The sequence below is a fragment of the Sphingobacterium sp. 40-24 genome (assembly GCF_001899705.1).
Classification (GTDB): domain Bacteria; phylum Bacteroidota; class Bacteroidia; order Sphingobacteriales; family Sphingobacteriaceae; genus Sphingobacterium; species Sphingobacterium multivorum.
This window is the reverse complement of the sequence record NZ_MKWH01000009.1, coordinates 1-57,671: the sequence shown is the minus strand read 5'-3', so window position 1 is coordinate 57,671 and position 57,671 is coordinate 1. Positions and strand designations below refer to the sequence as shown.

47 protein-coding genes (1 of these 47 running past the window's edge) are annotated in these 57,671 nt (G+C 40.8%); 29 read left to right on the top strand and 18 right to left on the bottom strand.

Going from position 1 to position 57,671, the window contains the following annotated elements; all coding sequences use genetic code 11:
• The 3 genes in view from BGP15_RS03530 to BGP15_RS03520 are tightly spaced (at most 23 nt apart) and all read left to right on the top strand, a layout consistent with a single transcriptional unit that may run on beyond the window.
• On the top strand, positions 1 to 892 hold the 3' portion of the coding sequence (locus BGP15_RS03530; RefSeq protein ID WP_286768710.1) for a glycosyltransferase family 4 protein. It extends 278 nt beyond the left edge of the window; 892 of the gene's 1,170 nt are visible here — the last part of the coding sequence; the start codon falls outside the window, past its left edge; it ends in the stop codon at positions 890 to 892.
• Positions 892 to 1,809: an NAD-dependent epimerase/dehydratase family protein gene (locus BGP15_RS03525; protein WP_286768709.1), complete on the top strand. Its 918-nt coding sequence runs from the start codon at positions 892 to 894 to the stop codon at positions 1,807 to 1,809. Before BGP15_RS03530 ends, BGP15_RS03525 begins: the two co-directional genes overlap by 1 nt.
• A gap of 23 nt (positions 1,810 to 1,832) precedes the next feature.
• Complete coding sequence (locus BGP15_RS03520; RefSeq protein ID WP_286768708.1) at positions 1,833 to 2,798, top strand: MraY family glycosyltransferase; 966 nt, start codon at positions 1,833 to 1,835, stop codon at positions 2,796 to 2,798.
• On the opposite strand, the gene BGP15_RS03515 is transcribed toward BGP15_RS03520, so the two are convergent.
• Positions 2,795 to 3,895: a nucleotidyltransferase family protein gene (locus BGP15_RS03515; protein ID WP_286768707.1), complete on the bottom strand. Its 1,101-nt coding sequence runs from the start codon at positions 3,893 to 3,895 to the stop codon at positions 2,795 to 2,797. The two genes, BGP15_RS03520 and BGP15_RS03515, sit on opposite strands and share 4 nt — an antisense overlap.
• A 394-nt stretch (positions 3,896 to 4,289) precedes the next feature.
• On the opposite strand from BGP15_RS03515, the gene BGP15_RS03510 reads away from it, so the two are divergent.
• From BGP15_RS03510 to BGP15_RS03480, 7 genes are all read left to right on the top strand, one after another.
• The gene (locus tag BGP15_RS03510; protein ID WP_286768706.1) at positions 4,290 to 4,955 is read left to right on the top strand and encodes a polysaccharide biosynthesis/export family protein; all 666 of its coding nucleotides are present in this window, start codon (positions 4,290 to 4,292) and stop codon (positions 4,953 to 4,955) included.
• 8 nt (positions 4,956 to 4,963) lie between these two features.
• Entirely contained in the window at positions 4,964 to 7,363 is a 2,400-nt protein-coding gene (locus BGP15_RS03505) for a GumC family protein (protein WP_286768705.1), read from the top strand.
• A 212-nt stretch (positions 7,364 to 7,575) separates the two neighbouring features.
• Entirely contained in the window at positions 7,576 to 8,268 is a 693-nt protein-coding gene (locus tag BGP15_RS03500) for an outer membrane beta-barrel protein (protein WP_286768704.1), read from the top strand.
• 26 nt (positions 8,269 to 8,294) lie between these two features.
• The gene (porK, locus tag BGP15_RS03495; protein WP_286768703.1) at positions 8,295 to 9,593 is read left to right on the top strand and encodes a T9SS ring complex lipoprotein PorK/GldK; all 1,299 of its coding nucleotides are present in this window, start codon (positions 8,295 to 8,297) and stop codon (positions 9,591 to 9,593) included.
• Positions 9,594 to 9,624: 31 nt separating this feature from the next.
• On the top strand, positions 9,625 to 10,641 hold the full coding sequence (porN, locus tag BGP15_RS03490; protein WP_286768702.1) for a type IX secretion system ring subunit PorN/GldN: 1,017 nt from the start codon (positions 9,625 to 9,627) through the stop codon (positions 10,639 to 10,641).
• A 157-nt stretch (positions 10,642 to 10,798) separates the two neighbouring features.
• Positions 10,799 to 11,761, top strand: a complete 963-nt coding sequence (locus BGP15_RS03485; RefSeq protein ID WP_286768701.1) for a nucleotidyltransferase family protein — start codon at positions 10,799 to 10,801, stop codon at positions 11,759 to 11,761.
• A gap of 131 nt (positions 11,762 to 11,892) precedes the next feature.
• Positions 11,893 to 13,806 carry a polysaccharide biosynthesis protein gene (locus BGP15_RS03480; RefSeq protein WP_286768700.1) on the top strand — a complete coding sequence of 638 codons (1,914 nt, stop codon included), beginning with the start codon at positions 11,893 to 11,895 and terminating at the stop codon, positions 13,804 to 13,806.
• A gap of 63 nt (positions 13,807 to 13,869) precedes the next feature.
• On the opposite strand, the gene BGP15_RS03475 is transcribed toward BGP15_RS03480, so the two are convergent.
• The 9 genes from BGP15_RS03475 to BGP15_RS03435 all read right to left on the bottom strand — a co-directional run bounded on the left by BGP15_RS03475 (position 13,870) and on the right by BGP15_RS03435 (position 29,470).
• Positions 13,870 to 15,552, bottom strand: a complete 1,683-nt coding sequence (locus BGP15_RS03475; RefSeq protein WP_286768699.1) for a RagB/SusD family nutrient uptake outer membrane protein — start codon at positions 15,550 to 15,552, stop codon at positions 13,870 to 13,872.
• Between the two features lie 11 nt (positions 15,553 to 15,563).
• Positions 15,564 to 18,542 carry a SusC/RagA family TonB-linked outer membrane protein gene (locus BGP15_RS03470; protein WP_286768698.1) on the bottom strand — a complete coding sequence of 993 codons (2,979 nt, stop codon included), beginning with the start codon at positions 18,540 to 18,542 and terminating at the stop codon, positions 15,564 to 15,566.
• Positions 18,543 to 18,923: 381 nt separating this feature from the next.
• On the bottom strand, positions 18,924 to 19,466 hold the full coding sequence (locus tag BGP15_RS03465; RefSeq protein WP_286768697.1) for a hypothetical protein: 543 nt from the start codon (positions 19,464 to 19,466) through the stop codon (positions 18,924 to 18,926).
• 57 nt (positions 19,467 to 19,523) lie between these two features.
• Positions 19,524 to 21,986 (bottom strand): zinc-dependent metalloprotease, encoded by a 2,463-nt coding sequence (locus BGP15_RS03460; RefSeq protein ID WP_286768696.1) that lies wholly within the window; start codon positions 21,984 to 21,986, stop codon positions 19,524 to 19,526.
• A gap of 19 nt (positions 21,987 to 22,005) precedes the next feature.
• The gene (locus BGP15_RS03455; protein WP_286768695.1) at positions 22,006 to 23,430 is read right to left on the bottom strand and encodes a RagB/SusD family nutrient uptake outer membrane protein; all 1,425 of its coding nucleotides are present in this window, start codon (positions 23,428 to 23,430) and stop codon (positions 22,006 to 22,008) included.
• A 12-nt stretch (positions 23,431 to 23,442) separates the two neighbouring features.
• Entirely contained in the window at positions 23,443 to 27,048 is a 3,606-nt protein-coding gene (locus BGP15_RS03450) for a SusC/RagA family TonB-linked outer membrane protein (protein WP_286768694.1), read from the bottom strand.
• A 31-nt stretch (positions 27,049 to 27,079) separates the two neighbouring features.
• Positions 27,080 to 28,225 (bottom strand): FecR family protein, encoded by a 1,146-nt coding sequence (locus BGP15_RS03445; RefSeq protein WP_286768693.1) that lies wholly within the window; start codon positions 28,223 to 28,225, stop codon positions 27,080 to 27,082.
• Positions 28,226 to 28,281: 56 nt separating this feature from the next.
• Positions 28,282 to 28,866, bottom strand: a complete 585-nt coding sequence (locus BGP15_RS03440; RefSeq protein ID WP_286768692.1) for an RNA polymerase sigma factor — start codon at positions 28,864 to 28,866, stop codon at positions 28,282 to 28,284.
• 283 nt (positions 28,867 to 29,149) lie between these two features.
• Positions 29,150 to 29,470: a helix-turn-helix domain-containing protein gene (locus BGP15_RS03435; protein ID WP_286768691.1), complete on the bottom strand. Its 321-nt coding sequence runs from the start codon at positions 29,468 to 29,470 to the stop codon at positions 29,150 to 29,152.
• A 120-nt stretch (positions 29,471 to 29,590) separates the two neighbouring features.
• Between BGP15_RS03435 and BGP15_RS03430 the strand changes: the two genes are divergently transcribed.
• Positions 29,591 to 30,679: a sensor histidine kinase gene (locus BGP15_RS03430; protein WP_286768690.1), complete on the top strand. Its 1,089-nt coding sequence runs from the start codon at positions 29,591 to 29,593 to the stop codon at positions 30,677 to 30,679.
• An 11-nt stretch (positions 30,680 to 30,690) separates the two neighbouring features.
• Here the strand turns inward: BGP15_RS03430 and BGP15_RS03425 are convergent, their stop codons facing one another.
• On the bottom strand, positions 30,691 to 31,446 hold the full coding sequence (locus tag BGP15_RS03425; protein ID WP_286768689.1) for a beta propeller repeat protein: 756 nt from the start codon (positions 31,444 to 31,446) through the stop codon (positions 30,691 to 30,693).
• 172 nt (positions 31,447 to 31,618) lie between these two features.
• Between BGP15_RS03425 and BGP15_RS03420 the strand changes: the two genes are divergently transcribed.
• Both BGP15_RS03420 and BGP15_RS03415 read left to right on the top strand, forming a co-directional pair.
• On the top strand, positions 31,619 to 32,062 hold the full coding sequence (locus BGP15_RS03420) for an RpnC/YadD family protein (RefSeq protein ID WP_286768688.1): 444 nt from the start codon (positions 31,619 to 31,621) through the stop codon (positions 32,060 to 32,062).
• 91 nt (positions 32,063 to 32,153) lie between these two features.
• Positions 32,154 to 32,384, top strand: a complete 231-nt coding sequence (locus BGP15_RS03415) for an RpnC/YadD family protein (RefSeq protein WP_286768687.1) — start codon at positions 32,154 to 32,156, stop codon at positions 32,382 to 32,384.
• Positions 32,385 to 32,800: 416 nt separating this feature from the next.
• On the opposite strand, the gene BGP15_RS03410 is transcribed toward BGP15_RS03415, so the two are convergent.
• Complete coding sequence (locus BGP15_RS03410; protein WP_286768686.1) at positions 32,801 to 33,250, bottom strand: hypothetical protein; 450 nt, start codon at positions 33,248 to 33,250, stop codon at positions 32,801 to 32,803.
• 885 nt (positions 33,251 to 34,135) lie between these two features.
• Here BGP15_RS03410 and BGP15_RS03405 point away from each other — a divergent pair.
• From BGP15_RS03405 to BGP15_RS03390, 4 genes are read left to right on the top strand one after another with little or no spacing between them, the layout of a single operon-like run.
• Positions 34,136 to 34,513, top strand: coding sequence for a hypothetical protein (locus tag BGP15_RS03405; protein WP_286768685.1), 378 nt, complete (start codon positions 34,136 to 34,138; stop codon positions 34,511 to 34,513).
• 1 nt (position 34,514) lies between these two features.
• Positions 34,515 to 35,129, top strand: coding sequence for a TlpA family protein disulfide reductase (locus BGP15_RS03400; protein ID WP_286768684.1), 615 nt, complete (start codon positions 34,515 to 34,517; stop codon positions 35,127 to 35,129).
• Between the two features lie 38 nt (positions 35,130 to 35,167).
• A complete protein-coding gene (locus BGP15_RS03395; RefSeq protein ID WP_286768683.1) occupies positions 35,168 to 38,263 on the top strand; it encodes a SusC/RagA family TonB-linked outer membrane protein in 3,096 nt (1,031 codons plus the stop codon).
• A 1-nt stretch (position 38,264) separates the two neighbouring features.
• Entirely contained in the window at positions 38,265 to 39,677 is a 1,413-nt protein-coding gene (locus BGP15_RS03390) for a RagB/SusD family nutrient uptake outer membrane protein (RefSeq protein ID WP_286768682.1), read from the top strand.
• Between the two features lie 62 nt (positions 39,678 to 39,739).
• On the opposite strand, the gene BGP15_RS03385 is transcribed toward BGP15_RS03390, so the two are convergent.
• Both BGP15_RS03385 and BGP15_RS03380 read right to left on the bottom strand, forming a co-directional pair.
• Complete coding sequence (locus BGP15_RS03385; protein WP_286768681.1) at positions 39,740 to 40,132, bottom strand: hypothetical protein; 393 nt, start codon at positions 40,130 to 40,132, stop codon at positions 39,740 to 39,742.
• 217 nt (positions 40,133 to 40,349) lie between these two features.
• A complete protein-coding gene (locus tag BGP15_RS03380; protein ID WP_286768680.1) occupies positions 40,350 to 41,321 on the bottom strand; it encodes a helix-turn-helix domain-containing protein in 972 nt (323 codons plus the stop codon).
• A gap of 322 nt (positions 41,322 to 41,643) precedes the next feature.
• On the opposite strand from BGP15_RS03380, the gene BGP15_RS03375 reads away from it, so the two are divergent.
• From BGP15_RS03375 to BGP15_RS03340, 8 genes are all read left to right on the top strand, one after another.
• Complete coding sequence (locus BGP15_RS03375) at positions 41,644 to 41,772, top strand: hypothetical protein (protein WP_286768679.1); 129 nt, start codon at positions 41,644 to 41,646, stop codon at positions 41,770 to 41,772.
• Positions 41,773 to 41,857: 85 nt separating this feature from the next.
• Positions 41,858 to 42,775: a hypothetical protein gene (locus BGP15_RS03370; protein ID WP_286768678.1), complete on the top strand. Its 918-nt coding sequence runs from the start codon at positions 41,858 to 41,860 to the stop codon at positions 42,773 to 42,775.
• Between the two features lie 184 nt (positions 42,776 to 42,959).
• Positions 42,960 to 43,988: a hypothetical protein gene (locus BGP15_RS03365; protein ID WP_286768677.1), complete on the top strand. Its 1,029-nt coding sequence runs from the start codon at positions 42,960 to 42,962 to the stop codon at positions 43,986 to 43,988.
• Positions 43,989 to 44,014: 26 nt separating this feature from the next.
• Positions 44,015 to 44,788, top strand: coding sequence for a LytR/AlgR family response regulator transcription factor (locus BGP15_RS03360; RefSeq protein ID WP_286768676.1), 774 nt, complete (start codon positions 44,015 to 44,017; stop codon positions 44,786 to 44,788).
• Positions 44,789 to 44,924: 136 nt separating this feature from the next.
• Positions 44,925 to 45,203, top strand: a complete 279-nt coding sequence (locus BGP15_RS03355) for a hypothetical protein (protein WP_286768675.1) — start codon at positions 44,925 to 44,927, stop codon at positions 45,201 to 45,203.
• Positions 45,204 to 45,583: 380 nt separating this feature from the next.
• The gene (locus tag BGP15_RS03350) at positions 45,584 to 46,162 is read left to right on the top strand and encodes a hypothetical protein (RefSeq protein ID WP_286768674.1); all 579 of its coding nucleotides are present in this window, start codon (positions 45,584 to 45,586) and stop codon (positions 46,160 to 46,162) included.
• A gap of 3 nt (positions 46,163 to 46,165) precedes the next feature.
• Positions 46,166 to 46,618, top strand: a complete 453-nt coding sequence (locus BGP15_RS03345) for a DUF5675 family protein (protein ID WP_286768673.1) — start codon at positions 46,166 to 46,168, stop codon at positions 46,616 to 46,618.
• 23 nt (positions 46,619 to 46,641) lie between these two features.
• Positions 46,642 to 46,920, top strand: coding sequence for a hypothetical protein (locus BGP15_RS03340; RefSeq protein WP_286768672.1), 279 nt, complete (start codon positions 46,642 to 46,644; stop codon positions 46,918 to 46,920).
• Positions 46,921 to 47,124: 204 nt separating this feature from the next.
• Here BGP15_RS03340 and BGP15_RS03335 read toward each other — a convergent pair whose 3' ends face one another.
• From BGP15_RS03335 to porL, 3 genes are all read right to left on the bottom strand, one after another.
• Complete coding sequence (locus tag BGP15_RS03335; RefSeq protein ID WP_286768671.1) at positions 47,125 to 48,294, bottom strand: homing endonuclease associated repeat-containing protein; 1,170 nt, start codon at positions 48,292 to 48,294, stop codon at positions 47,125 to 47,127.
• Between the two features lie 201 nt (positions 48,295 to 48,495).
• Positions 48,496 to 50,031 carry a type IX secretion system motor protein PorM/GldM gene (gene porM / locus BGP15_RS03330; protein WP_286768670.1) on the bottom strand — a complete coding sequence of 512 codons (1,536 nt, stop codon included), beginning with the start codon at positions 50,029 to 50,031 and terminating at the stop codon, positions 48,496 to 48,498.
• Positions 50,032 to 50,061: 30 nt separating this feature from the next.
• Complete coding sequence (gene porL, locus BGP15_RS03325; protein ID WP_046673819.1) at positions 50,062 to 50,874, bottom strand: type IX secretion system motor protein PorL/GldL; 813 nt, start codon at positions 50,872 to 50,874, stop codon at positions 50,062 to 50,064.
• Between the two features lie 741 nt (positions 50,875 to 51,615).
• Between porL and BGP15_RS03320 the strand changes: the two genes are divergently transcribed.
• From BGP15_RS03320 to BGP15_RS03305, 4 genes are all read left to right on the top strand, one after another.
• A complete protein-coding gene (locus BGP15_RS03320; RefSeq protein ID WP_286768669.1) occupies positions 51,616 to 52,707 on the top strand; it encodes a mechanosensitive ion channel family protein in 1,092 nt (363 codons plus the stop codon).
• Positions 52,708 to 52,784: 77 nt separating this feature from the next.
• Positions 52,785 to 53,867, top strand: coding sequence for an endonuclease/exonuclease/phosphatase family protein (locus tag BGP15_RS03315; RefSeq protein WP_286768668.1), 1,083 nt, complete (start codon positions 52,785 to 52,787; stop codon positions 53,865 to 53,867).
• A gap of 104 nt (positions 53,868 to 53,971) precedes the next feature.
• Positions 53,972 to 55,102, top strand: coding sequence for an acyltransferase family protein (locus BGP15_RS03310; RefSeq protein ID WP_286768667.1), 1,131 nt, complete (start codon positions 53,972 to 53,974; stop codon positions 55,100 to 55,102).
• Complete coding sequence (locus BGP15_RS03305; protein WP_286768666.1) at positions 55,099 to 56,265, top strand: C1 family peptidase; 1,167 nt, start codon at positions 55,099 to 55,101, stop codon at positions 56,263 to 56,265. The genes BGP15_RS03310 and BGP15_RS03305 overlap by 4 nt, the downstream gene beginning before the upstream one ends.
• A gap of 2 nt (positions 56,266 to 56,267) precedes the next feature.
• Here BGP15_RS03305 and BGP15_RS03300 read toward each other — a convergent pair whose 3' ends face one another.
• The gene (locus tag BGP15_RS03300; RefSeq protein WP_286768665.1) at positions 56,268 to 57,524 is read right to left on the bottom strand and encodes a tyrosine-type recombinase/integrase; all 1,257 of its coding nucleotides are present in this window, start codon (positions 57,522 to 57,524) and stop codon (positions 56,268 to 56,270) included.
• Positions 57,525 to 57,671 lie beyond the last annotated feature (147 nt).

Below are 57,671 nucleotides of genomic sequence, written 5' to 3'. Positions count from 1 at the left end.
ATTGACGATTGGATTAATAAACTTAGTGATTGGCAAGGTGAAGGGCGCTAAGGCTGTTTATAATGTACAAGAAATCTATCCTGACTTTTTGATTGAACAAGGGGGGCTAAAGTCAGGAACAATTATTTCTATTTTAAAGTGGTTGGAAAGGTTTGTATACAATAATTCTGACGCAGTGACTACAATTGATCAAATTTTCTATGATACAATTGTAGATAGGTTTAATGATCGGAAAAAACTACATATTATACCTAATTTCGTAGACACAACCTTATATCGGCCGCTTTCTGAGGAAGAGGTTATACTTGACAATAATTCCTTTAAAGTTAGTGATACATTAAAAGTGATGTATGCGGGCAATATTGGTCATGCGCAAGATTGGGAACCTCTATTGAGCGCGGCAATTTTTTTAAAAGATGAGCCTGTAGAATTTTATATAATTGGAGAGGGGGTTATGAAAGATCATGTCATTGAACAGAAAAGAGCTAATGGCCTTAATAAAGTTCATATTCTTCCTTATCAACCGAGAGAAAGCATGCCTCATCTATTAGCTTTTGCGGATCTGCAATTTATATTTATGTCCAAGGAAATGGAGGGCCATGGCTTTCCTTCTAAAGTGTACACGATTATGGCTTGTGCAAAACCTTTAATAGTCTGTTCTGGAGAAAAAACGCCGATTATAAATTTCTTAAAAGAGCAACACTGTGCAAAATTGATAACCACAAGGGATTTTTCGGAGAAGGTGAATGAAATTGTTCTTTTTCTTAAAAATAGTTCTAAAGAAAGTTTGCAAACTTTAGGAAAATCAGGCTATGAAGAAATTAAGAAGAAATATTCGAAGGAAGTAGTTACCGCAGATTATGTTGGATTGATTGATAAAATACTAAACTGATGTCTATAATAATTACTGGAGCAACTGGTTTTGTTGGTCAGAACCTAATGAGCTATTTGAATAGTCATAACATTTCTACACAAGCATTGTCTTTAAGGGACTCGACTTGGACGAATAGTTTCCCGAAGGGAGGTGATGCATTAATTCACTTGGCAGGAAAAGCACATGATACAACAAATACTTCAGATGAAGAGGAGTACTTTAAAATTAATTACAATCTAACGCTAATCTTATTTGATGAGTTTTTAAAATCCGATATAAAAGATTTCTTTTATTTTTCTTCTGTAAAAGCGGTCGCAGATACGGTAAATGGTTGTTTGGATGAGATCGTCGAAGGCCAGCCTGCTACTGCATATGGCAAATCAAAATTAAAAGCGGAGCAGTATCTTCTAAGCCAAACGCTGCCGAATGAAAAGCGATTGTTTATTATTCGTCCATGTATGATACATGGGCCAGGCAATAAGGGCAATTTGAACTTGTTGTATAATGTTGTCCGAAAAGGCATTCCTTGGCCTTTAGCTGAGTTCGACAATCAACGCTCTTTTTTAAGTATAGATAATCTAAGTTATCTCATAACTCAAATGCTTTTAAAGCGGGAGCTTCCATCAGGAATATACAATTTTTCTGATGATCAAACATTATCAACAAATGAATTAGTGGAGACAATTTCCCATACATTGGGGAAAAAGACGAGGTTGTGGCATATTCCTGCTGGATTGATCCGGACCTGCGTAAAAATAGGAGATATGCTGCCATTGCCTTTGAATTCTGAACGTTTAAAGAAGCTTACAGAATCTTATGCGGTATCTAATGATAAGATTAAGATGGCTTTGGGAATCGAACAATTACCGTTAACAACACGAGAAGGGTTAGCAATAACCATTCGTTCGTTTCAAAATAGATCGCATATAAAATAAATACTTATATATTTTTTGTAAATATGATATATTTAATTATCCTAGTAGTTTTGTTTGTCTTGGAGCTTTTATATTTTAAGGTTGCAGACCGTTTCAATATAATAGACAAGCCCAATGAACGATCATCGCATTCTTCTATTACATTAAGAGGGGGCGGAATAATTTTCTATTTTGGAGCGCTGATCTACTTCGCGACCTCAGGATTTCAATACCCTTGGTTTTTCTTGGGATTAACATTGATGACGTTAATCTCTTTTTTGGATGATATTTTTACTTTGTCCAACAAAGTAAGGCTTCTGGTACACTTTTCGTCGGTGTTATTAATGACCTATCAATTAGATTTGTTTGATATGCCTTGGTATTATTTGTTATTGGGCTTTGTATTTGTTGTTGGGGTGATTAATGCTTACAATTTCATGGACGGGATTAACGGGATAACTGCATGTTACAGTCTCGCGGTAGCAATATTATTATTAATAGTCAATCAGAGTATAGTTTTTATCGGGCAGGATTTGTTGGTGTTTACGATTCTTGCTGTCCTTGTATTTGGTTTTTTTAATTTCAGAACGAAAGCAAAATGTTTTGCTGGCGATGTCGGTTCTGTCGCAATCGCTTATATTTTGTTATTTGCATTGGGTGCTTTAATTTTATCTACGGGGAATCTCATTTATATACTTTTTCTAGCAGTTTATGGAATAGATGCGGTTTGGACAATTATTCGCCGCTTGTATCTTAAAGAGAATATTTTCGAAGCACATCGTTCACATTTATATCAATTTCTGGGTAATGAAGCAGGTATAAATAAATTGCTGGTCTCCTTTTTATATGGTTTAATACAATTTATAATCGGCTTATTAGTCATCCAATTTGCCGATAAAGACATGACAACTCAACTCTTATTTTCTTTCGGAGTTATAATAGTATTAAGCGTAATTTATTTAATACTTAAAACACACATTATCAATAAATATGTAGTAAAGGCATCTTAATCCTTATCCTTTCCTAGAAATCTAGAATAGGTTTGAACTATCGGGAAAAAGAATGCTTCTTGGGGGGCAAATTTTACATATTGTTTGAAATTTGCCCACAGGCGATATACACCATCTGGTTGTGCTGAAAGCGCTGTGATCTTCCCATCTTCAAATCTCTCATCATGAAATCCAAAATTACCAGAATACCATATTTCATCCATCATCCAATCGAATTTTAGATCTGTAGGATATGGGAAAGGCAATGAGGAAATGGGTAGCCCTAAATAGTTTACTAATATGGCATGAAGAACATGGGCCCATTTGATAACACCCATGCGCTCATAGATTGCTTTTAATTCTTTTGAATCAAGTTGATTGACTGTTTTGTAGTATACACAAGCAGAGTCACAAAGCTGTCTTAAACCGATTCCAAAAGCTAACTGATGCTTGAGTATATGGATATTTATTTGGAATATCTGCAGTTCTGGCGCTAATAATTTAATTGGAGTATTGTTGATTAGTAAAATTTGCTGATTATTTCTATATTTCTTTTGGAGCTTATTTAGATAGGAAGCTTTAAAGGGGTTTTGGATATCGAACAATTTTTTATGATGTTCAATGTGCACGTTCTCCCAATCATAGTCCAAACTAAAGCCGGCAAGATCTTGGACTGCTATTTTTTTTTCTTTAACTATTTTCCTAGCAATTGCGTAGCCATTGTTTTCAAAATACCAGTCTATGTCGCCGCTCATTCGATGAAGAGGATTCCTATAGCATGCAGCTACGCCTTGTCCTTTTTGGAGTATAGGGTTTAATCCATATTTGGTAAAATAGTTATACTGAGATACTAGTACTTTGTTCATTTGTTGATTATAGCGTTGTATTTTGTCAACGCGAACGGTCCATTTAAGACGGAGTGAATATGGAGGAAGTTGTTCTTCTGTTAAAAAGGAAAAACTATCATAAATTATACCTTCTACGGTGTGATTCACAGCATATCGATGAATTTGGTCCCAGTCTTTTTCATTCAAGGATTTCGGAAAATCCAAAATGCCTTCTCCCCATAATCCAATACGTAATAATTGTAAAAAAATATCTCTAAATTGATCTTTCATTTTAAATATGTTAAATCAAATATAATAAATATAACGTAGTCTAGTTTAGGTGAAAAGAGAAGCAATCATTAAAAAAATAAAGGACAGTTGTTAAATGCAAAAGCTTATCGATCTTTTACTGAAGTTTTATTTTTTTGATTATTTTAGGCATAAATATTGCTAGCATGAGGCAGTTGTTAAATTAAGGTGATTATATCACTGTTTTATGTGGAGTGTGAATAAAAAAATATACTTTTGTCAAGAGTTTAACAAATCAATTTATAATTTAAAATAGCACATGCGATTAGTTTCAAAGTATAGTTCAACATTCGGACTGTTTATTTTAGTCTTAGTGATATTTAGTTCTTGTGGATCACGTAAGAATATGGTATATTTTCAGCAAGATTCCACGCAGATGAATACGCTGTATGAACAACATATACCAAAGATTCAGCCTAATGACATTTTAACAATCGTGGTTACCGCCTCTGATCCAAAGGTGACAGCACCGTTTAACCCTCTTAGTACGATGATGTCCACAAACCTTACTCAGCAGACTGACTTAGCTCTCCGTCCCACATATACTGTCAATGAAAATGGAAACATTTCATTCCCAATTCTTGGGGAAGTACATCTCGCTGGTCTGACTAGGACTGAAGCTATTGAAAAGTTACGAAGTGATTTAGGTGAATATATTAAGGATCCTGGAGTTAATATAAACTTCAATAATTTCAGGATTTCAGTCCTAGGGGAAGTTGCTCGCCCGGGATCGTTTATTATGCCTACCGAAAGAGTTACAGTTTTGGAAGCTTTGGGAATGGCAGGCGATCTAACTATTAGAGGTGTAAGAGAGAATGTTTTGTTAATTCGCGAGATTGATGGACAAAAAACAATGCACAGATTGGATCTTACTCAACAGAAGACATTAAATTCGCCCTATTATTATTTAGTTCAAAATGATGTCATTTATGTTGAGCCAAATAAAGCACAAATCAATAATTCTAAATTAGGCAGTAATACCAATGTAATTATTTCTATTGCTGGACTGCTAATTACTGTAATTTCAGTATTGACTCGTTAATAAAATTCATGGAACAGAAATCTACACAATTTAATGATATTCAAGAAGGAGAAATCAATTTAAGACAACTTTTTGAGCAGTATGCTTTTTACTGGAAGTGGTTTATACTTTCTATAATAATTACATTGGGAATTGCTATCGTTTATCTAAGATATGCACAAAAAAGCTATAGTACAACAGCAAAAATCTTATTAAAAGATGAGAAAAGTGCCTCTGCAGGCGAGCTTGCTGGAATTGCTGAGTTATCTAATAGTTTAGGAATTGGGGGTACGAGAGCAGCGTTCGTTACTGACCAAATAGAAGTGCTTTCTTCCAGAAGATTGATGCGAAAGGTGGTCGACCAAAATCATTTAGATATAATATATTCGCTTAAGGGTAATATTCGTTCCACAGAGCTACTAGAAAAAGATATGCCATTTATTTTGGTTCCGCAGAATAATAAAGACACTACTAAAATCTCGCTGCAAGTTAGTACAAAAGATAGAAATCAATTGCAAGTAACTAATTTGGTTTCAGGAAAGAAGATTATCACGGGTTTTGATAAAGTTGTAAATGTTGGTAATAGTAACGTTATTTTTCGGAGAACAGAAGGTCGGCCTACTGCAAGTGATATTAATTATTTAATTGATATTATTCCTAAAGATTGGGCTATTGACTTTAATTTAAACAATATTGTTATTTCTCCTAGCAAAGAAATGCAATCTTACATTGTAAATTTCTCAATGGTTTCTAATAATAGGAAAAAAGCAGAATTAATCTTGAATACCCTAATCGACGTTTATAATGCCGACTTAACAAATGATAAATTGCGTACTACTAGAGCCACATCTGATTTTATTAATAAACGTTTGATGTTAATCTCTAAGGATCTTTCTGGGGCAGATGAAGAGGCTGCTGAGTTTAAATCAGCGAATTCTATGGTAGATATGGTAACTGAAGCTGGAGTTTTTTTAAACACCGCTTCGGATAATGATAAGAAAGTTTTGGAGTATCGTACGCAATTGCAGTTGGTTGATCATATGAACGATTATTTGAAAAGTCAAGAAGTTGGGAAACTTCTCCCCTCAAATATTGGGTTACAAGATGCTTCCATTGCAAGTGCTATCGAATCTTATAATAAGTTGGTTTTGGAGCGAGATGATTTACTAAAATCTGCCTCTGATCAGAATCCAACTGTTGTAGCGTTAAATGGAAACATTGCGGAAAGTAGCAATAATATCCGTCAATCGCTCCAAAATTACCAGCGAGTGACCAAATTAGCGTTGAATAGTATTCAACAGAAATCTAATGAGATTAAAGGTCGTATTAGCTCGATTCCAAGCCAGGAACAGGGCTTTAAAAAGATTTCAAGGCAACAGCAAATAGTCGAGTCACTTTACTTATTATTGCTACAGAAAAGAGAGGAAAGCGAAGTTCGAGCAGCCGCTACTCCAGATAACCTAAAGATTATTGATGCTGCTTATGGAAGCGGTATACCAGTCGCCCCAAAAAAATCAACCATTTTAATTGGGGCATTATTATTAGGATTTTTAATTCCTTTTATAATTCTTTATTTGAAATTCTTACTTGATAATAAAATTCATTCTCGTAAAGATATTGAAGACATTGTCAAGATACCTGTTTTGGGAGAGATACCTACAGCTGAAGACACGATTGTACATTTAAATGACCGTTCTTCTCTAGCAGAAGCATTTCGCATTTTACGTACTAATATGAGCTTTATGTTTGGCGCTGACAATAAGGACGCTTCTAAAGTCATTTTCGTTACCTCGACGATATCTGGGGAAGGAAAATCATTTGTTACTACCAATCTAGCTCAGATTTTATCCATGTCGGGTAAAAAAGTTGTATTGATTGGGGCTGATATACGTAGTCCAAAAGTTTTGGACTATCTTGGATTATCACATTTACAGCACACAAATGTGGGTATCACACAATTCTTGATAAATCCTGATATGGATGTAAATAACATCATCATCAAAAAGCCAGGTAATTATGATTTTGATGTGATCTATTCCGGGTATATTGCACCAAATCCAGCTGAATTGCTGATGAATGGACATTTCGATGATGTAATCAAATATACACGTGAACACTATGATTATATTTTGGTGGATACAGCGCCAGTGAGTTTAGTAACAGATACTTTATTAATTGCACATAATGCTGACTTAACATTGTATGTATCTCGTGTTAATTATCTTGATAAGCGTTTATTGCAAGTACCACGCGAACTATATGTGGACGGCAAATTAAAAAACCTTGCTTCTGTTGTAAATGATGTTGACTTTGCTCGTGGTTATGGTTATGGCTATGGTTACGGCTATGGTTATGGCGATAAAGGAAAGAAGAAAACAGGATTAGCTAAGGTATGGCAAGATCTTAAAGATCGGCTAAATATAAAATAAAGCTTCGATAATCCAGATTTTGGCCTTATTGTTGTGTAATCCCAAATCGATACTTCGGTTTGGGATTTTTAATTTATAATAATTAACAAAATCAACCGTTTTTGAATGATATACAACTAATCAGTACAAAATTAAAGCATGCACGTAAACGTTATTTGTAGCTCGAAATGACTCATGATATTTCAAACACAAGCTCTTTAAATATTTTATCTATGAAAAAACAATATCTATACACGCTTTTTGTGACCCTCTTGCTAACAATAGGTTCTGTATCGGCCCAGTTTTCGCGTCCTATTAGTGTCGGAGCTGGCGCAGGTGCAACAATCAATCTAACAGATTTGGGAAATGTAGAACCGAAATTCGCTTTTTATGGTGAGGCCGACTATCTGATCACACCATATATCTCCGTAGGACTGCATGGTGAAAAAGGGACTTTGGCTGGAAATGGTTATGATAGTGATTTTAAGAACCGTTATTTTGCAGGAAATGTCAATGGAAAAGTCCGTTTAGGGCAGTTTTTGGGAAATGCCGATAATTATAGCTATTATACTTTGGAAGCAAATACCTTTTCTCGTATTCTTTCTAATGTTTATATTGGTGCTGGTGCTGGATTAGTAAAAAATCGTATTTCTAGGAATATCTCAACATACTATGCTAATTATTTGGAATCTGTCGGCGGTGAAATTTCAAAAGATAACGGCGAGATTCATTTTGTGCTTCCTTTAAATGTAGGCTTTGATATTCCATTTGGTAGAACCCTATATGGACCGCAGTGGGCAATTAATGTAAACTATCAGCATACATTGACATTCAATGATAATCTGGATGGCATCATCAATAATAATAACGACCAATACGGCTTTATTTCAGTAGGTGTAAAATATGGATTATTTAACCGTAAATAAGCAAAACAAAATTTTAATAAAACGAAATGATGAATATACTAAAAAGGTTCTATGGCAATCGCTTACTTGGGCTTCTTTCGCTGACTATTTTAATTGGTTTTGCTGCCTGTAAGTCTAATTCTGCAATGTATAAAGCCCCAAAGGTAAATGCCTTTCGAGGCGGAAAATTACCAGCGCCCCCGGGGATGGTTTATATTCCCTCCGGTACTATTCTTTTTAAAGGTTCTTTAGATAGTGGCAACGTAGGGAAAAATGTGAGTGTAAGCGCCTTCTTTATTGATGAAGCCGAAGTCACTAATAAACAATATCGCGAATTTGTAAACTGGGTTGCTGATTCAGTTGCTATAACGGACTATCTAAACGATGATCAATACTTTTTGGAGATTGCTGGAGAACAGGTAGGCCAGAAGCGTATCAATTGGGCCAAGGTGAAAAAGATATCGCCAATATGGAAAAGCAATGATCCAAGTATTCAGGAGCGCCTAGCACCTATGCTTGAAATGCACGGAAATAGACGTGCACTAAATCCTGAAGTAATTAAATATCGTTTCTCTTACCTACAGTCTAAAGGTAACATAAAGAAGAAATATGTGACGGATACAGTTGCTGTAATGCCTGTGGAAGATATATGGACAAAAGATTTTCCGAATGCTCAGCTCGCGTCTCTAGATGCGAATTATTTTACACATCCGTCTTTTGACTATTACCCTGTCGTGGGTGTCACCTGGAGACAGGCACGTGCCTTTACCGATTGGCGTGCAAACGAGATGGCCGCCACCGTACTGAAGAATTCTTATTTAAACGGTTACCAGTTGAGTCTAAGCTTGCCGACAGAAGCGCAATGGCAATATGCTGCTTCGGGCAAATTGGATCCACAGGATACGATCGCAGGATCACGGATGACAATTGATGGAATAGAAGGTAAGAAAAAATTAGCTGTCAACTTTAAACAAGGGGAAGGAACCTATTCACGTGACGGTGCCACATTCACACTCCCCGTAAAATCATATATGCCAAATGCTTTTGGTGTTTATAATATGGCGGGTAATGTGTCTGAATGGACATTGGATGCCTATAGCCCTTCAGCCGTCGTATTTGTCAACGACTTAAATCCGGCCTTATTGTATGACGCGGATGCGAAAGATGGTGACGCTCTGAAACGTAAAGTTGTACGTGGCGGATCTTGGAAAGATAATGGAGAGCAGTTAAATAGCGAAACACGTAATTACTCAGTAGACTATGAACCGCATTCTTACATCGGTTTCCGTTGTGTCATGTCTGCGTTTGAGATGCCGACAGTACAGAGTAAAACACGTAAGTATTAATCCGCTGTTGTAAAACTTAAAATTGATAAGGATGAAAACAAAAATAGTATTGATAGCGGCGATGACTTTTGGAGTTGGTTCATTGTTTGCTCAACAAGAAACAACAATAGATACGGTGCCCAAAAATCAGAACATTTTAAATAATGTCAATTCAACTTCTCCTGTAGCATCAGGAGAAATTATTCAGGACACAATTCCATTGACCGATGGATTTTATCAGGCAAATAATATGGAAGACGCTGTTCCTTTTGCTTATCCTGAAGTCAATAAGAAAAATATACGTTTTTACAAACGTGTATGGCGCGATATTGATCTGAAAGATGAAAAGAATAATATCCTTGCTATTCCAGGGAACTCCCTGATTGAAGTTATAATGAAGGCAATTGAAAAAGGAAAACTTTCCCTATACAGTCCGGATGATGATTCTTTTAAAGGCCGGCTGAGTTCTCAAGAGGGGATGGCTAGATTTGCGGATAGCGTACTTGTGCCAATTTTTGATGGTGAAGGCAATCAGATTGATTCCAAAATGGCACTGAATGAGTTTGACCCTGCGCGCGTGACCAAATTTAGAATTAAAGAAGATATCTTTTTTGATAAGCAGCGGAGCCGGCTAGAAACGCGGATTATCGGTGTAGCTCCGCTAATGAATATTACGACTTCCGCGGAGCTTGCGGAATCTGTCGGTGCGACACCTGCATTCTGGTTGTATTTCCCACAGTTGCGATATAGTCTTATCCAAGTGGATATTTCTGATCCCGATAAGGGGCTTTATGACATGACCATGGATGATTTTTTTGTGCAAAACAAATTTGCGAGTACCATCGTGCGTGAATCTTCTCCGGGTATGTTGCAGAACCTCAAAGAAACGGAAAATGGTGGACAGCAGTTAGACGGAAAAAAAGTGGAAGAGAAACTTGATGCCTATAAGAAAAAATTATGGAGTAATCCAAAAGGGGTAAGAGCCGAAGAATTGGAAGGGAATCAGTCCAGTGACAGTAAAACTTCACAGAGCCAAAACCAGCAAAAGGAAACGAAACAGAAATTGTAAAACGATATAATTCGTTTTGTACGAAGCGAGCTTTTCTATAAATCGAAAAGCTCGCTTTTGTTTAATAATTCATTATTTAATAATGTGGAAATTATGAAACTGGTACCAATATTGCTATTGGTTGCGAGCGCAGGATAAAAATCACATTTAGATAGAAATGAAGAACAGCATTGAAAATATACAAAAGCCCATTCTAGTTATTTTGGCCGCAGGTATGGCGAGCCGTTATGGATCGGCTAAGCAGGTGGAAAGCTTTGGACCATTTGGTGAAAAAATAATTGATTACTCGATTTATGACGCCATTCGTGCTGGATTCGGAAAGATTGTTTTTGTCATCCGGGAAGAATTTCTCGAAATCATGAAATCAAATGTTGGTTCTAAACTTCCTGAATCGGTCGAAGTTGCCTATGCTTATCAGGATTTAGATCTGAAAAAATTTGGAATCGATAGAATAATTGAACGCCAAAAACCATGGGGTACCGGTCATGCCGTAATGAGTGCTGAGCATGAAGTGGATAGACCATTTTGTGTGATCAATGCGGACGATTTCTATGGCTATGATGCTTTTCAAAAGATGGCTGATTTTCTAACCCAAAGAGCGGATGATCAAGAGATGGCGCTGGTCGGTTTTGAAGTCGGTAATACCCTTTCCGACTTTGGCTATGTCTCGCGTGGAGTATGTGAAGTGAATGGAACAAATCATTTGCAGAGTGTGACCGAACGAACCAACATTTACCGAAAAGACCAGGATATTGTCTACGAGCAGGGTGAAAAAGAAACTGTGCTGTCTGGAGAAACTCGGGTGTCCATGAATTTCTGGGGATTTACACCCAAAATATTTGAGATTGCCCGAAGCTTGTTTCCTGATTTTGTGGAGAAAAACCATGAGAATCCCAAATCCGAGTTCTTTATTCCTGATTTACCGGATTATATGGTCAAGCAAGGGATAGCCAATTTTTCGGTGCTACCAACCAATGCGAAATGGTTCGGTGTAACCTATAAAGAGGATAAGGAAGAGGTGCAGCACAATATTCACCGATTAATAAAGGAAGGTCATTATCCGCAACGATTATGGCCCGAGAAAAAGGTCGTTAATGAAAATATCTATTTAGATTTTTAAAACGTAATATTTTTAATCGATACGGTAAAAGTTCTCCTGTATTGCGGGTGAACTTTTACGTATTTATACCATTTAATTTTGGTACATTTGCACTGACTTAAACTATCGAAGGGAATTTTAATATATTTTAAATGAGTAATTTATGGAGGGAAGGTTTGTCCATCAACAAGCCTCGGTGGGTCATTCTGCTGTTGGATATGATCATAGTTATTTTAGCTTTTTCGGTCAGTTATATACTCATTTTTAAACACAGGGGCGGGGTTGAGGTCAATGCCTTGCGTTTGCAGCTCATATTGGTATCTACCATTTATCTAATCTGTTTTATTTCGCTGGGAACATTTAAAGGTGTTATTCATAAAACCGGAATCCGTGAATTGCAACGTATGGCATTAGCGGTCGTAATGGCTTATTTTTTGTCGGTCATTATATGTAAAATATTGGAATGGACACAACCTTCATTCTTGCATGCCGCATTTCCTTTCTCCGATACACAGCTTCTTTTTCATGCATTGATTGTGGGTTTTGGGATGACTTTTAGCCGCGTACTTTACAGAGCATTGTATCATGAGCTTATGTGGGGCGGAAAAGATAACCGAATCCCTGTGATTCTTTTCGGGGCGGGAAATATGGGCAATACAACCTTCCACTTTATCCATACGACTTCGCGCAACAAATACCGTATTGTAGCGATTATGGATGATAATCCGCATCGTATTGGTAATCGAATTCAAGGCTTTAGAATCCATGATATTAATAAATTGAATAAAGAATTTGTCGACAGGCACGGAAATGCTGCAGAGCTAATAGTAGCAGTCGATAATAGGTCTCCCGAGCGATTAAGCAAGGTCTTTAAGTTGGCCGAACCAATTCCTTTAATCGTCAAAATTATTCCAGATACGGCTCGCCTGATGGCGGGGGAGGTGGCGACCCGACAAATACGTAGTTTACGGATAGAGGATCTGCTGGGACGTAAAGCAATTGACCTGGACAATCCTGCTATTGCTGCAGAGATGAAGGGACAGATCGTACTGGTGACGGGGGGAGCAGGTTCTATCGGCGGTGAACTGGTGCGCCAGCTCGCGCATACGGATTTAAAGCAGCTTATTGTGGTAGACCAAGCGGAATCTTCTTTGTATGATATTCAACAGGAGTTGAGCACATCTGTAAATTTTGGACGTTGTGTATTTATAGTGGGTAATGTCCGGGATCCTCTCTTTATGGATACACTGTTTCAGTTCTACAGACCGACATATGTCTTTCATGCGGCTGCTTATAAACATGTGCCTTTGATGGAAGCCAATCCATACGAATCTATTTTAACAAATGTATGGGGTTCGTATAATGTTGCTTTGCTGGCCGATAAATATAATGTAGCTAAATTTGTCATGGTCTCCACGGATAAGGCAGTGAATCCCACCAATGTCATGGGGGCTACCAAACGTGTAGCGGAGATTGCTATATCTACGGTTAACATAAAATCCAAGACCAATTTTATCGTCACGCGTTTTGGCAATGTATTGGGGTCCAATGGTTCAGTGATTCCTTTATTTGAAAAACAAATGCTCAAAGGTGGACCGCTGACAATTACCGATCCGAATATCACCCGTTATTTTATGACCATACCCGAAGCCTGCCAATTGGTACAGGAAGCTGCAGTGATGGGTAAAGGCGGTGAAATATTTGTCTTCGATATGGGCGAACCCGTTAAGATTATGGATCTCGCCAAACAGATGATCCGCTTAAAAGGCTACAATTACCCCGAAGATATTGATATTAAAGTCGTCGGTCTCCGACCCGGTGAAAAGATATTTGAAGAGCTTCTGGCGAATGGGGAGAATACCGAAAAGACGTATCATGAGAAGATTATGATTGCAAAGGTCAACACTCCAGACCTGGCATTGCAAAAAGCGCGAATTGAGCAACTTTGTGCACTCGCCAAGACTGCTGATCCTAATGATGATAAAATGAAATTAGTGCAACTGGTGAAAGATATCGTACCTGAATTCCGCTCTCAGAATTCTGTCTTTATAGCATTGGACAAGTAATTCTAATACAGAAAAAGCCAGCCTGCGAGAGCAATCGCAGGCTGGCTTTTTTTATTATCAATTTTAATATCCCGGATTTTGTGCCAGGCTGCTGTTACCAGCAATAGCCTGATTGGGTACTGGAAAACGATTTAGATGTGCGGAGGTACTTGGATTATGATCCCACCACTTTTCTGTCGTGAAAGCTTTCCATCGGATCAGATCCGTACGTCGCCGACCTTCCCCTAAAAACTCAATACTCCATTCATCCAAAATACGGTACTTGTCCATATTGGCAGCAGTCACAGGATTGGGATCGGCTGAATTGATAAAGTTTCTTTTTCGAACAGCATTGAATAGTTCCGTAGCCTTTTCCTTGTTTCCTAATCTGAAATCACATTCGGCAAGCATATAGTAAACCTCTGCCAATCGGATAATCGGCATATCAGCTCCCCAGCGTAAGGTATTATTGGCGAGATTCGGGATGGGTACCTTCACCAGGCGTAACCCTGTGTTTTCCTCGCCTTCGGACATTTTAGAAGGTAGCTGGTCGATGGAACTGTATTTTTTCCCTGGCCCAACTTCTGAAAAGCGACCGACCTGGTCGACAAAGTTCAGGGGCTTGTCCTTGTATTCTTCACCGCCAAGAATGGCGTCGCCGCTCGGTGTTTTATGGGGCCCAACGATAAACATACCTTCATATTGGTCCGAGCCACGGTAAACGTAGGGTGCTTTGCGTAGATCGCCTTGGTCGAAGGTTTCAAAAGGTGAACCTAATTTGAAGTCAGCGGTATAAAGTGAGCCGTTGGGTTTCTTCGACGGCGTCAGGTGGGCTCCATTATTGCCGCCCATGTCCTGTGCAAAGAACTGTTTCGTGTTGTAATGATAGAAGTCGGCATAAAACCAGTTGTACTCCAGCATCTTGAATTCGGATGGCATAGACCAGATAATTTCGGGCGATTCATTGTTTTTAAACCCATGGACTCCGTTCCATTTGGTATCTAGGTTATAGTCACCATAAACCTTATTGACAATGTCCTGTGCCAATTTTTGGCTCTCAGCATACATCGCTTTGCCGATATAGGCCTCTGCATTGAAGTAGAGCTGTGCCAGCATGGCTGCCGCCGCAGCTTTTCGAATTGCGCCTTCTTCCTTGTCGCCGGCCTTCTTTGCCGGAAGATTTTCAATAGCAGCTTTAAGCAGCTTTTCGATATGGGCAAAAAGTTCCTGATCGCTATTGCGCGGTAGGGACTCTTGGTCTAGGGATTCGAAAATAGGCATCCCGCCAAAATAATCTAATCCACGTAGATAAAAGTAGGCGATCAAGGCGTCCAATTGAGCAAGATCTGCTGCTTTCCGCTCGTCGCTCAAGGCAAATTTGCCGTAGTCCAATTTGCTGAGGTCGCTTTTTGTATCCAGTGCGAGGGCAACCCCCATCAGGGTTCCGCGCCAGCTTCCCCAAATCCAGTTGTCATCCGCCGTCCAACGGTGGTAATGATAGCGCTCATTCTCGCCACCGTTATACCAGTGGCGTCCCTTGGTGGTAATGGCAAAATTGTCTGCCGTATATTCCTGAAGGCGCCAACGGTCTTCGCCCACATACCACTTGGCATGGGTAAATGGTCTAAACAAGGCCGCCTTGATATCTTTCTCGCTTTTGAAAAAGGTGTCCGGCGTGACCGAACTATAAAATTCCTGATCCAATTTGGTGCATCCTGAGAGCAATAATGCTACGGATAATGTTGCTATGGAAATGTATTTTTTCATGTTTGTTCAGTTTAAAAATTTACTTGTAACCCCATCATAAAAGTCCTGGTCTTTGGATAGACATTGCGTTCTTCAAATCCCGGTTCAAGGCCATTGATATTGACTTCGGGATCCAGTCCACTGTAGTTTGTAAATACAAAAAGGTCGCGTGCAGTGGCATAGACACGCAGTGATTTCAGTGGTTTGATCCAATTCTGGTTAAAACGATAACCGATGTTCAGCGCGTCAACCTTCAGAAAAGTGCCTTTTTCCAACCAGTAATCGCTCAATTCTTTCTCTCCCTTGATATTTTTATGCTTGTCATAGGCTTCTTCCAGCACATTTTGTCCTTTTACATTGGGTAGGCTGTAGTACATATTGATCATATTGAACACATCGTGGCCGATCCAGCTACGCATATAGATACTTGCATCCCAGTTTTTGTAGGTAAATTGGTTGTTCCAGGAGAGTTGTAAGGTCGGGATAGCATTGCCGACAAAAGACTTGTCGCCCACGGTCTTGTTGCGGTCCCGCACATCAAAGGCATTTCCATCCTTGTCATAGAGTTTCCAATAGCCGTCATCTGTAAATCCGGCAAATTTCCAGAGGAAAAACTGGCCAATATCCTGCCCTGGGTACAACCTTACGGCCGAACCTGGTGAACCTGGTGCCGGGAAATCTTTCCGGTCGGTAAAGGTCTGACTGCCCCATAGGGTATTGAGCCTACTTTTGTTATGCGAGGCGACAATGCTGGTAGTATAACTGAAATGATCATTGTCTACGGCTTTGAAGTTCAGTTCAAATTCATATCCGGTATTTTGCATGCTACCCACATTCATGGTGGTTTTATCGTGGATCGCCGGCGGTTGAGAAACGCTGATGTCATAAATCAGATCGTCGATCTTGCGTTTGTAGATATCAAAACGACCGCTTAAACGGTTGTTCAGTACGGTGAAATCTAAACCGAGGTTGTATTCTTTTTTGACCTCCCATTTGATGTTTGGATTTTGGTTGTGCATCACGCCGTAGGTTCTGAACCATTTGCCATCCTGCAAAAACCAGGTGTCGGCGCTATACATCCGCGTGGCAACTTTTGCATCAAAGCCTTCATTGCCCGTTTCTCCGTAGCCCGCACGTAATTTTAAGTCATTGATAAATTTGACATCCCGTAGGAACGGTTCCTGGGAAACACGCCAGCCTGCGGAAAGTCCCGGAAAGAATCCCCATCTGTTTTTAGGCGCAAATTTACTGGAGCCTTCGTAACGTGCTGTTGCGGTCAGGATATAGCGGTCCAGATATGAGTAGTTGACACGTCCGAAAAAAGCAGCAAGCTTGACCCAAGGGTTTTTCCAGGAGCCAATGCCTGCACGTCCGTCAGGTAAATAGGTTCCTGTACCCATATCGTTTTCGCCAATACCATCAACGGGGAAATTGGAGTTTTCGGCCGAAAATCCTTGTCCATTAAAATCCTGGTAACTATAACCTGCCACAGCATTCAGGGAATGAGAGTCCCAGCGGTTTGTATAGTTGGCGGTCCATTCAAAGACGCGGTCATTGAATCTACTGTAATATTGCTTGGCAAATCCGTCCACATTATTCTCCCGCGAAATGCGATGTTGTGCCGATCGGTAATAATTACCATGTTCGCTGTTGTTCTTTATCCCGATGGTTGCGCTTGTGGTCAGATGTTCTGTGAGGTTTAACTTTAAGGTCGCATTAGCCAAAAGGTATTTGAATTGCTTTTCATCGCTGCGCAGGCGGGCTTCAGCCACAGGATTCCAGGTATCATAACCACCTTCCAGTACATTATATCCACTGACATCATTGGCATCATAAGGCGTTTCCGTAGGATTCATCACCAGGGCCATGTTAAAAATGTCATTGTTGTTAAAGATGTCACCATTGGAGCCATACGCTTTCACCTGGTTGTAGCTTACATTGGTATTCAACTCCGCAAAGCCATCGAAAAATTTGAAGGCACTATTGATCCGTCCGCCGATTTCATCCCGCTTGGAGGTGATCGCCATTCCTTTGGCGTCGCGTTTGGTAAAGGTGGTATAGACATTGGCATTTTCGGAACCGCCACTGATGTTTGCGACCTGCCGATGGCTGAATGGATTATTGTTGGTAACCTCATCATACCAGTCGGTGCGATGTCCAAGATCTTCACCGAGGCCATATTCCACAAATTTCTCTGCCGATAGGACCTTGGGACGTTTGCGGATGGATTCGACAAAGTATTCGGAGGTAAAATTCACCTGTGCTTTTCCGACCTGTGGCCGTTTTGTGGTGATCAGGATTACACCGCCCGAGGCACGCGTTCCATAGATCGCGGCAGCAGAGGCATCTCGCAGCACGTTAATGGATTCAATATCTTCCTTTGCAACAGAGCTGATATCGCCGCCGGGAACGCCGTCAATAACCACGAGGGGTCCCTGTGAGGCGTTTACCGAATTGACACCGCGCAATTGCAGGGAAATACCCGCATTAGGGTCGGTTCCATTGGTGGAGATGACACTGAGACCCGGTACTTTTCCTTGGATTGCCAAAAGGGGAGAGACAGCCCCCGCGACCATGTCTTTCTGCTTGATGCTCGAAACGGCACTGGTCAATTCTTTTTTGTCAAGGGAGCCATAACCGACGACGACAGCCTCCTCGAGCTGCTGCGTGTCAGATACCAGTTGTACATTCAAATTGGAGCCACCCGTATACGTGATTTCCCTAGGGCTAAAGCCGATCATTCGAACGACTAGGACAGCATTTCGCTCCACGTTGGTCAGGGTGAATGTACCATTGGCATCGGTGGAGGTGCTGCTATTGCTTCCCTTTACAGACACCGTTGCTCCGGCTAGGGGATTGCCATGTTGGTCCTTAACACTGCCTTTGACTGTAGTTTGGGCCTGTTGCACATAGGGTGCAGGCGGTAGGGCATAAGCGGCTCCAGCAAAAAAACTGCTGCTGAATAGCAATAATTTAGTAGCCACTTTAAAACTGTTGATTTTAAAATTCATGTGCTAATGTTTATTAAAGGATATTGGTTGTTTACGAAAAATGAGCTTGACAGGATTTTTGTGGAATGGTCGATGTCAGCTGTCGGCTCCAGAAAAAATGGATATGTTGAAATTCAAGATACTGCATATAATTGGTGTGATATGAACACTAAATTTACAGCATTAGCAGTATAGGCACGGCTGCTTGAGACAATATGAGGATATTTTGAGACGATTTGTAAGGTCAGCTTTGACTTGAAATAAAGTCGCTATTTGGGAACAGATATTTACTCGAATTTTAAGCTTAGACTTATTCATTGTAAGTCGAAATTTCTAAAACAAAAAAAGAGCTGATAAAATTTTATCAGCTCTTTTTTCGAATTTCTATATTGCGTACACGTTTTAATGGCAGGCCACTGGCTCGGGGTAATCAGCTTTAGCCATTCCTTTGACCAATTGGCCACAATGGCGCATCGACGCTGCGTAAGGATTTTCAATCGCCTTGTCGTAACTTAACCAATACCCTTTTTCCATCGGACAGTACTGTAGGTAAACGGCTTCATCTGTACATTTCATCGTTTCCATAATGGTAAATAGGGATTGTGTGACAGCAGAAAAGGATAGCTTCATCGCTTTCATATCCTGTGCAGATTTTAAGCTGGCAGCATCGGTCTTCATAGTCTGGCTCACCTTTTTTAGGCGCATCATGTCATCGAGCTGTAGACCCTTCAACCGGAAATTCTGAACTTCCTTTTCGAACTGAACCACATGTTCTTTACTGCCGACAAAGTTTTCTTCCATGATGTCTTTTTTTACTTCCATATAGGCTTTAAACAACCGGTCGCGTTGTTGTTGGGCAACGTCCTGCCCATGGCTTGATTGGCAGGAAATCATCATGAAACAGATCAAGCATATTGTGTAAATTCCTTTTAAGTTATTTTTCATCCTATTATTTTCTTTTTAATGGCTGATGAGCGATCGAGTAATCTCGATTTCATCTTTTTAGTCTTTGTTGATTTGATTTTGAATACGTTTAATTTCGAGGAGCATGAGATCTAAATGCTGTTTATTTAGGGCGTCTACCTGTTTTGTGGACAGTTGATTGATCGCTGGAACTAAAGCAGTCAGGTAATTTCTGACAAAGAGCTGTATGTCGCTACGTTGTGCCTGTGAAATGATATCTGATCCTTGTGCAATTTTGGGATTGATGATCTGATTTACCTTTTCCAGAAAAAAGCGTTGCTGTCCACGTTTGAAAACATTTACGCGAGGGTCACCACCTGGCAGGGTCCATATCGTTCCCCCGATATCGTTTAGATATTCATCAAGTCTGTAGGGATTTTCATTCGTCAGGGATTTCATATAGACATTATAGAGCATTCCCGGGCTCATCAACATATTCAGCATCTGTTCCTGTTGATCGGTGATTTCCTTATTTGCATCTTTTCCGATCAGCTCCTGTATATCTTTGGGATACAGCCACAGGGGTGGGGTTAATACGTTGTCGCTCACATACTGCATGGCAGCTTTTACCTTTTCTCGTGGAATTGCCGCATAGACAGTGCCTTGTTGGCCCCGTACCTTTTTTGTAATCTCCTGACTGCCGATATTTTTCAATACATGGTAAAGATAACGGTCAAACTGTGCGCGCACCGCTTTATGCATATCTTTTAGATTACTGTAATCATCTCCAGTTTCGGCAGTCCATGCTATCAAATTGGAAACGACTCTTTTCAGATTTTTGATACCATAGCTACTGGCCAACATCGAGTCATCACCGAGATCTTCCTTCTGACTGCGTGGATCCTCTTCGTTTCCTTCACCGCCAAACCACAACTTGGGGTTCGCCGTTAGGCTGTCCGTCACTTGTTTCGATAGATAAACTCGTTCGTCTTCGTCATTTGAAAATTGTGGAAGGTACTGATAGCCCCATTGAATGGCCCATTTGTCGTAGCTGCCGATGCGCGGATATATTCCCGCTAGCCCCACTTGGTCTTCGGGCTGCGCTACATAATTGAAACGTGCATAGTCCATAATGGATACCGTATGGCCATTTTTTTCGACCCATTGCTTGTCACGCAATTTCTCTACGGGCGTTTGGCTGCTTGCTCCCATATTGTGGCGGAGACCTAAGCTATGCCCCACCTCGTGCGACGAGACAAAGCGAATTAACTGGCCCATCACCTCGTCATCCAACTGCATTTTTTGAGCAGCCTTGTTTAGCGGTCCCACTTGCACCATAAACCATTGCTGAACGAGTTTCATCACATTATGATACCAGCCTACATGTGCTTCGATAATCTCGCCACTTCTGGGGTCTGAAATACGGGGACCATAGGCATTCGCTTTTTCAGACGCAAAATAACGGATCACGGAGAACCGGGCATCCTCCAGGCTCATCGTGGTATCCTGCTCGGGCCATTCTTTGCCCACAATGGCATTTTTAAATCCTGCTTGTTCAAATGCCTTATTCCAGTCATTGATTCCAGCAATCAAATAGGGACGCCATTTTTTTGGTGTTGCTGGATCGATATAATAGACAATCTGCTTTTGAGGCTCTACCAGCTCACCTTTTAAATAGCGTTTTACATCTTTCGCTTTGGGTTCAAGGCGATAGCGCTGTATAAAATTAAGCGTTTGGGACCGTTGACCTTTATCGGTGAAGAGGATATACTTGTTGGCAAAGTAGCCCACTCGGTCATCGTATATCCGTTTTTTCATCGGCTCTTTTGGCAACAGCACCATGGAGGTGTTGGTTGTAAAAGTTAAGGATCCTGTCAACATAGCTGCAGGAGTACCCGATGTTGAGGAATATGTTTTTGTCGTTTTTACTTCCAGGTTGATCGGAAATACCTTCATATCCGTAATGAAAGACCGGTCGTCCGCCAACGATGAAAGCTTATTTTCGCTTTTTATCTTGCTGTCAAAGGAAAGTGCGGCGTTGTCTTTCCGAAAAAGATCAGTTACCTCGATCAAATAACTGTTGCCTCCTGCCTGTAGTCCTTTGATATCCAAAATAGCGACAATCGGGTCTTCCTGCGACTGCATTAACGCTGTACGAATGGCATCGTTTTCTGGAGCGTCCTGTTTATAAATTGCTGCCCGCAGCTGTATCCGGTCACCAAGACCTTTTTCAAAGTAGAGTGTCTGCTCATTCAGCTTTTCTCCTCCGTACATCGGAAATCCCTGTGGGGCTGAAACCAAGCGGGTTACGGTGAGGAAATACCGGTTCAACAGACTGTCAGGGATCTCCAGATACCACTTCTTTTCCGACTCGATAACATTGAAAACGCCTGAGCGAGGAATTTTTTGCTTATTTACAATCTTGTTATAAGCTTCATGGAGGTCATTTTTTGATTTTAGCGTATCTGTTTTAGCCGCTGTCTTATTCGGGGTCTGCTGTGCTTGAACCATAGCTCCAGACAAAAGAAAGGCGAGGGTACTAAAGATAATTTTGTTTTTCATGTGTTTGTTATAGCATCTATTAAAACGGTACAGCTTCGTCTGTATTTAACCGCAAGTTTGGGTTTAACTTCATGACATCCAATGGAAATGGAATAATGTACATTCTGGAGTTTGGTGCCAGTGTGTAGGTCTTTTGTTCGACAGTCTTATTGACAATCGGGAATACACGGACAAGTGTTTTCGCATATTCTTTTTCAAGATTCAAACGTTTCAGATCAAAGAAACGATGGAATCCGATAGGCAGCTCCCGTCGGCGTTCGTTAATGACCAGATCCATGGTTTCCTTTCGGGTAGCAGGGACTGCCAATAAGGCTTTACTCCCTTCGATCCGGGTTTTACGCAAGGCATTCAACATATTAATAGCCTTCGCAAATTGATCCTGACGGGCATAGCATTCTGCCAACATCAGATAAATCTCCGGTGTTTTCAGTCCTACTGTGGGGAAGAAAAAAGCCGTATATTTCACGTTGTAGTAACTTGCTCCGGCGCCAATATCCAGAAAACTAGCATTGGACTTGGTATAAAATAAACTAAAGCGCTTATCCTCCTGATCAAACATGCTCGTCAATTCTGGACTTAAGATATAGCTGTAACCAAAGTTCATTTCTGTATAACCGTTGACATACATGTAGCTTAATACTTCTGGATTATTTTCCGCGATGATAGGCGTTTTGCTGGGGCCGCCCAACTTTTCATACTGGACAAGGTCAATTAACTGCCCATTCAGCTGCATGGCTTTTTCTGCAGCGGCTTGTGCTTCTGTAATTTCTCTTTTGAAGAGATGTACCTTTGCCTTCAGGGCATATGCAAAAGCCAAGGAGGGATGATAGGGGTTGGTGGGTTTTTCCTGCAGATGAGGTATAGCGTCGTCTATATCTTTTTGGATAAAATCGTATACCTGCTGCACGGTTGATTTTACTGGCTTCGCTTCCAGATCATATTTATCCATGATACAGACACCGCCGTCCTGGGCTGCTGTACTGGCATCATAAGCTTTTGCATAGACATTGATCAGATGGAAATAATCAAAGGCCCGAAACATCTTGGCTTCCGCCTTGGCGAGCGTCTTTAATTCATTGTCCCCTGTACTTTCACCAACCAAGGAAATAATCATATTCCACTGTGCAATGTATTTATAGCACTGATTGTAAAAGCTTGATGCGGAAAGTTGGCTTACCCGATCTTCCTGTTCCTGAAACAGAAAGTTGATGGTATTGATATTGGGCGTCAAACCAATGACATTGGATTCTTTGAGGTATTGGTCATCGACCAGATACTGAAAGTTGTTGATCGGATAGCCTCTATTTGGATAGGCGACCAAATCGTAATAATCTTGAGTTGTACGCACCAATTGTGAGCCTTTGGGCGTTATATCAAGGTATTTATCGCAGGCAGTAAAGACCACTATAGTCGCACATGCTGCCATTAAGGTTTTTATAGTCATCGTAGATTCGGGTTAAAAAGTGAGTGAAAGTCCCATCAGGAATGATTTGGCCAAGGGCAGATAGCGCGTTCCGCTATTGAGCGAATAGGATTCTGGATCGATGTCATTGCCGGCGGCGCTCCAGGTCCATAAATTGTTCATCTGCAGGGTTAGTTTGACGTTTTGCATCCCAGCTTTATGGGCCAATTGTTTGGGCAATTGATAACCTACGGCTATGTTCCGAAGCTTGATATAATCAGCCGACAGAATCTGCTGATCACTATAGCGCCATAAAGTGGATAAGGTTCCTGCGGAAGAACGTAGGTTGTCTGGATAATCGACCAGTAAACGGGGATAATCGTTATTGGCTCCTTCTGCCCATCGGTTCACCAAGCCAGCGTTTGTGAGTTCATCGCTTGCCAGATCGATGGCATCTTTACGTAATTTATGTCCGCCAGAGAAGACAAACATGGCCGAAAGATCGAATGCTTTATAGCGTAAGCGCTGATTGATAGACCCTGTGTATTTTGGGAATAGCGTGCCCATGTCGACCAACGCATCGGGCGAATTGATCGTATTAATTTTTGTAGGCGTACCGTTTTCATCAAAAACAACATTGGATTCCCCGTTTTGATCCAAAAAGTAAGGGAAGCCATTCACCATGCCGCCATAGCGATAAGCCAGGACAGCATTGTAGCTTCTTCCTTGGAAAAAGTAATTCGTTGGTGAACCAACATAGGACTGTGCGGTCGCATTTAAGCCGTTGACTTTCTCGACCTTGTTTTTATTAAAGGAAAAAACCAGTTGGGTGCTTGCTGTTAAATCTTTCTTTTTAAGCCATACGCCATTGATGTTAAACTCAATTCCTTTGTTGCGTAATGCACCATTGTTGATAACACGTGAATTGGCACCTACGGTTGGGTCAAGAACAGCACCGATCAACAAATCGGAGCTATAGCGATTATAGGCATCAATACTAGCGGACAGGCGGTTGTCGAAAATCGAAAAATCTACACCGAGGTTTGTCGTTGTTGTTTTTTCCCAGCGCAGCATGGGGTTTGGTAATGATTTTTGCTCAAGATACTGCAAGTAGGGGAAAAGTTTATCGGATTTCCAAGTAGCCGTACCATAGCTTGAGCTTTCTTGATCCACATTACCAGTAATACCGTATGTTACCCGTAGCTTAAGCGAATTCAACCAGTCTTTATTTTTCATAAAGTCTTCGTTGCTGACATTCCACCCTGCTCCGACAGACCATAACGGACGGTACTTAAACTTCGGGTCTACCCCAAAGAGATCCGCCTGATCCACCCGTACGCTTCCCGTGAGGTTGTATTTGTTGCTGTAGGTATATCCAGCATTGGCGTAAAGCGAGGTGAAGCGGTGTAAGGTTTCCTTTTGTGCGACGCCATTCAGGTCCCCCAAGCGGAGATTCCCCCCATAGATATAACTGGTGATACCAGATTTACTCAATGTGGCCCAGTCGATGGTGGTGGAGGTCAATGTGACGGGATTGTACCCCACAAGTAATTGTTGGATAGGGCGCGGTACATGCGACTGACGCATCTCGAAGCCGGCCAGGGCGGTTAGCTGATGTTGGCCATATTGGCCAAAGGTATTATCATAATTAAATTGATTCCTGAACGTATAGTTGTACCGTTTGGATTCGAATTGATAGTAGCGGCCTCCTGCTGGCAGGTTTTTCGTGTATACTCCTGTGGCATTATTGTAGCTTACCATCGCGTTTGAGGCAACACGCATCATGTAGCTATTTTCATCGTAGAAACTTTCACGGGATGCTTGCCCCAATTCATAGGAAAACTGCGTTTGAAAAGAGAGGCCTTTGTAAATAGTGGCCCGCAACGATGTAAATGCGCGAAGATTTAAACTCTTGTTGCTCTCGATGCCTTCGCCTAAGGCTTCAAGGACATTAAATGATGTAGTTTTTAAATTTCCGTTCGCAGCGATCTGTTCGGCTGTCTCGCCGTTTATGGCCGATCCAGGTCCGACAGAACTGGACAAATCGACATACGGTGTATAGACTAAATTGCCATTTTCATCTTTAATGCGTGTATAACGAGGCTGTAAGAACAGATCATTGTAAATGCCATCCGTTTCTTTATTTACGGAATATGTGCCGTTCAATCCGACTGTTGCATTCAACCATTTGGTTATATTAAAGGCCGATTTTAGATACAGGTTAAATTTCTCGTTTTTTTCGTGGATAACCTGTCCTTTTCCTTTGTCGTAGTTGAAGGATACAAAAGTGTTGCTTTTGGACGAATTCTGGGAAATACTTGCATTATACCTTTGGCGTGTTTCATTTTGCCAGACATTATCAGTAAATTCCTTGATGTAATCGTTGTTCCGCCAGGTATTTATTGTTTCATCCCGTTCTTGCTGATTAATTGACCCGATGGACTCTTTACGAAATAGATCGTACAGCGGTGAATAGTATTTTAGGCTTCCACTACCCAACCTTCCATAGTAGTTGAACAAAGATTCGGTATTCACATAGCGCGAACGCTCTTTGTTGTAAACATCAATTTCATAATCGATCAGATCGGATGTACTCGCATAGTGCATTTTGGCGATATCCGGTTTTTGCGTAATGAATTGATCGACATTAAAGTTAACGGAAACGCCTTGTCCCTTGCCTTTTTTTGTCGTCACCACGATAACACCATTGGCTGCCCTGGCTCCGTAAATCGATGCAGCTGTTGCGTCTTTCAGGACGGTCACGGACTCTACGTCATAGGGGTTGATATCGTTTAAGGTGAGCTCGGTGGGTAAGTCGTCAATGACGATGAGCGGATTGGTGGTCACGTCACTGGAATAGGTACCGATTCCGCGAAGTACGGGATTGTCTGCGGCAACGCGCGCGGGGTTTTTGATATAGGTCAACCCAGCTACTTGGCCTTCGAGCGCAGAAGTTAAATCGACATTAATCTGTTTGTTCAATTGATCATTGTTGATCATGGAATAGGCTCCAGGACTACGTTCTTTGCTGATTCGTTGGTAACCTGTTATCATAATTTCGTTGAGCATAGATTCCTTTGCACTCAACATCACACGGACCGGTCTTGTTACTTGCTCAGGACTGAAACGCATGACTTTTTCATTAAAAGAGACATGTCTAAAAGACAATTGGATCTCCGGGCTGGTCACGTTGAGTTCGAAATCGCCTTCTGCAGAACTCATCGTTTGGCTATTGTCCTGTATATTATGAATCGAGACACCGGGAATTGTATTGCCCAGGCTGTCGATTACTTTTCCCCGGACAAGCTGGCTATTGTTCGATAGGGTTTTACGATACAGAATAATCCGTTTATTTTCTAAACGATAACTGAAGGGCTGATCCTTAAATAAAATGGATAAGGCATCTTCAACGCTTGATAGTTTGAGGTTAACGCTGGTGGGGCGGGCCGCTTTTAATAGATTGCCGTCGAACACAAACTCATAGCCATAGTGATCCGATATGCTCGTAATCACCTCTTTGACATCGGCATTTTTAAAATTTAACTGTACCTGCTGGGCATGTAGTTCGTAGGGGTCAATCATGCTCATCAAGGCAATTCCAGCGACCAAACTCAAGTATTTCCGCAAAAATACCGGTCGCTTTTGGGTTAGGTAGGACATGGTAGATGAAGGTTAATGTACTATTTAGTTGTTATTTTTTATATGTAGTTTTTAATATGATTTTTTTATTGTTCAATTGAAAATCCAGGCCGCTTGCTTCATTTAAGAGATGCAGCATTTCCTGTAATGGGATATTTTTTCGGACCTTCATATAGATCGATTGGTCCGTAGGCAGCGCGATGGTATCGACATCGACGCCATACCATCTAGACAGGTCAGACAGGATTACGCGAAGTGACTGATCCCGATAGTCAAAGTAGCCGGCCGTCCAGGCCACAGCTTGCTTTGGAGCTAAATGTTCAATATGTATTCCTTTTTGATCGGTTACAGCTGTTTCCCCTGGACGAAGTATCATCCTTTCAGCTGTGCCCGATTTGCTTAAAGCGATCCGCCCGGACAGCAGGGATGTTGTAACAAGTCCGTCGCCTGCGTAATTTCGCACGTTAAAAACCGTTCCCAGCACTTCAACTTTTGTGGTACCAGCAGTTACAGTAAAAGGCCTCTGCGCATCATGAGCAACCTCAAAGTATCCTTCTCCTTCTAAGGAAACCTCTCTTCTGGCTACATCAAAAGGAAGCTGAAACCGTAGGGTAGATGCGGCATTCATGGTAATCTTGGTCCCATCTTCCAAAACAAGCCTAAAGTCCGAATTGGGGGTATAGATCGTTTGCAAGCTTGGATTTTTGCCTATCGCCATTACTTTTACAGTTTGACTGTCGATACGGGAAAATGCAATGTCTCCTATCTGCCATACAGAATCTATCTTTGGCAAAATGGCAATTTCTTTCCCGGACTTATCTTTAACATATAACGTGGGTGCTGAAGGGGCAGTGACATCGGCAGGTTTTGGGCCTTGCCCTAAATAAAACCAAGTCGCCAATCCAGCGACAAGTAGGATGGAAGCGGCGGCCCACCATTGTTGTTGTCGTCTTAAACGAATAGATTTTTTCTTCGATTCGTTTAATTTACCTTCCAACCGTTCTTTAATTATTTCGATATGCGAAGCAAAGGGTTGTTCGATTTGATCTTCCTCAAAGTCGATCGATGCCAAAGAAGTAAGGGTTTCGAGCTCCTCGTCGCTTGCTTGATCGAAATAGTGAAGCAACCTATCGAGATCAACGCGATGGATACTTCCGTTTAAATAGCTCTTGTAAATATTTTCTATTTTTTTTGCCATATCTATAAGTTAATACGCAACTTATTAGCAAAAACACTATCGTAATCTTGATTTTTTTAAAAAAAATAGAATGTAACAAGAATTACCAAAATCTCATCATAATGGTCCTGTACAAATTGGCGAATATGTTGATTGGATTTGACCATCGCGTTGCTTACCGTGGATACAGAAATATTCAATTTTTGGGCAACTTCTTCGTAGCTTTTCTGCTCTAATTTACATAGGACAAATATTTCTTTTCTACGCTCGCTTAAGGTATTGAGTGCTCTTTCTAATAATTCGGCTTGCTTTTCATGTATATCGCTTTCTGTTTCCATGAGGTAGAGCTGCTCGAAATGTTGGTATAAGTTTTCCTGCATCGCGGTTTCTTTTGCTAATTTTCTATACCAAGAAATAACATCATTTTTAGCTATGGTAAAAATCCACGATTTAAAGCTTCGGTTTGGATCGATGCTGGCTCTTTTTTGCCAAACTTTCAGGAATACATCTTGCACGATCTCTTCACTGACCTGCTTATCTCTAACCATTCGAAAGATAGTGGAAAATAAGGCGTGGCTATACTGGTCATATAAAGCAAAAAAAGACTGTTCGTTTCCATTGGAGAGCGAAATCAATAGCTTATTTTCTGCAGTAGCATCCATTGTAGAGTTTCAAAAGGGCAGATCGTATGCTGTTTAAACACCTAATCGGCGTTCAAATTTACAAATTTCAACTTAATATTAAGGGCAATAGCTTTCATACGGATATTAATATGCAGTTAGCGTTTTAAGATTAAAATGGTATACGATATGAATACCTGTGTAGAGAATCCACTGGTTTAAAAAAATGGGATAAGTTTATGGAACGTAGGCATATCTGAATTAACTCCAACTTTCCAATTAAGAACATAGGGAGTTTGGAAATAAGGGTGAAGTTTTAATCCTTTTACAGCTGACCATAGAGATCGATAATTTTTTTCTGAAGCTGGATTATTTCCTCTTCCCGTTCTTTCAGCTTTTGCTGAATCAAAGTTATTCCGTCAACATAATCATTTACGTGATCTGTCTCAGAAAAAGATAAAAGCTGCACCGCTGTTAAATTAAATAACTTGGCGATCTGGATTAATCTGGAGAGATTAAGATCTGTAATGCCTGTTTCCATTTTTGAAAATGCGGGAATTGAAATCCCCAGTTTTTTTGCTACATCCTGTTGGCTCCAACCTTTTTGGTGTCGAAGTAACCTTATTTTTTTTCCTACTTTATTCATCTTAAACTTTCTTAAAAGTTAAGATACGAAAAAGGATATAAAGAATGGCATCATTTCTGTTGCATTTTCTTAGGAGTTCTCCTATATTTATTAATTCACGATTTCTAAATTTCTTTCTTTATGCCTTTTGATGAGCGCTTTTTGCTGTCAGTTCTAGAACGGTCACCCTTAGCCACGGCTATTTATGACAGTCCGGATCTCAATATTGCCTTTGCCAACCAGGCAATGCTGGATACTTGGTGTGCAAGCAGCTCAATTTTAGGACATACTTTTTGTGCCTGTTTCCCCAGTTTTGAAAAGGAAGGGTTTTCATCTATTTTGAAAAATGTCTGGAAGACAGGGATTACCTATCGTGCCAAGGATACTCCGGCGGATATCGTGTCAGGGAGAGATATTATGAAACGGTACTTTGATTTCGAATACCAAGCATTATTGGACGAAGAGGGAAAGACCTACGTCATTTTACATACCTCATTGGATGTGACGGAACGAAAACTTGCCTATGATAAAACTGAAAGCCAAAAAGAGCAAATATCTTTCAATAGAAAGCTTGATCTATTGTCCAATACGCTTTCCCATGATTTAAAAAATCCGTTATCAATTCTGAGGATGGGAACTGAAATGCTACGTAAAAATATAAGTCTGCCCGAAGGTGTTCAACAAAAATGGTTTGATCATATGCAAGCTGCCATAGAGAATATTCAGTCTATTATTAACCAAACGCTGCAGCTAAATAAAATAAGAGCTGTCAATCCGGTAAGGGAATGCTTAGAAATGGATAAAAAGATCGCTGAATGGATCGCTGAAGTAAAGCTTATTTATCCAGCATCACAGTTGGAGTTTAGATTGGGAAATCTTTACAAGCTGTATACAGACTGTGGTGTCGCTTATCAGATTTTTTTTAATCTGATCTCCAATGCGATGAAATATGCTAAAAATACCCAGCAGGATTATCTTGCGATCTATAGTGAAAAGACAAGCAAAGGCATTGTTTACTATTTGGAAGATAATGGGATCGGCATTCCAGATGAAGACCTGGATGTCATTTTTAAAGCCCATGAACGCGGAACCAATGCGCTTGAAGCAAAGGGATCGGGCATAGGGCTCTCCTTAGTCAAAGAGTTAATGGAACGTCTGGACGGGAATGTTAATCTCTCCAGTAAGCTGGGCAAGGGGACGATTATTCGCTTGTTCTTTCCTAATAATTAGGTGCTGTTTCGTTATTGTCCGTTAAAAGGCAGTTTGCTGATGTAAATGATCGCTGTATCTGTGGACGTCGGATAAGTACGCTCATTGCCTTTAACAGTCCACTCAAAGCGTGTTCCTTCAGCGCCAATATAAAGTCGGTTTTTCTTATCGTGGTAAATATAGTTCAGTTGTCGGCGGAAAGGAAAATCAAGCAGCTGTTCACCTTTATCAGTAATCCTTACTAATTTGTCGGGCTGCATTAATGGACGTCCATATTCTTTGTCGATGATTTCTTTCGGCTGCGGGATGATTTTGTAAGATTCGTTTTCACTGATCTTTGTTTCTTTTCGATTGACCTGTATTTTATCATAGACTTCATACCCATATTTGCCCTTTCTGCTCCAATTTTTACCCTGGTCCAACGAGAATAAAGTCGGACTTGTCGAATGGTCTTGGAAATTACTTAAAGCCATCAATTCTCCCTGATACATACTGAAACTTGGTATGCCAAATCCAGCATCGTTGACCATTTGCCACGAAGCTCCTTTATCCGTAGTCATATAAATCTTGTACATGGTAGCCACAACCAGGGTGTCGTCGATATTGCCGTAAATAGCCGATGTGCCTCTAAGCTGTCCCGGGATACTCAATTTCGTCCAAGTAGCATCTTTCGTTTCAATATCGATACGACCCTTTGGATTAGAAGGGTCGTCCTTTTGGCAAGAGCTGAACAACAGGCTTAGGGCGCAGACAAAAAGCAGTGGTCGTGGAGTCATTTTAAATTGCATGTTTTTTGCGATTTGAGTAAATAAGCTGTGTGATTATTAAGCTTTATATAATTTTAAAGATAGTTATAATAACTGAAAGTTATTATATGCATGGATATTTATTTTTGTTGTCCACTGCTTATAATCAATATAAGAGTCCATTTGAGAGGGAGTGCGTTATGTTGACAAGCTTGTGAAGGTATTTTTAAAGGATGGCCGTGAACAGTTTGTACTCTGCCATGTAGAGATCCAGAGCAATAAAGGCAGGGGCGATTTGGCTGAGCGCATGTTTCGCTATTTTTATAGAATATGGGATCGTTATAAAGTTCCTATTACGGCTATAGCTATTCTGGCCGATGAAAATGGAAGCTATCGGCCGGAGGTATATAGGCAAGAATTTATGGGTACGTCATTGCGCTATGATTTTAACAGTTACAAGATCATGGATCAGGAAGAGTCGGTATTGCGATCAAATAAGAATCCATTTTCTGTGATTGTTCTTACTGCTCTTTTGGCTATCAAGAACAAGAAAATAAGCGACGAAGGCCTGAAAGCGATTAAGCACGATCTTTATGATGAAATGATAAACCGGGAGATGGATAAGGATACGCGACAAGGACTCTATGATTATCATTGATTTAATTTTTTTTATTAGGAAATGATGCTGTAATGAGCATAGCTCATTACGGTTTCTAACTTACTACGTTAGTTTTGATAATGAGGAAGTTTTGGGTATATTTAAAAAAGAAATAGAAACAAAAATAGGAAGGAGCGATACTATGGGCACTCAAGAATATTTATTAGATAAAGCTGAAAAAAAAGGAATTCAGAAAGGCAAGATTGAAGGGAAGCGTGAAGAAGCTATTGCCATTGCACTGGAGTTTAAGAAAATGGGTTTACCTATTGCTGATATTGCTAAAGGCACCGGTCTTTCTATCGAAGAGATCGAAAAGCTGTAATCAAATACTTTTAAAGTTTATAGATATTTATTGGAGCCATTTCCGAAAGGGAGTGGCTTTTTCATTTTAAAGATGCTCTATGCTCAAAAAAACTCCCCTTTCGTCGCTGATAAAAGGGGAGAAACTTTATAAATCTAAATTATGAAAAATCTAATTATTAATAATGAAGCGCCCTAACAGATTGAAGCGCTTCGCTAGATGTTGGTATATCTCAACCGGCTTATTTAATATAGAAATAATTTTTTAAATCGAAAAATTACAAATAGCTTTTTACTGTTTGTTTCTCTCCGTTTTTGGGCTATCCTAGTTTGACCTAATTGTTGGTCGCTCGCCATCGCGGTAGAAGTAGTCGAAGAGTTTGCAGTATTAATGTCGCTACTTTCGTTGTTCAGAGATAGTATAGGATTCTTAAATAGTTATTCGTATAGCTGTTCAAATGCATCTATCAGTTTCATATTTTGAGATTTCGCAATCGAAAAAACTTCATGAGCATAAAAATCATCTGCAGTTTGATTTAGTACTTTCGTGAATCTTGTATTTTCAATGCCTGCTTTTTCTGAAACTTCTGCTTGTGACGATACAAATTGAGTAATAAATTTTTGGTAGGTATTCAACTTCTTATTGTTTTTTACTTTGCCTTTTTGTTTTGCAAGATATTTTTTATGGGCTGTGTTGGCGATTTCGGATAATGCATTTTCACAGTCTTTGTCAAAGTCGTTCGATAGTAGTTTTACAGCATTATAAAAGTTTCGGCCTTTTACTACTGATAAATCACTATTTAGTTGGAAAGACTCTAAAGGTTTTTTATCCGATAGTATAGCTTCAAACTCTTTATTTAAAGTTTTCAAAAACTTTTCAAACTTCATTTTATATTTCTGTTAGTTAATGTTTTGAATTTATATCGCAATTTATTTTGCGATTAATTTTTTTATTGTTATATTTGTATTATAATCAGTTCGCTGATTTAGTCTCGAGCACGAAACGGCAAATTTCAAAGACGTGAGACGTAGGGTTTGCGACCCCCAATGCTTTTTGTATCTTTACAATAAGGAGGGGCAAGCTCCCCTATTGGAAACTGCGTCTGGGTTCTTTGCCGTACCTGTGTTCAGTGGAAGATAGTGGGGCTTGCCTCTTTTATATTTATAGATGCTTGCGTCTTACTTCCCCTTTGAGACTCTTTTTGTTAACCAAATTGTAAGATTATGAGATTAAAAGAGCTAAGAACATTTACAGAACGACGGCAGATCAAGGATCAGCTTACCCACCTTGCGGTATCACTGCTCACCAAGAACAAATACTGTGCTCCTGAATAGTATCTAAAACGCTTAAATCAACAATGGTCGGTACCCCCGTGGGCATCGAATGGATATAAAAAAGCCGTAATGGCATATTTATAGCATACCAATTGTTGATTTTACCGGCCTATTTTCTTAAAAATCAACCCTCTAAAATTGAACAGCCCTTATCTCTTTTATCTTCGCACTTTAAAAGTAAGGGTTTCCGATTTCAAAAGCAAAGATTTGAGAAAAATACTATTATAGAAATTCTATAAAAAAGGTCGGTTTTTTATTTTACCAACGGACGCGGTATCGTCTCTATCAAATTACGTGTAACTGTCCTGCACCGCGCCCGATAACCTATTTCTTATTTTTTAAACGCTGTTACCTGAGTTTTTTCAGGTTCCCGCAAAAAGCTGATTTCGGTCGGATAGGGAATGCTATGCGCTATGGTCACAGCTAAAAACTAAACACATGAAAGCCATTTATGAAGATCTACTGCATCTCGACAGGCCATTCTACGAGATCCATGAAGACAGTTACGATCCATTGAAATGTATCGAAAACTTTTGGGCTAATTATCCGCTAGCCACAATACGCGAGTACCTCTACGCACTGGATTTGAAATGTAAAACACTTAGGACAGCCTCCGAAAGCAAATTAGAAGCTGTACAGCAAACGTTGTTTTTGTCTGATATTCTGCGTGCTCTGATGGCGTATTTCCTGACGCATAGCCGCCAGTTAAATACAACCCAAATAAAACTGTCAACACTGGACCTCAATAGGAAGGAACTCCAGCTGACCAAAAAAATCAACGATTTTTTTCAATCCATTAACCAACCAAAACTTTAAGATGATGAAATCAACACTACACAATTTATACAAGGTCTTTAAGAGCAAACGAGCAAGAGTGATGCTGCTGTGTTTGGTTTCTATGTTTAGTTTATCTGCTCAGACGCCCCGCAAGGACAGCGGGGCGGATGGGCCTAATCCTGCCCAGCCTGTCATGCTTGGATTTAGAGTGCCCGAAGAGTTTTGGTCTCACGAGTTTATGATCTTTGAGAACGGAAAATACACCAATCAAACTCTAGAAAAATATCGTGGAAAACCGCTGATCCTGGATTTCTGGGCCACTTGGTGCCCCTCATGCATAGCAAAATTCCCAAAAGTTGATCGATTTAAGCGGATCTATGGAGACCATATAAACTTTATACTTGTCAATAGCTTTGATACAGATACCAAAAAAATAACCACAGTATTGACAGGCGAAGGCGCTAAGCGTCAGGTTACACAAACAGCATCTATTGTAAACGACGTATATCTTAAACAATTGTTCCCACACCAATCGGTTCCAATATATATTTGGTTGGATGAATACGGCCGCCTACAGGCTTCCTCGACCGCTAACTTCCTTAACGATTATCAGGTTCGTGCCATGGTAGAGAGAATGAAAGGTGGGAAGCAATGAAAGGCTTAATGATATGCTGTATAATATTACTCAGCAGCATGGCTTACGGGCAACACCGGTTGAAAGGCCAGGTGCAGGATCAAAATGGAAAGGGCATCCCTCAGGCCGTCTTACGCAGCAATAAAATTGGGGAACTAGGTGCTACAGATCCTGAAGGAAATTTTAATATTATCCTTCCCAAACTACCTTTCGTCGTCTATAGCAGTAAGGTGGGCTACATGACAGATACTCTGCTTATCCTAAATGAAATGCCCGTCAACATTGTGCTAAAAAAAGCAACGATCCAATTGGAAGAGGCCGTGGTATATAGCGACGGATTCCAGCAGCTGCCCCGTGAGCGTGCAACGGGATCATTTGAACAATTAAATGGCAATCTCCTGAAAAGAAGGGTGTCCTCCAATATTCTCGGGCAGCTCGATGGTCTGGCAACAGGCTTGCAATTTGATAATAGAAATAAAAGTCCGCAGTTAAACATTCGGGGCATGAATTCTTTTTTGGGGGGAATTATCAGCCCACTTATTGTCGTGGATAATTTTCCTTTTGAAGGGGATATCAATCAGCTAAATCCTAATGATGTGGAGTCGGTGACTTTACTGAAGGATGCTGCCGCAACTTCAATATGGGGCGCTAGGGCTGGGAATGGTGTCGTCGTGATCACTACTAAAAAAGTATCCAATAAATTTAAAGTTGACTTTTATACGAATTGGACGCTACAGGCCCCAGAAGACCTGTATTATGATCCGATTGTTAAATCGACAGACTTTATCGATGTGGAGAGGATGCTATTTGAAAAAGGTCATTATGATAATCTTTTTACCAACCCCCTCACTTTGCGAAAAACAGTACTTTCACCTTTAGTCGATATACTGCAAAAAGTACGAACCGGAGAACTTGACAAAAGTAAGGCTGACCTGATTATTGATGGATGGAAAAACAATGATGTCCGGAAAGATCGGGAAAAATTCTACCGCTGGGGATCGCTGCAACAACATTATTTGCGACTAAATACGGGCACTGCAAGGTCCGATCATAGTCTTTCCGTGGGCTGGGACAGATCTATCGGAAACGAAATTTTGAAACATTCAGACCGGATTACCCTGCGTCAAAACAACACTCTTCGGTTAAATAAAAAACTCAGCCTTCAGGCAAATTTTGCTTATACAGCTACACAAAATGTTTCATCTGCAGGAATTACCAATTTTGTCTATTATCCCTACTCAAGGTTATTTGATGATAGCGGCGATCCCATATCAATCCCTTATCAACTCAATCAGAATTATGTGGATACTGTTGGTAAGGGCAACTTATACGACTGGAATCTCCTTCCCTATATGGATCTGCAGCAAAGCAAAACCAAAAACTCGTTGAATCATCTCGCTATAAACCTGATTGCTCAATACCAAATATTGGCGGGCTTAAATGCGCAGTTCATCTACGGCCTCGAAAGCCAACAGATCCATGGGAACAATTTTTATAGTGAGGATAGCTATTTTGCGCGTGACCTGATCAACCGATTTACCCAGGTCAATAATGGGGGAGTGAAACGTAATCTTCCCGCGGGTGCAATTGAAGATCGAGCTTATAGCAACCTTATCGGTCATCGGGTACGGGGGCAGATCAACTTTGCGAAAACATGGTCCGAGCAACACGAATTGAATATGCTGCTCGGCGCGGAATTGAGTAACAGAACTATCCAGGGGAACTCGTATCGTAATTATGGCGTGGATCCGAATGTCTTGACTGTTCAAAAGGTAGATTATGTGAATGCTTACCCAACCTATGATAACCTTTACGGAAATAGCTATATCCCTTATTATGGCTCCAATTCGAAGTATATTCAACGTTTTGTCTCCGTTTTTGCCAATGCAGCCTATACACTGCGCCAAAAATATACATGGACAGCCTCCATGCGCAAAGATGGGAGCAATGTGTTTGGTGCTATCGCCAACAACAGGTGGAATCCCCTATGGTCTACAGGCCTGTCCTGGATAGTGTCCAAAGAGGGCTTCATGCAAAATTTTCACTGGCTCAATAGCCTCAAATTGCGAAGTACATTCGGAACTAGCGGAAACCTGGCAAATGGAGCAAATAGAGATCCTATTATGTTATATGTAGGTACGGCTCCTTTTACGAATTATCCCTACGGCTTGATCAATACGCCCCCAAACCCGTATCTCAAATGGGAAGAAGTGCGGACATGGAATAATGGGGTTGATTTTGCAGTGCTGGGAAATAGAATCTCGGGTTCATTTGAATGGTTTGACAAATGGTCCATTGACCTGATAGCACCAGACGAACTGGATCCGACAACAGGGTTTTTGACGGCTGACCGAAATATTGGGGAGATACGAGGCACAGGATTTGATGCGAAGTTAGACGTAACATCAGCCTCGGGAAGTCCATTGCAATGGAAAATTACGGTGGGCTTATCACATGCCAAAAGCACGGTGACGAAATTTAATGGTACGCTGTCGTCAACACAAAATTATGCCGAATCTGGCCCTAGGGCGCTCAATCCTATCCTACAAAAAGAGCTTTATCCTGTTTTTGCGTACCGCTTTGCCGGGCTTAATCCGCAGAATGGAGATCCGCAAGGATATTTCAACGGGGAGATCTCCAAGGACTACCAGAAACTTCTGAACGACTCGTTGCAAAATCTGCATTATTATGGATCGGCATTGCCCCGGTACTATGGGTTTTTGAGAGGAATGCTGTCTTATAAAACACTCCAGCTGACGTTTTCCATAAACTATAAGTTTGGGCATTATTTCAGAAATCGGACCATCGGATACAACGGTTTATTTGATGGGGCAGCCGCACATGGCGATTACTATAAGAGATGGCAAAATCCAGGTGATGAAAATTATACTACTGTACCCTCTCTTTTATATCCCGGAAACGGAAATCGTGACAATTTTTATAAGTACGCGGAACCAAATGTGCTCAAAGGGGATGTCATCAGACTTCAGGATATCGGACTACGATATGCTTTACCAAAATTCCCTGGGGCGTTCACGGCCTCGGTCAATAATGTAGGCATCTTGTGGCGCGCGAATAAAAAGGGTGTGGATCCGGATTATTTCACTACTCCGCCAGGACGTATTTACTCATTAGGGATTAACATTAATTTATAAGATGATGAAATTGACATATATATCGCTGCGCGTCAAGACTGTACAGCTTCTCGTTATTCTCATAGGAATGTTCTTAAATTCCTGTGATAAATTCCTGGATGAAAAAAGTGATGGCGCTTTAGCAGTACCCAACACTTTGAAAGATCTTCAGGCCTTGCTGGATAATAATTCAACGATTAATTTATATACTGGTCCGGGATTGATTGAACTGAATACGGATGACTTTTTTCTGGAAGCATCAGTTTTGAATAAATTAACCGAATTTGATAAGCAGGCTTATACCTGGCATCCAAATCCCCAGTTTCAGTTGATCAACGTCGGTCTTCAATGGAGAAATTGCTATCAAGTTATTTTCTACGCTAATACAGTATTGGATCATCTAAATGCTGTCGAAAACAAAAATACGGTCGAATACAATAGCCTAAAAGGCTTTGCGCTATTTCTCAGGGCCTACACGTATTTTCAGCTGGCTCAAGTATATGCTCCAGTATATCAGCCAGGAGATGAAACACACAATATGCAAAAGCTGGGCTTGCCACTGCGTCTGGATCCAAGTTTTGAAGAGAAGTCACATCGCTCTTCAATCATTGAAACTTATGATCAGATTCTTAAGGATCTCCATGAGGCTAAAGCTCTACTCCCCGAGACGGTAGCTTTTGCTACGCGGTCAAATAAAACTGCTGCATATGCTTTATTGGCAAGGGTATACTTGACCATGCAAAATTATGAACAGGCCCTCAGCAATGCAAATGAGGCATTGACCCGTAACAGTACATTGATGGATTACAGCATGCGAAATACAGCAAGTACGACTCCTTTTGAAACTTTCAATCCGGAAGTTATATTTTGGGCACATAGTGCCAGCATGAGCATGCTAAGCCCAACGCGAGCAAACGTCGATACTGTGCTTTACAACAGTTATGGAGACAATGATTTGAGGAAGAAAGTGTTTTTCAACAAGAAAACAAATGGATTTGTAGCATTTAAAGGGAATTATGCTGGTTATTATAGTTCCAGTTTCTTTAATGGCTTGGCTGTGGATGAACAATTTCTGATAAAATCGGAGTGCCTCGCTCGCCTAAATAAAATTTCAGAAGCGAAAACGACACTAACGACACTTTTGTCTATGCGATATGCAGGAGCTTATAATTTCCCCGCCGTGTATTCCTCTCAAGAAGAGGTGCTGCGTTATATACTGCAGGAAAGGAGAAAAGAACTTCTGTTTAGAGGCGTCCGCTGGTCGGATATCCGACGGCTGAATCAAGATGATCGATTTAAGAGAAATTTGACCCGCATATTGACCGATGGTAGTGAAACGAAGAAGTTTACTCTGCCGGTAAGGGATCTTAGGTTTACATTTATCATCCCACAAGACGTTATCCGAACTTCAGGGATGACGCAGAATCCGAGGTAATGAAAACACAAGAAAACCGAAGGCTAAAAGACTTCGGTTTTCTTATTTAAAGAAACAGCATCTTATTCGGATCGAAAGGAGGTGACCGTTTCATTCGGTGTACCGCTGCTTATCGCATCATTGATTCTTTGCGATACGGTTTTTCCTGTGCTTCCGACCATTGCGCTTAAATCTGGCTGGTTTGAATTTGAACTGCTTGCCGGAGCATTTAAGTTACATACAGTTTCAGGTGTGTTGTTGCATGATGTGCTTTCTCCTTTTGAATATTGTGATGGACTATCAACATTGTTATTAGCAGGATCTACCGCCCCGTCGAAATGCCATTCTTCGGTTTCAGCTTTTGTTTCAACTTTGATTTCTTCTTTTTTATCATGGGCATTAGCACCGATAATAATACCTGCAATTAAGGCCCCTGTACCCAGTGCGCCAATAATTCTTTTTGCAATTGTTTTCATGTTTTTATGTGTTTAAGTTTATCCTTGTCGCTTATCCTTATTATCCTCCTGGATCGGCCGTGGAGCTGTTTCCTATTGACCGGCCGGGCATCTCCCTGTCCTCCGATCTGTTATCTTTTACCAAAGTTAGCGCAGTAAACTGCCTTGGATGTATGACTTGTAGGTACGTAGTTGTATGATTTTTTGTGGAATATGGGGGATGGATAGGGATGTTTCTTTATTTATAAGCACTCGGACAGATTCCCGTCTGTTTTCGAAAAAAAGTCGAAAAATTTTGCTGTTGCCCATAGCCGCAGTAGTTTGAAACTTCCTTGACAGAATACCCTGCAAGAAGTAAATCTTTTGCTTTTTGAATTATGAGCGTATTCCACGTTTGTCTGGGAGTCTCACCGTAGACGGTTTTGTATAACTTATCCAATTTACTGATGTCGATCTGCAGCTGGTCGGCAATAGCCTGTATCGAACTGCTACTAAAAGTCTGCATCACCTGATCCCTGATCATTTGTTTGGCCCTTTCCGCCAGGAATTGTTCAGGATCTATCTTTTCATAGTGTTCAAAATTTTTATAAATGGCGATATCAAATAGGTCATAGACAAGTTTTACAACCATAGCTTCGTTGTCTTTATGATAAGTGAAAAAATGCTCTTCAATTCTTGAAAGCTGATAGCTTGTCTTTTCTTTGATTGGCCATATTGCACTTTGGTAGAGCCGTTTCTTGTCGTGTAGATGTGCTCTGCTAAATTTAAATAGAAAGTGATCTTCTTTAAATATGGCTGATCGAATAAAACCTATATCGACCAGAACACCATAAATAAGGTAGTCTCCCGGTACAAGATCAGTTTGCAACTTCCCTTTGGAAATATAAACATAACGAGCACACCCCGAGGGCAGCTGCGCTTGGCTACTATTGGTGGTATGGGTCAGTACAAGGGGCGAAGGGGATTGCTTATTATATAACAAATGATAGTCTGATTTAGTGGTTTTCACTGACATTTGAAAGGTTTTATTTACCTGGGCCTGCACGCGATAGAATATGACGCTATGGTAGTCAATATATTCTTCTACCAATTGAATACCAGTATCTTCATAATACTGTACCTGTGAATCGGCCAGCTCAGGCAAAAAGGCTTTTACCTTATGAGAAAAGTCGGCCACCTTGGGCAAGATAAAATGAAATGTTTTGATCATAGGATATGCGGTTAATCAGGTTTTACAAAAGGCTCAATCCATGTCTATAAAAGTAAAATCGAGGTTTGAGAGATACCTAAAAAAATGATAGATGACCTATTTCTGGGGAAATCATGCAAAAAACAAGGATATCTGACATCTTCTCTTGTTTCTTAGTGCATCAATGTCAATTCGCTTTCTTTTTTTGTAACATACCATTCTTTTCCTTTTTTTGAAGGATTTCAGCCACATTTGATCGTTAGCTAATCAATTTTAATGCATGTACAGCCAGCGGGAGAGGCCTGACCCGTATCGTTGCAGGCCGGTGTTTAATTCAATTTAAATGAACGAGAACATACAGACAAGCGATCAGATCGTCAATCTGGCATTGACCATGTCCCAGATGATGCAGCTATTTCCAGAAATAGGAGATGTTGTCGACGATGAAAAATGCTGGGTAGAGATCCCTTAACGCGAATGCAGCATCGCTTCCTGCTTGGAGGCGATGCTAATCACTGATTGCATAATTATAACCTAATTTTTAGACCACAATTTATATGAACAATAATCAATTGACCAAGTCTTTTTGGTTCGCCAACGTTTGGAATTTTTTTCCAGAGTTTACGGTAGAGGATCTTGAAATAAACTACCTGAAATGGAGCGCTTACAGAAAGTCTTTTGCTAAGATACTGCAATATGCACAACTGGACCAAATGCTGGATCCCGCCTGCCTGGAAATACTGCCAACCAATCTTACCGGGATTGTCATCTCTTTCCATTATGGCCCATACCGTCTGATACCGCACTATTTGCTTGCAGCAGGCTATAAAATCTCGGTCCTCGCGTCGTCAAAAATCATCCAGAAGGAACGCGATGCGATGCAAGAGCTGTTACAGATCAATGAGTTACAGCAAGGGCACCTACGGTATATCGATGCATCGCGACGCACAGTGCTCAAAAATATTTTGTCCGACTTAAATGAAAATCGCCTGATATTAGTGTACCTGGATGCGGACGAAGGGATAAACCGTTTGGTCGCCAAAGGGAGGCAATCCCTGTTTAAGGTCCCTGTTGCTGGAGGTAAGCTGTATTTTCATGCGAGCATAGCACAGCTTGCTTTCCGGTTTCGTATCCCGCTCTCTTTTCTATTGATGGAAAAAAATGAGCATAATGGGCGGTGGAATCTGGCTTTATCAAAAAAGCTGAGCTGTAAAAGAGCGGAGCAATCTGCGGTATTTATGAAAAGGTTTGAGAGAACATTAAACTCGACGGTAAATTGCATCGTCATGAAGGAATGGACAGCGTGGGAAAACTGGCCCCTGATACATTTTTATCAACCGGATCTGGCGCAAGCGAGGGTAGGTTGGCGAAATACTCCCACATGGATGATCCCTGTATGCATACAACAGCGTACTTTTCTTTTCGACATAAAAAACTGGCAATATTTTGAGCTTAAAACAGCTGATTTGCCATAAGGGTAATAATTATGAAATCAACTAAATGAGCTGATGGATACTTTCTTGATAAGGAGTGTGTTTCCTTTTGAGGAAATATTATTGCGCTTATATTATTTTGTATGCTTTATTTTTTGCAATTTAAGTGTCTATAGGACACCTATTACAGCTGAGATCAATTGCCTTAAGATATTAACAGGATATAATGGAAGATAGACGGACCAAAATAACCGAGTTTTTCACGCGGAGCTATACCTTATTTTTTATTGGGACAGGGCTGCTGCTGATGTTCCTGCTCAAAATAAATTTGCAGGTATGGCATCGATTAACAATTCGACATCTGTTGGCCTTAACGGGACCATACTTATTTTCATTTGCGCTCTATTGGCTTGCCATAAAAATATTCCAAATAAGTGGTTTATATAGCAGGCTGCTGGTCGTATTATTGGCCGGCAGTTGGTACTACTTTAGTATAGATTTTTGGGTATACTATACCTATTCATGGCTACCGGCGCACGGCATTTCTTTTGTGGGTAAACTGACCGATTATCGGTTGATGCAATTTCATAATCGTATAGAGGTAGGCAATCTGTTGACAATAGGACTAGCTGCTGTCGTACACCTCATTAATAAATATTGTTCATTTCGGATGAAGTTTCAATTACTAAAAATGAGGCTGGATACAGACAGACTGGCCGGGCGCCTGTCCATGCATTTCGTGAAAGAATGGATCAAGATCGTACAGTATAATAAATTGCTGCACCGTAGCGATACACTTAAACTCTTTCGGTACATAAATGCAGTGACAGCCAATCGAAAAGTCAAAGTCTCTATCGCCGAAGAGTGGTCGCAGCTTCAGGTAATGGCATCTTGTTTTACGGATCGCTTAGTGCTATTTAAGGGGGAAGAAGTTCTTTTGGCAACTGATTGGAGCCGGTCTATAATCGCCGCATGCATGCTTTCTTGGTTTGAAAATGCCCTGAACTATAGTCCGCGGGGTGTAAGGGGTAAAATTATTATGGAATGGACCCGTATGGATGGCCAGCTGCGGTTCCAGATGATCAATTACGTCAGCGGACAGTCTTCAGATGGGCATACAGGGGTGGGCAATAAATTGCTGCACGAATTATTCAATGCTGTTTTGCCCGAAACCTACCGGATTGAATATCACGAACAGAATTCCATTTTTAGCGTCCAGCTTACGCTGCTCCAAAAATCAGGGAATACGATTTAACCAAGTGTTTTACCAAATAGTATAGTATGCCAATTATCACTATTCTTATCGTTGATGATTTTCGTCCGGATGCTGAGAAACTAAAAACTCTTTTAGAAAAAACAAATTTAGATCTTCTTATTGATGTTGTGGATAACAAAAAAGATGCGTTGCAAAAAATCCACTCCAGCAAGTATGATGTACTCTTTATGGATATTGTGCTGAATCGGAGAGCTGAGGATACTGTGCTCAATGGAATGGATCTTTATGAGTCTATTGATGCGAAGAAAAGACCTGAGATCGTATTTGTGACGGAGCACGAAGCATTTTCGCTGCGCTCATATCATTTGGATGCTGCCGACTTTATACCCAAACCGGCTTCCTATCCGATGGTCTGTAGAGCGCTAGAAAATGCTTTTCGACGTTTGGCTGTTCCGATCAATCTCAAGTTTAGGCCACAGCCTGAATTTGCCTTTATCGAAATGTCCGATAAAATTTGTCAAAGAGTACAGTTCAGTGATATTTATTTCGTTCAGAAAGTGAAAGGAGAAAATGAACTGGCTTTTTTCGAAAGAAATATGAGATTGGATGGGTTTGGCAAACCAGTGCCCCGAAAGGCAAAAAAGACCATAAAAGAAATTGTCGATTTTCTACCGGCAAGCGAATTTGTTCAGGTGGATCAATCGACCCTAGTTAATATGAACTTTATTATTTCCTTTTTGAAGGGTAAAATTGTGATGAGTGAGGGCCCTCAGCGCTCATTCGCCGTTACGCGCAGTTATATCAATGATCTCCGGCAGAAACTTCACGTGTTTGAATGAGCAGACGGATACTTCGCATAGCTATGCAGCTAACAGCTGATGACTGTTCAGAATCGGAGGTCTATTGCTCGTATGTCAAAAGGGGTGAATTAAACTGAATTAATAAACCGAATGATAGTCAAAATAAACAAAGATTATGGAAAAATTTTTTGAAGAAGTAAGATCCGAATTACGCGCGCTCGTACAGGCTGTGCAGGTAATCGCCACGGAAGCGCAGCATTTAAGCCAAAACCTGGCCAATAGCGCGGTGGAAATATTGGATAATACCGATCTTAAGGCATTGCTTCATATACGGGACACTAAATTGGGGCAAATCAAAGCCCAGCTCCCTATTTACAATCTCGACGGCAAAGATTATTACTTTAAAAATGAGATTGCAGCCCACATCAGGGCAAACCCCAAAAAGCAGAAATAGCGAAGGAGATATAATTGCCCGGATTTTATGTGGACCGGATCTGGGCAATTTTACGCTTCACGCTAGCCTGGCACAAGAAACACACTACAACAACTAAACGATGACCCTTTCTAAGCCCTTGTTAAGCACAAGGATAACATAGTCATTGACACCCATAGCCGCTATTTACTGACGGCTGCACATATTCCGAGTTCAGATCTGAGTGTAAATCCTACCGTCGTTTTTAAACGTTTTCCATCAGAATTAAACGTATTTCCTCGCATCATTTTCCCGCTATTGACATAGCTTGATTTGGCTTGCATATTTGTATCGTCAAGGCAATGATGGGCGCCCTTTATTGTGACAGTCAACAGAATATTTAACATTTAAAAACAAACGCAATGGCTAAATCAAAAGACAATGTCATCATGCAAGGAGCATCTGGTACAATAGGTAAGCTACTTGTTTTCAGGCAACGCGGTGATCAGACGATTATTGCCCGCCGTCCGACTTCGCAAAATAAAAAGGCACCCACATCGAAACAGCTTGATGTACAAAATCGTTTTATCGATGCTTCGCTGTATGCCCGTACAGCGATACAGGATCCTGACCTAAAGGCGGCCTATCAGGCCAAGGCAACTATTAATCAGACGGCTTTCAATGTAGCTTTTAAAGATTACTTTACGGCACCGGTCATTCGCCGTTGGGACGATAGTGGTTACCAAGGGAATGCCATGGATCAGATCTTGTTTATGGTGAAGGATATTATGGCAGTGTTGAAAGTACAGGTCGGAATTTTCGATGCAAATGACTTGGAGCTGGAAATTGGGATGGCGCAGGACATGGACGGCCATGGGGTATCCTGGATGTATCAGGTGCAAGCTGATAATCCGAATTTCGAAAATGCGAAATATCGGGTAACCCTGACGGACACGCCAGGGCACGAATATACCTATGAATTTGTATATGGCAATCCGTAAGGTATGGAACTGACACTCAAACGTGTTCGGCAGGGGAATAATAGTACCCTGTCCGAACTCTACATCAACGGAACATTCCAATGTTATGGTCTTGAAGACACCGTACGCGATGTAAAGATAAAGGGCCGGACAGCAATTCCCGCGGGAACCTACAAACTTGGGATCAACCTCGAGGGGAGTATGAATGCTGCTTACAAAAAGCGTTTTCCAGATATGCATGATGGGATGATCGAAATTAGGAATATTTCCCATTTCAGTCTCGTCTATATTCATATCGGCAATACCCATGAAGATACGGAAGGCTGCCTGCTGGTCGGAACCTATTTTCATAAAAGCAACGATGATTGGGGTGTCTATCAATCGGCCGAAGCCTATAAACAGTTGTATCAGACCATAATTGAAATGGTGAAAAATGGGGGCGCGACTTTAATTATCGAGAATAGATTTAGGGGTTAGTCTTACTAAAAAAAGTTAGATCAATGGAAAAAATACTAAATAAAATTACGAAAGTCCTGCAGGTGATCCTGCTGGCGCCCGTAAAGTTGCCAAATAAAGCCTTGAATATTGTCAAATATATTGCGCTCGGGCTTGGTATTGTAGAGTCCGTCCTAGAAAAAGATAAGGACGAATCTGCGAATGGAAAGACAGCTGCTTCGGCAGGTGTGCTGAACGAGAGCCCACAGGGTAATGATCCGGATAAGGATAAGAAAATAGTTGCGGGAATTCTTAAGAAAGGAGGGGCGGATGCGCTGGAGTGACGTTAAACTTTCTACCATTGGCGGAACGATTTGTGGCGTCTGGGCGTCGTTTTCAGTAGGCGGACTATTGTACAGTGCGTTAACTGCCCTTGTCGGGACACTCGTCAGTTTTTTGTTGAGTCGATGGTTAAATCGCTTTTTCAGAAAAAAATAGAAGTTAGGCATCTGCATCAGCAGGTGCCTATACCAATAAATCAATTGCCCTTACAGCTTTTTAGCGTATCGTGGTTTTTTGAGTATATTGCGTAGCTCCTCTTCGGAATATGCTTTGCAATTTGCTGGAATTAGTTTAAATCCGCAGACCAGTCGTAGTCCATTAATATTAAAAAATCGTCTTTCGTAAACCTCTCTGGAATAGCCTGTAAGTTCGAGAAGTTTTGAACGAGGCATGCCGTTGGCAAAGCCATGTTCGATACTTTTACGTTTATAGAGATCGGCGAGTTCCTTTTTGCTCAGTTTGCACGGATGGGGTGCCTGGTGTGCCGGCTCCAGACCGATGGACTGTAAAAATTTGTTTAGAGGAAGACCAGTTTTCCAAGTCATAGCTCCCACACTGACTCGCATTTTGGACTCAAGCTCTTTGGTTGTTGGTGGGCGCTTTAATTCTTTCGCCAGGTTCAGATAATGATCTTGTATACTGAATTTGGTTACAGGGATTTTGGTTCCGGCCATATAACATAACTTATTCCAGCCGAATTTTTCTTTAAGATACCAAGCTGATGGATAATTATACGGTTTGAGACGTTGGTAATCTTTGCAATATTTAATTTTGTGTTTTTTGATCAATTTGATCACATTTTCCTTGGCTTCAGACTCTGTCATCGTGGTTATTCGAAAATATGAACTTAGGCTTGCATATTCAAGCACATCTGCCCATGTAGTGACTTTAAAATGGGTAAAGTATGATCGATAGTTATATAGCCCATTTTTATGAAGACAATCTGCGATAGTTGGAGAGCGGCGGTGTTTGATATAAAATTTGACCAGTGAATTTTTAAGTTTTCCGATAGATGGTATCCGACGGTCATTGGGATCAAAACCTCCCGCTGCAATAAATTTGTTCCATGAACCAAAATATTTACGGATGCTCGTGGATTTCGCTGAAAACTCCCTGCGCATAGGTATACGGGCATGCTCATTGTAAAAATCGTTTAGTAATAAAAATAGTTCGCGTTTGACTTGTTCTGCTGTCTTGGTTACATTGGGCTGAAGGCCAGCTGCAAGGATAAAATTGTTCCAGCTACCAAAATAGCGCCGGGCAAGCGTATTGATGTTTTCCATTTCCCGGCGAACAGGGGTACGCCCGTAATGCTTATAAAATTCCTGGACTTGCGAAAAAGCTTTTTGTATTGTCTTCTCAACAGTAGATGTCAAATCGTATTTCTTTTGTTGGTTTTTAACTATGGTTTATTTTATTGAATATAATGATTTATTTTTAAAGAAATGGAATTTTATTGGTAGTTACAGCTGTAAATTTAGAGGTGAATGACAAATATGAGGGGCGAATGATCACAAAAAACAAAGCCCCTGTTTCTATTCAGGGGCTTTCTTCTATAGGATAGCTATAGGATTATATTAATTGGCCGTCAAAGCAACTGCATTGAGCTGTCTAGATGTTCCATCAGGACCTACAGCAACGATATTGTCGAAGATCACGCGTGTGCCCGGTACAATGCCATTAAGGGCTGAAGACATGCTTGAGCTTAACTGGCCTCCAGAAGTCGATAACACAATAGCATCTGCACGCGGCTTGGCAATAATCATCGTAAATTTGGTTACCCTAAAAGTTGCATCAAAGTCAAAATTATCCAGTTTTGCAAAAAGAGCATTTTGCGCTTTCAATGCTACGGTAGCCATTGATCCACCTGTTTTGCCAGCAAACTTGGCAATCGGATCAGGAATGCGTTTCACACGGAATTCTGTCGAACTCAAGGTTTGTGTTTTTCCTGGCGCAACCTCAGCCGAAACCGAGATATGTGCAGTACCCGGAGAACTTACTTTCACGTTATATTTACCGCCTCCGGCGCTGGAAATACTACCGCCACTCATGCTGACACGGATTTTATCGGTGGATGTACCCGGAGCTGACACCGATATCGGATTGTTTACACCAATATACAGTACATTCATTTTGTCTGGCGATACGACAGCCGAAGGACGCGCGACTTGATAGGTTTGTACAGGTGTCCGATATTCTTTATATGATCCGTCGGTTTGTTTTACTTTGATCACACCGGTCCAGGTATAGATACCTTCACGACTTGTATTGACTGAATAAACACCTTTTCCATCCACCACCTGAAGCGATGAACCATTAACTGAAATGGCCGGTTCAGATTTGGAATCGGACGCCGTCAGAAATACCTCGGCTTTGTAAGGTTGACCTTGTACCAAGTAAGAAGTCGGAGCTACAGCAACTGCTGCAAATTTATCCAGATTCACGACGGCCTGATCCATTTTTCCTAAGATCAGCTTGACCACATCAGATTCTGCGTTTTGCGCGTCAGTCTGTATTTTGGTCAAAATTGTCATGGCTGCGGTCAAAGGTGTACCACTGCCAAAATTAATTTCCTCCCAGGATTTTTTGCCGTTTACAGCCTTCTCCGGATCTTTCGCCTCCAAAGAGAATGAAACCATTTTTTGTTCTTCAGGTGTCAGTAGGGCCAATAGTTTGGTACGCGTGGTATTGATTTTGTCTTTTAAGAGCGTACCCTTTTTCTCGTTGATCATCAGATTGGGGGAGATGTCTTCGTTTTCACGTTGAGCCAGATCGCCCTTTTCTTCATCATAGCCACCGCCTTGTTTAACGAACTCTTCTTTTAATGAAGCGATATATTGATTGAGTTCCCCTATAATAGCCTGTGCTTTTTTAGCCTTGTCATAAATGGGCTTGGCACGTGCGGGCTCTTCCTTTAATTTGGTGTTTTCGAATGCGGTGAACAGCTGCTGAACGGCCGTGCTGACATTCGACTTGGATGTTTCGAGACTGTTGTTGATATTTTTGAATGCATCCAAGATGGAATCCGGTACATTGAGCGCCAATAAGGCGAGCAAGACCAGATAGAGGATGCCAATCATCCTTTGTCTTGGAGTTTCTCTTCCTAATGCCATTGTTTTTGATTTAAGTAATACAAGAATTAATTACACACGCGGTTGATTCATCGCGCTCAACATATTGCCATAGATGGCATTCAAGGCATTGAGGTTTTTCGCTAGCTTGCCCACTTCATCTTTAAATGCTTTGGAATCATCCAGCGATTCGTTGAAGTTCTGCATGGTAAAGCTTAGGTTCTCATAAAACTTGTTCATCGATTGTAAATGTGAGGCTGAATCGCGTAACTCACGCTCATACATCGCATTTAATTGACTTAGATTGGTCGTCAGACTTTTTACCTGCTCGTGGTAGTTGGATGTATCACCTGAGGTGTTCGACATGGCGACGAGGTTTTGCGAAGCTTTTTCGAAAGCGAGACTTAGGTTGTCAAATTTGGAAGTCGCTGTTCTGAGCTTATTCGTAAATTCCTCTGTTGCTAATGAAACATCAGACAGTTTATTGATAGCTGATACCTTTTCACTGAAATCACGCAGACCACGACCGAGGTTTTCAATGCTTGCGGGTTCAATATTGGCATCGGCAAACATTTTGTCCAAAGCTGCAGTGGCCGATGGGCCAGCGGGTTGAGCAACCACAGTTTTTCCTCTTTGTGGAAGTTCTCCATTAAAATTGTCGTCCAATTCAGGATAAACGCGGGTCCAGTCCGGTTCCGGTGCTGGCGGGTTGAAACCCATTAAAAAGAAAAGGAAGGCTTCTACACCTAAACCGATTCCGATCATATAGTTGGCTGTTGTGCCGCCGATATGGAGAATCTTAAATAGTACCCCGATGATGACGATACTCGCTCCCCAGGATATGGCCACATTCAGCCATCTAGAATTGTCTTTTTTCTTGCTCATTTTTTTTATCAGTGTTTGGTTTAATTTTCTTGGAAAGTTTGAAATTCCTACGCTTTAAACTTTATTATAAACGGTAAATACCTTTTTTATAGTATGTTTAAATGAAGCATGCTATATAAAGCCAGTTATCTGTTTGTAATTGGCTCTTTAGGCTCAAAAAACATACCAAAAGGCTATTCATCAGGAGTAGGATATGTAGATACTGAGAATTTAAGCTAAGAGTTGAGGATTAAATATAAAATAAAAAAAGGTTTTCACTCGGGGAGAATGAAAACCTTCAAATAACCAATTATAAACCTATCAAGGTGATGTAAATATATGGTTTTTTTTGTTGTGTTTGTAATTTTAATCTGTTTTTAATCTGATTTTTTAAATAATAAATGGTTTTTGTTGATATTTTAGTTCTATCTGTCGTTTATTTTGTATTTTTTTATCAATATTCTATTTTTTATTGTTTTAATATCTATTTTTTTGTGATAAATGGGTGTTTTATTTGATTTTTTTACTTGTTCTGTATTGAATAATGACGTATTTGTGTGGTTTTAATTGTGTGGAAGGCGTAAAATTTTATTTCAGATCGCATTTTTTGGAGAGGTAAATGCTCGTCTATGTTTAGCAACATGCATAAAAATATTCTTAGTTATCCTTTCAACCGATTTTTCTCAAAATAAAACAAACGTTAGACCTTCATGGCAGTTATACTTTAATGAGATATAGTCGTAAACATAAAGAAAGAACAATATGATGAACGAAACATTAATTCAACTTTCACAGACCTGGCCCGCTTGGCTCTGGAATATTGCATTAATCCTCTTTTCATTTTTGATCGGTATCCTGATTAAACTCATATTTATTCCCCTACTACGGCGTCAGGCCATCCAACAGGAATCCTACTCCCTTTTCCGTTCCTTTATTAGGCGCTTTAATCGTGTGCTGAGTGTGTTTATCCCATTGATTGTTTTCAATAGTCTGCTGCCCTTTGCCCAATTTAACGAAAGGACACTCCGCGTGGTCAGCAAAACCAACGAGCTTTTGTTGGTCAGCTTTTTTGCCATTGTGCTGATACAGGGTATTAAGGTTTTTGAAGATTATCTCTATCATCGTTTTGATATTAACAAGGAGAATAACCTGCGCGAACGAAAGATCAGGACGCAAATCGTCTTTATCCGGAAAGTGGTGGTTACCCTGATCATCGTGATTTCTTTGGCGATTATCCTATTAAGCTTTGATAGTATGCAAAAGATCGGCGCCGGATTGCTCACAGGCGTGGGGGTGGGCGGAATTATCATCGGTTTTGCTGCACAGAAGTCTTTGGGAAATCTCCTCGCTGGCTTTCAGATTGCTTTTACACAACCTATACGTATGGATGACGTACTGGTGGTAGAAGGGGAATGGGGGCGTGTGGAGGAAATTAATCTGACCTACGTGGTCGTCAATATCTGGGACAAACGCCGCTTGGTACTGCCCATTACTTATTTTATCGAAAAGCCGTTCCAAAATTGGACGCGCACGACTTCGGAGATATTAGGCACCGTATTTATCTATACAGATTTTACAGTACCTGTCCAGCTATTGCGTGAGAAACTGACGGCCTTACTCACCGGACATCCGCTTTGGGACGGTCAAGTAAACGTGCTTCAGGTGACTGATTTTAAAGAGCGTACCATGGAGGTCCGCTGCCTGATGAGCTGCCGCAATTCGGGGCAGGCTTTTGACCTGCGCTGTTTTATCCGCGAGGAAATGATAGCGTATATCCACATAAACTTCCCGAATGCACTAGCCAGGACAAGGGTGGATTATCAGGAAGGTTCAGATGCGAAATTGAATAGCTGAGGAGTAATCGCAGACGATGGTCTGTTGAAAATAAGCGTAATTTGTTTAAGTTTGTTTAAAATGTTAGCCCTAACGATATGCTGATTTTCTATACTGTCTTTTCAGGGATATTAATTCTACTGAGTGTATTACCCTTTATCCAAAGCCAACATTGGATCTTTCGGGTAGCTGAATTTGTGAAGCTGCAGCTGCTGGTATTTCAGCTGCCAGCATTGGCATTGGGTTTTTATCTCGTGGGGAAAGATTCTTGGATCTGGTACTTGCAAGGTGTACAGCTGGCGCTGATTGTATACCATGCCTATATATTGATCCGCTATACCAAATTTTGGCGTCGCGAAAAATATGAAAAGGGCAAGGATGCATCTGATAGTATCAAAGTGATCTCTTGTAATGTGCTGCAATTCAATACGGCTTATGACCGCTTTATTGGCCTGATTCAAAAAGAACAGCCAAATATCTTTTTGACAATGGAAAGTGACGCCGCATGGGAAAAAGCCTTGCGTGTACTGGAAAAGGATTATCCCAATTTTGAGAAGGTAACGCTGGACAATACCTACGGCATGCATTTTTATACCAATCTGAAGATCAACAAATGTGAGGTGCATTATTTTGTAGCCGATGATATTCCCAGTATTGAAGCTGAACTGGAAACTGCCGATGGGCATCGTTTTGTCTTTTTTGCCGTTCACCCGCCGCCGCCGAGTCCGACCGAAGAGGAAACTTCCAAAGAAAGGGATGGCGATCTGCTCAGTGTGGCTAAACGGGTGCGCGATTATAAAATGCCCGTAGTTGTCACAGGAGATTTTAATAATGTGGCCTGGGCCAAATCTTCCCTTTTGTTCAAAAAAACCAGCAGATTGATCGATGCACGAATCGGACGTGGCATTCTTTCTACCTTTCATGCCAACTATTGGTTTTTCAGAGTGCCGCTGGATCTGTTGTTTCATAGTCCGACCGTATTTATTGACAAGCTATTTATCTATCCATCAGTTGGGTCCGACCATTTTCCAATGGGCTGTACATTTTTTATCGATCGCTATTCCGAAGAACAGGCGGAAGATATTGAACATTTGGAAGCTGGTGATATGGCGGATGTCAATGAGATGATTGCTGAGGGTAAAGAGGAAGAAAGCGACAATCGAATTCCAGAAGGGAAATAGGGAAGTTAAATTCCGTATCGGCTTTCTTTTTAATGAAAAAAGGAAGAAAATTTGTTTAAAATGCTTAATTTAACGATACTAAGCAAGATAGCCAAATCCAATCCATGGAAAGAGATCATTCTTCTTCGTTAACTTCGGCAATGCTCTTGTCGAAAACTATCGATTTTCTCCGCTTCCCCCTGATCGTAGGGGTCGTATTTATTCATACTGATTTTTCGAATATCGTCATTCAAGGTTCAAAACAGGTTAATACGCTCCATTTTCCTGTTTTCGCACACATTTTCTTCTTGTTTTCGAAGCTCGTCTTCGAAGTCTGTGTGCCGCTTTTCTTTTTTATCTCAGGCTTTCTTTTTTTTTATCGTACGGAGTCCTTCACGTTTGAGGTCTATCTCAAAAAATTAAAGAGCAGGCTGCACAGTCTGTTTATTCCTTACATTTTTTGGAACTTCGCAGTACTGCTTTTTTTCTTTCTGGCACAGACTTTTTTCAGTGGACTTTTATCGGGCGCCAATAAGCCAATTGTTCAGTACAGTATATCAGATTGGCTTTGGTCTTTTTGGGATACTTCGCATATCCATGTCCAGGCAACAAAAAACTTACCCATCAATTCACCTTTTTGGTTTATCCGTGATCTCATGGTGCTTGTGGTCCTGTCGCCCATCGTTTATATTTTAATTAAAAACTTACACCTATTCGCAGTGCTGGTAATAGGCGTCATCTGGGTCTGCAATCCCTATTTTTATCTGCCTGGTTGGAGTACGGTTGCTTTCTTTTTCTTTTCGGCAGGGGCTTACTTTAGTTTGCATAAGAAGAATTTTGTACTCCTCATGAAGTCTTTCTTGCCCTGGCCAATTCCATGTTATATCCTGCTGCTCGTATCGGCATTTTATAGTTTGGGCGAAGACTGGTGGAGCTATAGCTACTGTGCCAGTGTATTGGCAGGCTTAATAAGCGTGGTTGCAGTAACCGCCTGCTTTATCGAAAAGGGACGCTGGCGGCCCAATTACTTTTTGGCCAGCGCCAGCTTTTTTATATTTGCTTACCACCGTTTGCCATTGGTTTTTATTATCAAATTCTTATTTAACCAGATTAGACCGCAAACGGATGCTACGCTGCTGTTTTTGTATTTTCTCTGCCCAGCTATTGTTATACTGTTGGGACTATTGTTTTATTGGGCTATGAAGAAACTGTTGCCCGGCTTTACGGCCGTTATTTGCGGAGGTAGATTAGCATGAAAAAAAAGAATTGGATTATTTTAGCATTCATCGTTGCTATATTGGCAGCCGTAGCCATACTTTATAGATATTATTATCCGAAAAATATAAAGTTGCTCAAGTCGGAGTTTGTTTTTACGGAGTTGATCCGATTGAAAAGCACAACAGTGAAGAACCAGGGAGCTTCCAATACCTGTTGGTCTTATACCGGGAATTCTTTTCTCGAATCAGAAATGATCCGAATGGGTAGAGATCCTGTAGCGATTTCGCCGCTATATACCGTCAGGAAGGCTTATCTTGAACGAGCGAGAAACTACCTGCGCCTGCACGGTGGCCTAAAATTAAATGAGGGCGGACAGCTTCACGATGTCATGCAGATACTGCGCTTTCATGGGGCAATGCCTAGAGCTGCCTACACGGGAATTAAAGCGGGTAAAAGCTCGAGCAACTTCAAGGGCCTGCGGGCTGTACTCAACAGTAGACTATCCAATATGTTAAAAAGCAGGGAGCTGAAAAAGAGCTGGGAACAAGATGTGGAGGTGCTAATGAATGACTATCTGGGCAAAGTTCCCGTTAATTTTGATTATCAGGGTAAATCGTATACAGCACTTAGTTTTGCTGATCAGGTGATAGGCATCGATCCAGATCAATATATTCATATCGCTTCTGTAACCACTGCGCCCTACTACAAACCATTTGTTTTTTTGATTCCCGACAATTGGTCTTTCAGTCAGTTTTATAACTTACCAATGGAAGAACTAACAGCTGTTATTGATCAGGCTTTAAAAAAGGGCTTTACTGTAGCGTGTACAGTTGACATTTCGGAACCTGGTTTTTCCTGGCCTTATGGCATCGCGTATGTTCCCCAAAAGTCGGCATCGGACATGACATCGGAAGAAAAGAAGACGCAATTCGTCAGGCCACAACCTGAACGTAAAGTTGATGCTATGGAGCGCCAAAGCGCATTCGATGCATGGCAAACAACAGATGATCATGCGTTACATATTATTGGCTTAGTAAAAGATCAAAACGGAAAAGAATACTATATAGCCAAGAATTCTTGGGGCAGGGGAAATGCCTTTCAGGGCTTTGTCTACCTCACGAAAGAATATGTACGCTATAAAAGCACAGCCTTGATGCTTCACAAAGATGCTCTTGAACCATCTTTGAAAAACAAATTGTAAAACTAGCTGCTCAGTGGTTGCTGTTGCGGTCTGCTCCGATTTTGATATATGTTTTCCAGGTAAGTCCCTAGTGATCGGGTACGTTCGGTATCCACATTGCTGATATACCGCTGAAACATCTGTTCTGTACTATGTCCAGTCGCATCCATCAACAATGCTGTAGGAATTTTACCATAAAAATTTGTGGCAAAACTCCTACGGCCGATATGGCTGGTAATCGCTTCACATTTTGGAATAAGCTGGTCTGAGGAACGGAATCCGTTCCGTTTCCTGACTTTTACCAGTGTGGTAATACCTGCAAGACGTGTCACTTCCTTGATCTGCTCATTATATTTTTGAGCAGTCATTTTATGGGGGAAGCGATGCCCATTATTCGACATAATAATTAATGCCGTAGGATGAAGTGGAAGTAAAATGCTTTTCTGTGTTTTCTGTTGGGTGAAGGATAAACAGGGCTTGCCGTCCAGAATCTCCATCATATCCAGATTGAAATTCATAAAATCGGACACACGCTGGCCGGTGTAACAACTGATTACCAGCCAGTCTTTTGCAGCCTTCAGATGGACTGGCACTTCTATATTTTTTATTTTGCTAATTTCATCTTCACTGAGGCTTATAGCACGATTTATTTTTTTGACCTTGGGCAGTTCTAACTCATAAACAAAAGTTCGCACCCCTCTTTTTTCTAAAAAATTAAGCACTGTGCGCACAAAATGTATCGTGCGGTGTATGGTGCTTACACTGTAGTTTTCGGCTTCACCATAAGCAATAAATTGCTGTACAAAAATACCGTTCACCTGATCCAACATCAGATGTTTTTGCTGATACCCCTCAAAACGTTTTAATAAACGAAAAAACACGAGGTAGCGTTTGTGTGTGGTTGAAGTAATGAGGTGAATTCGGCTTTTGATAAAATTGTCTACGCTTTGTAGCAATCCACCTGCTGGAAGAGAAGGCGTCGCCTCTGAGCAGCATTTTTTGACTAAGCGATTGACTGCCCGAATAGAAAAATCCTTTTTACTCGACTTTAAGTCAGAGAGATAAGTAGCTATTGCAATCTTCAGTGCATCCAGCTTTGTATTTAGCTTTTTAAAGTTTTTTAGATAAATATTAGTAGGGCGCTGTTTCTCCTCGTCCCATTGAGCAGGAATAATTTTTAAAGGAGTTTTAATAAGAAGTTGCTGTTGTTGATCGTCAACAAATGCAAGGTAGATGAATGATATTGAAGTAGGATTCAATAAGGTAAAATTAAAAATCATGAGGTAAACTTTTTGCTATTGTCTGAGCATAAAGATACTAGATTATACAGATTAGTCTAATTCAGACTAGAAAAAAAACATTACAATCTGATTACAAATAAGTTAAGTAGAAAAGTTTTTGATTTTTAACTTGTCTTTTGTACAATT

What these genes read in the sequence shown, in the direction of transcription:
- BGP15_RS03370 (WP_286768678.1), top strand. Translation starts at nt 41,858, where the DNA reads ATGAACAATAATCAATTGACCAAGTCTTTTTGGTTCGCCAACGTTTGG.
- BGP15_RS03345 (WP_286768673.1), top strand. Translation starts at nt 46,166, where the DNA reads ATGGAACTGACACTCAAACGTGTTCGGCAGGGGAATAATAGTACCCTG.
- BGP15_RS03505 (WP_286768705.1), top strand. Translation starts at nt 4,964, where the DNA reads ATGGAACAGAAATCTACACAATTTAATGATATTCAAGAAGGAGAAATC.
- porL (WP_046673819.1), bottom strand. Translation starts at nt 50,874, where the DNA reads ATGAGCAAGAAAAAAGACAATTCTAGATGGCTGAATGTGGCCATATCC.
- porM (WP_286768670.1), bottom strand. Translation starts at nt 50,031, where the DNA reads ATGGCATTAGGAAGAGAAACTCCAAGACAAAGGATGATTGGCATCCTC.
- BGP15_RS03520 (WP_286768708.1), top strand. Translation starts at nt 1,833, where the DNA reads ATGATATATTTAATTATCCTAGTAGTTTTGTTTGTCTTGGAGCTTTTA.
- porK (WP_286768703.1), top strand. Translation starts at nt 8,295, where the DNA reads ATGATGAATATACTAAAAAGGTTCTATGGCAATCGCTTACTTGGGCTT.
- BGP15_RS03395 (WP_286768683.1), top strand. Translation starts at nt 35,168, where the DNA reads ATGGCTTACGGGCAACACCGGTTGAAAGGCCAGGTGCAGGATCAAAAT.
- BGP15_RS03320 (WP_286768669.1), top strand. Translation starts at nt 51,616, where the DNA reads ATGATGAACGAAACATTAATTCAACTTTCACAGACCTGGCCCGCTTGG.
- BGP15_RS03310 (WP_286768667.1), top strand. Translation starts at nt 53,972, where the DNA reads ATGGAAAGAGATCATTCTTCTTCGTTAACTTCGGCAATGCTCTTGTCG.
- BGP15_RS03355 (WP_286768675.1), top strand. Translation starts at nt 44,925, where the DNA reads ATGGAAAAATTTTTTGAAGAAGTAAGATCCGAATTACGCGCGCTCGTA.
- BGP15_RS03315 (WP_286768668.1), top strand. Translation starts at nt 52,785, where the DNA reads ATGCTGATTTTCTATACTGTCTTTTCAGGGATATTAATTCTACTGAGT.
- BGP15_RS03460 (WP_286768696.1), bottom strand. Translation starts at nt 21,986, where the DNA reads ATGAAAAACAAAATTATCTTTAGTACCCTCGCCTTTCTTTTGTCTGGA.
- BGP15_RS03450 (WP_286768694.1), bottom strand. Translation starts at nt 27,048, where the DNA reads ATGTCCTACCTAACCCAAAAGCGACCGGTATTTTTGCGGAAATACTTG.
- BGP15_RS03360 (WP_286768676.1), top strand. Translation starts at nt 44,015, where the DNA reads ATGCCAATTATCACTATTCTTATCGTTGATGATTTTCGTCCGGATGCT.
- BGP15_RS03480 (WP_286768700.1), top strand. Translation starts at nt 11,893, where the DNA reads ATGAGTAATTTATGGAGGGAAGGTTTGTCCATCAACAAGCCTCGGTGG.
- BGP15_RS03500 (WP_286768704.1), top strand. Translation starts at nt 7,576, where the DNA reads ATGAAAAAACAATATCTATACACGCTTTTTGTGACCCTCTTGCTAACA.
- BGP15_RS03455 (WP_286768695.1), bottom strand. Translation starts at nt 23,430, where the DNA reads ATGACTATAAAAACCTTAATGGCAGCATGTGCGACTATAGTGGTCTTT.
- BGP15_RS03365 (WP_286768677.1), top strand. Translation starts at nt 42,960, where the DNA reads ATGGAAGATAGACGGACCAAAATAACCGAGTTTTTCACGCGGAGCTAT.
- BGP15_RS03510 (WP_286768706.1), top strand. Translation starts at nt 4,290, where the DNA reads ATGAATACGCTGTATGAACAACATATACCAAAGATTCAGCCTAATGAC.
- BGP15_RS03430 (WP_286768690.1), top strand. Translation starts at nt 29,591, where the DNA reads ATGCCTTTTGATGAGCGCTTTTTGCTGTCAGTTCTAGAACGGTCACCC.
- BGP15_RS03435 (WP_286768691.1), bottom strand. Translation starts at nt 29,470, where the DNA reads ATGAATAAAGTAGGAAAAAAAATAAGGTTACTTCGACACCAAAAAGGT.
- BGP15_RS03405 (WP_286768685.1), top strand. Translation starts at nt 34,136, where the DNA reads ATGAAAGCCATTTATGAAGATCTACTGCATCTCGACAGGCCATTCTAC.
- BGP15_RS03470 (WP_286768698.1), bottom strand. Translation starts at nt 18,542, where the DNA reads ATGAATTTTAAAATCAACAGTTTTAAAGTGGCTACTAAATTATTGCTA.
- BGP15_RS03305 (WP_286768666.1), top strand. Translation starts at nt 55,099, where the DNA reads ATGAAAAAAAAGAATTGGATTATTTTAGCATTCATCGTTGCTATATTG.
- BGP15_RS03425 (WP_286768689.1), bottom strand. Translation starts at nt 31,446, where the DNA reads ATGCAATTTAAAATGACTCCACGACCACTGCTTTTTGTCTGCGCCCTA.
- BGP15_RS03300 (WP_286768665.1), bottom strand. Translation starts at nt 57,524, where the DNA reads ATGATTTTTAATTTTACCTTATTGAATCCTACTTCAATATCATTCATC.
- BGP15_RS03390 (WP_286768682.1), top strand. Translation starts at nt 38,265, where the DNA reads ATGATGAAATTGACATATATATCGCTGCGCGTCAAGACTGTACAGCTT.
- BGP15_RS03445 (WP_286768693.1), bottom strand. Translation starts at nt 28,225, where the DNA reads ATGGCAAAAAAAATAGAAAATATTTACAAGAGCTATTTAAACGGAAGT.
- BGP15_RS03475 (WP_286768699.1), bottom strand. Translation starts at nt 15,552, where the DNA reads ATGAAAAAATACATTTCCATAGCAACATTATCCGTAGCATTATTGCTC.
- BGP15_RS03410 (WP_286768686.1), bottom strand. Translation starts at nt 33,250, where the DNA reads ATGAAGTTTGAAAAGTTTTTGAAAACTTTAAATAAAGAGTTTGAAGCT.
- BGP15_RS03465 (WP_286768697.1), bottom strand. Translation starts at nt 19,466, where the DNA reads ATGAAAAATAACTTAAAAGGAATTTACACAATATGCTTGATCTGTTTC.
- BGP15_RS03340 (WP_286768672.1), top strand. Translation starts at nt 46,642, where the DNA reads ATGGAAAAAATACTAAATAAAATTACGAAAGTCCTGCAGGTGATCCTG.
- porN (WP_286768702.1), top strand. Translation starts at nt 9,625, where the DNA reads ATGAAAACAAAAATAGTATTGATAGCGGCGATGACTTTTGGAGTTGGT.
- BGP15_RS03380 (WP_286768680.1), bottom strand. Translation starts at nt 41,321, where the DNA reads ATGATCAAAACATTTCATTTTATCTTGCCCAAGGTGGCCGACTTTTCT.
- BGP15_RS03525 (WP_286768709.1), top strand. Translation starts at nt 892, where the DNA reads ATGTCTATAATAATTACTGGAGCAACTGGTTTTGTTGGTCAGAACCTA.
- BGP15_RS03440 (WP_286768692.1), bottom strand. Translation starts at nt 28,866, where the DNA reads ATGGATGCTACTGCAGAAAATAAGCTATTGATTTCGCTCTCCAATGGA.
- BGP15_RS03375 (WP_286768679.1), top strand. Translation starts at nt 41,644, where the DNA reads ATGAACGAGAACATACAGACAAGCGATCAGATCGTCAATCTGGCATTG.
- BGP15_RS03385 (WP_286768681.1), bottom strand. Translation starts at nt 40,132, where the DNA reads ATGAAAACAATTGCAAAAAGAATTATTGGCGCACTGGGTACAGGGGCC.
- BGP15_RS03400 (WP_286768684.1), top strand. Translation starts at nt 34,515, where the DNA reads ATGATGAAATCAACACTACACAATTTATACAAGGTCTTTAAGAGCAAA.
- BGP15_RS03515 (WP_286768707.1), bottom strand. Translation starts at nt 3,895, where the DNA reads ATGAAAGATCAATTTAGAGATATTTTTTTACAATTATTACGTATTGGA.
- BGP15_RS03350 (WP_286768674.1), top strand. Translation starts at nt 45,584, where the DNA reads ATGGCTAAATCAAAAGACAATGTCATCATGCAAGGAGCATCTGGTACA.
- BGP15_RS03485 (WP_286768701.1), top strand. Translation starts at nt 10,799, where the DNA reads ATGAAGAACAGCATTGAAAATATACAAAAGCCCATTCTAGTTATTTTG.